The organism is Methylobacterium indicum (genome assembly GCF_017347565.1).
In the GTDB taxonomy this organism is placed as follows: Bacteria; Pseudomonadota; Alphaproteobacteria; order Rhizobiales; family Beijerinckiaceae; genus Methylobacterium; species Methylobacterium indicum.
In genome coordinates this window covers 5,929,506-5,985,591 of the sequence record NZ_AP024145.1, presented here as the reverse complement: position 1 = coordinate 5,985,591, position 56,086 = coordinate 5,929,506, and the positions used below count along the sequence as shown (strand labels likewise).

The window sequence follows — 56,086 nt, the reverse complement described above, 5'->3', positions numbered from 1 at the left end:
CCCGGCCCAGGAGGTGCAGCCGAGTTCCGCCGCGTAGTCCGGCAGCAGCCGGCCCGCGAGGCGCCGCAGAAGACCGCCGCCGCCGAACGGCCGGTTGACCAGGACCGCCACGCCGCGTTCCGCGGCGAGCGGCAGCAGGCGATCCTCCGCCGCCCGGTCGTCGAGGGCGTAGTTGATCTGCAGGAAGTCCAGCCGCTCGGCCCGTAGCACCGCCTCGACGGCGTCGTAGGCGCTCTCGGTGTAGTGCGAGATGCCGAGGTAGCGGATGCGGCCCGCCGCCTTCCAGTTCCGCAGGACCGGCAGATGGGTGCGCCAGTCGAGCAGGTTGTGGATCTGCATCAGGTCGATGCGCTCGGTGCGCAGCAGCTGGAGCGAGCGCTGCATCTGGGCGAGACCCGCCTCGCGGCCGCTGGTCCAGACCTTGGTGGCGAGAAAGACCGTGTCGCGGGCGCCGGCCTCGGCGACGAGGTCGCCGGTCACCCCCTCGGCCCGGCCGTACATCGGCGAGGAATCGATCACCTTCCCGCCGCCGGCGAGCAGGGTCGCCACCACCTCGCGCAACGGCTCCCGCTCGGCGGCCTTCTCCCCGACGTCGAAGCCGCGCCAGGTGCCCAGCCCGATCACCGGCAGGGTCTCCCCGCTCGCCGGGATCGGCCGCCGGTGCAAAGCCGAGGTTCCGCCCTGCGCCGCCGCCCCGCCGCCGACGGCCGCCGCCAGCGCGGCGCCCAGAAACCCCTGCCGGGTCAGCCCGTCCCGTCCGGTCGTCATCGCGTCTCTCCCCTGTCGGCGCCGCGCCGGTCGCGAAACGCCCGGGGACACTCGCCGGTGCCCTTGGCGAAGAAGCGGGAGAAATAGGCCGGGTCGGTGAAGCCGAGGCCGTAGGCGATCTCGGCGATGCCGAGATCGGAATAGAGCAGGCTGCGCTTGGCCTCGAGCAGCCGGCGCTCGCGGATGATCCGGCCCGGGCTCGCGCCCGCCACCGCCCGGCAGGCGGCCCGCAGCCGCGCCTCGCTCACCCCGAGATCGTCCGCATAGGCGGAGAGGGGCTGCTCGCGGCGGTGCTGCGCCTCGACCAGTTCCCGGAAGCGCGCGGTCAAGAGCGCTTGCGGGCCCGGCGGAGCCGTGGGCTCGCGCGCGGCGGCGAGCCGGCGCAGGCCGGCGACCAGGACCAGCATCAGCTGCGCCTCGATCGCGCCGCGCCGCCCCGGCGCCGCCCAGGCGAGCTCCCGGGCGAGTTCGGCCACCGCCTCCTCGACCGCGCCCGGCTCCGGCAGCGCGAGGGCGGCGGGTCCGGCGAACAGGGCCGCCAGTTCCGGCTCGCGGCCGCACAGGTCGCGCAGGTAGCGCGACGACAGGGTCAGCACCGTGCCGACCGTGCCGTCGGTGAACCTGAAGCCGTGGGCGGTGCCGGCCGGCACCGCCAGCAGGCAGGGCGCCTCGACCTCGAAGCGCTCGGCCTCCGCCCGCATCTCGCCGCCGCCCTCGGCGATGAGGAAGACCTGGTGCAGCCCCGAATGGACATGAGGACGGATGGTCCAGCGGTTCGGCCGGCTGCGATCGTCCAAGGCTTCGAGGTGCAGGAAGCGGTCGTCCGCGTCCCGCGGCGCCTCGCCGTAGAGGAAGAAGTGCGGCACCGCAGGGGCTTGGGCGGGATCCGGGCGCATCGCGGGCGAGCCCTGGCGGGAGGGGCGGACGTTCGAAAAATCCAATTTTTTCCTCGCGCCGTCCATCGTCAACCGGGTCTGGCCGGTTCACCTTTCCGGCATGAGAGCCGCCGCGCAGACCGGGGGCGAGGCCGCCGCGGGATCGTGGCGCCCATGAACAAGGAAACGCCCATGCGCACGCAGGTCGCCATCATCGGCGCCGGCCCGGCCGGCCTGTTCCTCGCCCACCTCCTGGCCCGCGCCGGGATCGACGCGGTGGTGCTGGAGCGGCGGACCCGCGACTACGTCGAGGGCCGGGTGCGGGCGGGCGTGCTCGAACAGGGCACCGTCGCGCTGATGCGGAAGCTCGGCCTCGACGGGCGGCTCAAGGCCGAGGGCTTGGTCCATACCGGCACCAACCTCGCCTATGACGGCGAGATCTTTCGCATCGACATGGCGGCGCTGACCGGCGGTGCGGCCGTCACGGTCTACGGCCAGCAGGAGGTGATGCGCGACCTGTTCGACGCGGCCGAGCCCCGCGGCGTCCGCATCGTGTTCGAGGCCGAGGATCTGCGGCTCCACGACCTCACCGGCGAGACCCCGAGCGTCACCTTCACCAGGAACGGCGAGGCGCGCACCCTCGCCTGCGACTACGTCGCGGCCTGCGACGGCTTCCACGGCGTCGGCCGCGCGGCGATCCCCGCCGACGTCCTCAAGGTGTACGAGCGGGTCTATCCGTTCGGCTGGCTCGGCATCCTGGCCGAGGTGCCGCCCGTCAACCACGAGCTGATCTACGCCAACCACGCCCACGGCTTCGCGCTGGCCAGCATGCGCTCGCCGACCCGCAGCCGCTACTACGTCCAGGTCGGCCTCGACGAACGGATCGAGGATTGGTCGGACGAGCGTTTCTGGGACGAGGTCGAGACCCGCCTCGGGCCGCAGGCCTCCGCCGGGCTGGTGCGCGGCCCCTCCTTCGAGAAGAGCATCGCGCCCTTGCGCAGCTTCGTCGCCGAGCCGATGCGCTACGGCCGCCTCTTCCTCGCCGGGGACGCCGCCCACATCGTCCCGCCCACCGGCGCCAAGGGCATGAACCTCGCCGTCTCCGACGTCGCGATGCTCGCCGAGGCGTTGAGTCTGCACTACGCCGACCGCGATGCGTCGGGCCTCGACGGCTACTCGGCCCGGGCGCTCGCCCGGGTGTGGAAGGCCGAGCGCTTCAGCTGGTGGTTCACCGGCCTCACCCACCGCTTCCCCGACATGGACGACTTCGCGCGCCGGATGCAGGTGGCGGAGCTGGCCTATATCCGGGGGTCGCAGGCCGCGCAGACGGCGCTGGCGGAGAATTACGTCGGGCTGCCGATGGGGCCGGACACGGCCGTTCGGTAACCGGACGGGGCGCGGCAGGATTGCGATCCGCCGTGCGGCACGGGCATTGAGCGTCCCACCCGAAGCCGGCGGCACTCACGGCTCGACCGGTCGCCAGACCTCGATGCGGCGTTCCTCCCGCAGCAATTCGGGCAAAGCCGCGTGCCAGGCGCGCCGATAGGGACGGTGGAGCTGGACGTTCACGACGTCGTCGTGGTCGGCCCAGATCTCGTGAAGAAGGAAGCGGGTCGGATCGTCCGGATCCGCGTGCAGCGTGGCGGCACGATACGTGGCTTCGTGGCGCATCGCGTCCATGACCGCGGTCAGGAGGTCCAGGAAACGCTCCCGCTGGCCATCCCGGAGCCTGAACCCGACGAGGTAGGCGATGCTCACGACGCGCACCTCCCGGCGATGTCCGCGGCGAGCCGCGCGGCGTGCGTGACGATCAGGCCGTGCGCGGCACCGGCATAGACCACGAGCTCGGCGCCCGGGATCAGGCGGGCATAGGCCCGGGCCGTGAGGTCGAGCGGGGCCGAGGCGTCCCGATCGCCGTGGATCAGGGTGACCGGCAGCGCAAGACGGGCGGCCTCCGGCCGAAGGTCGACCGACAGGATGGCATCCTGGACGTCGAGGAGGATGCGCCGGGAGACGTCCTGCACCATGCCGGACATCCAGGCGCCCAGCGCGGCCCGATGCCCGGGCGCGAAAGGCTCGATGGTCTCTTCGATCCAGCCCGGCAGGTCGGAGGCCAGCCGCGCCCGCATCGCCGCCGCCATCTCGGGTGTGAACCCTGGATCTCCGTCGTCCGCCATCATGCGCGGCCCGGTCGCGCCGACGAGGACGAGGCGAGCGATCCTCTCGGTTCCGTAGCGCGCGAGGTAGCGGATCGCCTCCCCGGCCGCACCCGAATGGGTGACGAGCGTGACGCGGCGAAGATCGAGGGCGGCGACGACCCGCGCCAGGTCGTCCGCCAGACCCTCGTCGTCCGCCCGTCCCGGGTCGGTGGAGCGGCCGTGCCCGCGGCGATCGTAGGCGATCGTGCGCAGGCCGTGGGCGTTCAACGCGACCATGACGTCGCCCCAGATGCGCGAATCCATGCCCCAGCCGGCGAGGAGCAGGACGGGCGGCCCGCTGCCCCAGTCGCGCAGGAAGAGCCTGTGGCCGTCCGCGATCTCGACGAAGGGCGCGGTCATGACCGTACCTCGTCGAGGAAGCCGATCACCTCGGCGATGCGGCCCGTCGCGTCGAGGCGCACGACGTCGGTGCCGGCCGCGACGGGCGGGCCGTCCGCCGACCCGAGCGTCCACGAGAAGCGAACGAAGGGTCCGTGGCCGTCCGGCGTGCCGTGGAGGCGGAACGCGAGGTCCGGGAACCGCTCCCGCGCGCTCTCGATCATGGCCGCGACAGCCTCGCGCCCGTCGGCCGCCATCAGGGGATCGCGGTAGCGGGCGTCCGGGTGCCAGGTTTCGAGCAGGCGCCGACGGACGGGGGCGGACGCCTCGTTCCAGACGGACAGATAGTCCGTGGCGATGTCGCGCGGGGCTTGCATGTCGGTCTCCTCGTCGGTTGGGAGCCCGAGCATGGAAGGCGGATGCGCGTCCGGCGATTACCTCGCAGGTCATTACCCGGCGGGCCGCGACTTGGTAGGACATCGGCAGGACGTGATCGGCGTGCGAGGCGGACCGCATGAGAGCAGCGCTCGCGACCAACACGGTGGGAGACGTGCTGCGCGACTGGCGGCGGCGTCGCCGTTTCAGCCAGCTCGATCTCGCGCTCGAGGCCGAGATCTCGGCGCGGCATCTCAGCTTCGTCGAGAACGGCCGGTCGGCGGCGAGCCGGGACATGCTCCTGCGGCTCGCCGAACGCCTCGGCCTGCCGCTTCGCGAGCGCAACCGCCTGCTCGTGGCGGGCGGCTACGCTCCCGTCTTCGCCGAACGCCCGCTGGAGCAGCCCGACATGAGGGCGGCGCTCGATGCCGTGCGCGCCGTTCTCGCCGCCTACGAGCCGTTTCCCGCGCTCGCCGTCGACCGGCACTGGACGCTGGTAGCCGCCAACGACGCCCTCACGCCGCTTCTCGCCGGCGTGGCGCCCCATCTGCTTCGGCCGCCGGTCAACGTGCTCGCCCTGTCGCTGTCGCCCGAGGGGCTCGCCCCCGCGATCCTGAACCTCGGCGAATGGCGCCGGCACATCCTGGAGCGCCTGCGCCGCGATGCGGCCACGTCCGGGGATCCGGAGCTCGATCGCCTCCATGATGCCCTGCAGGCCCTGCCCGCGCCGGGAGGACGATCGCAGGCGGTGCATCCCTCCGACGCGGACCGGATCGCCGTGCCGCTGGTCCTCCGGCATCCCGCGACGGGACGGCAGCTCTCGTTCCTGTCGACCACCACCGTCTTCGGAACGGCGACCGACGTCGCGCTCTCCGAGCTGACCCTGGAGGGCTTCCTGCCCGCCGACGAGGCGACCCGACGCGCGCTGACCGGTCCGTCCTTTTGAGGACCTGTTTGATGGTCCGCTCCAGCCGGTCTGGCGCAGGCATCGCCACCCCACCCCGTCATCCCGGGCTCCGCTCCGCGGCCCCGGGATGACGTGGGAGGGTTCGGAATTGGTATGGCCCGCCAAACACCCTAAGAGGGCCGGCGACACGGCCCGCCAGGCGTCCCTGCGGACCAGGGCCTCGCTTGCGACAGAGCCGGTGGCGGGTTTTTTCCGGCCTCCGTGCAGATCCGGCGACCCGTACCTGTTTCCCGCCGAGCGATCCCGCTTCCTGGCCTACCGCGACGTCTCCCGTCCCTCGCCGTCGCCGTTCCCGCGCAGCAACTCCCCCGCCACGTCCCCGAGCCGCGGCATCGGCTCGCGGGTGAAGGGCAGCGGCCGGCACACGGCCAGGGCCGCCAGCCCGAACCGCGCCGTCATCAGGCCGTTGAGCACCCCCTCCCCGAGCTTGGCCGAGATCCGCGCTGCGACGCCGAGGCCCAGCACCGACTGCACCAGGCTGTCGCCGACCGCGACGCTGCCGGTGACGGCGAGGTGGGCGAGCGCCGCGCGGGCGAGGCGCAGGAAGCCGAACAGGCCGGGCCGGCCGCCATAGATGGTGGCGATGCGGCGGAGCAGCCGGACGGCTGCGAAGATCACGAAGCCGACATCGACGATCGCCCGCGGGCTCAACGCCGTCACCGCCGACACCTGCTTGGCCGCGTCGGCCACCGCCGCCTTGGCGGCGCGGTCGAGGGATGTGAGGAGTTCGGCCTCGGCGATGCCGAGCCGGTCCTCGACGTCGAGGATCTGGTCGTCGAGGGCGGCAAGGCGGGCACGGGCCGCCTCGGCCGCCGGGCGGCCGGCATAGAGGGCCGAGAGGCTGCGCACCACCGCCTTGGCGGCGCTGTGGTCGCGCGAGCGCAGGGCATCGAGGGCGTCGCCCCGCAGCGCCTCGATGCGGCGCTCGCGCAGCACCCCCGCCACCTCGCGCCAGACGATGGCCAGGAGCGCCACCACCGCGACCGCGAGCAGCACCAGGGCGACGATGCCGAGCCAGGGCGCGGTGGAGAACAGGTCGGCGATCAGCCGCTCGACCGCGAGGCCGATGCCGAGGGAAGCCAGCCCCCCGAGCGCGGAGAGCAGCAGGGTCGCCCACGGCGCCCGGGAGCGAGGCGCCACCGGCACCGGCACGCCGTCGGCGGCCTCGACGATCTCGAACGGCTCCTCCACCATCCGGATCCCATCGGCGAGCGCCGTCTCGGTGCCGGGCGGCGGGGGGGCCGTGGCGGTCTCCGCGCCGGCGGGGGGAAGGCGGAAGGCCCGGGGCTTCGAAGGGGGCGGCTGGGTCATGCAAAAGCCCTCAGGCGAGGCGGTCGCCGATCAGGAAGTTCAGGGCGCGGTCGAGCCGGATCTGCGGCAGGCGGCCGGGGCGGCCCAGCGCATCGCGAGGGACGGCCGGCGGGCGGAAGCGCGGGAAGCGCAGCGAGCCCGGCGTCACCGCGCCCTCCAGCACGGCTTCCGGCCGCTCCGGCAGCTCCCCGGGGAAGATCGCGGCTTCGGTCTCGCCGTCGAAGGTCTCCCCGTCGATGCTCTCGCCGGCCTCCGGGGTGCCGGCCACGGCCCGGAAGCTCGCCGGCCCATCATGCACCACGGTCTCGCGGGTCGAGCGCACGGAGGCAAGCGCCTGGGTGCTGACATGGGCGCCCGCGGCCTCTGTGCGGCGTAAGGAACGGGCGACGAGGAGGCGAAGCAGCGCGTCGAGCCGGTCGTGGCTCGCGTGGTGGAGGTGGTCGGCCTTGGTGGCGGCGAACAGGATCTTGTCGGCCCGCGGCGCGAAGAGTCGCGACAGCACGGTATTGCGCCCGACCCGCAGGCTCATCAGCACCCGGTCGAGGGCCTCTTCCAGCTCGGCGAGCGCCGCCGCCCCGGCATCGACCGCCGCCAGCACGTCGACCAGCACGATCTGGCGGTCGATGCGCTGGAAATGGTCGCGGAAGAACGGCGTCACCACCCGGCTCTTGTAGGCCTCGAAGCGGCGCTGCATCAGGCCGCCGAGGCTGTCGGGGTTGACCGGCCCGTCGAGGATCAGCGGCGCGAAGGTGAGCGCCGGCGAGCCGGCGAGGTCGCCCGGCATCAGGAAGCGGCCCGGCGGTGTCGTCGCCACCGCCTCGGGGCCGGCGCGCACCGCGGCAAGGTAGGTGGTGAAGGCCTCGCTCGCCCGCTCGGCCACGATCTCGTCGAGGGGCTGGTTGGGGTCGAGGGCCCGCAGGGAGGCGAGCCAGGGCGCCGCCATCGCGGCCCGGCCGGGGCGCTCGGCGGCGATGATCGTCTCGCGCGACCAGCCCTCGTAGGTCTGCTCGATGAGGGCGAGGTCGAGCAGCCACTCGCCCGGATAATCGACGATGTCGACCATCAGGCTTGCCGGGCCGGTGCGCCAGCCGCTCTTGCGCTCGTAGTCGATCTCGAGGCGCAGCTGGCTGATCCGGTCGGTCGAGCGCGGCCAGCGCCGGGCCTCGGTCAGCGCCGCCAGGTGGTCCTCGTAGGAGAAGCGCGGCACCGCGTCGTCGGGCTGGGGTACCAGCCGGGCCCGGCGCAGGCGCCCCTCCTGCGAGGCGCGCAAGGCCGGCAGCGGGTGCAGGCCGGTGAGCTGGTGGACGAGCGCGGTGGTGAACACCGTCTTGCCCGACCGGGCGAGGCCGGTGACGCCGAGGCGCACCGTCGGCTGGACCAGGAGGTCGTTCGAGGCCTCGGCCAGGGAGCGCGTGGCTTCCGTGACGGATTTGACGAGGGAGCCGGCACGCGCGGCGAAATCGGTCAGGGGCGGCACGCGGATACGCTCTCGCTTGGTCTGGTCCGGGAGGTGGCGCGGGCAACAGGCTTCCGCAAGGGCTCAGGGCGCCGGCGGAGGGCCGGCCTCGGCCTGCCGGCGCGCGGCCGTCCGCTCCGTATCGGCTCGCGCGATCGCCGCGGCGACGAGGGCGGGGCTCGCCCGCAGCGCCCCGAGCTCGACCGACGACATCGCCAGCAGGACGGGGGCGAGGCGCGCGGTGGCCTGCCCGTCCGCCGTGAACAGGCCGAGATCGTCGCCGGGCTTGACCCCGACGCTGCCGGCGATGCGGGCGGCATAGGCCTGGATGCGGATCTCGTCGGAGCCGCAGAGGGGCGCGGGCGGCCGCAAGGCCGGCGGCAGGGACGAGGCCGGGACGGCGGCGAGCGTCGGCAGGGCGGCGGCTTCCGCGGCCAGCCGAGCGCCGTCGAGGATGCGGCCCGGCTCGATCGCGGCGGCGCCGCGCGGCGCCTCACCGATGCCGGTGGCGATGGTGGGAAGCGGTGCCGCCTTGACGGCGCGCAGGGGCGGACGCGGCCGGCCCTGCATCCGGGCGAGCGCCGACCAGGGCTGGACCCGCAGGGCGTTGCCGGCCACCGGGCGGGCGGCCGCCGCCGGGCGGACGGGGGCGCGGGCGACCCGCCGGGGCGCGCCGCCCCGTCCGTGGGTGGCGAGGAAGCGTGCCCGCAGGGTGCGGCCGAGGCCCTGCGGCGCGAGGGCGGCGAGCGCCGGCGTGGCGGGGCGCGCGGCCGCGCGCACGGGCCCGCCGCGGATCGCCACCGGCGCGGCGCATTCCGCCGGCGCCCAGCGGCGGACGATGGCGAGGGCCGAGCGGCGCCCGTACTCGCCGTAATAGCGCCGCAGCAGCGACACGGCGGCATCGGCCCCCTGCCCGGCGGTGGCGAAGCCGGTATGGCCCTCCTGGTCGCCGCCGATCTCGCCGTCCCAGCGCGCCCGCTTGATGCACCAGTAATTGTTGAGCTTGACGCAGCGCGCCACGAAGGCCGGGTCGGCCGGCGCCGCCCAGGCGGTCCAGGCCAGCGAGAGCGGCAGGAGCCCGTCCCTGGTCTCGCTGCGCCAGTTCGACACCGCCCGGGCCTCGGGCCGGTACACCGGCATTTCGTGCGCCGACGCCGTGGAAGCCGCAGCCGCGGTAAGGCCGTCATGAAGGCCGAGTTGGAGGCGCGTCGCGCCGTCCCGGACCAGGGCGGCGGCGGCCTCCGCGGCGGGTCCGGCCGCGAGGCTCAGGGCGAGGAAGGTGGTGAGGATCACGGGGCCCGCGGGTCTCCGTTCGAGGCTCGGCTCTCACAAACGGCCTTGGGGGCGATCCGGTTCGCCGCAGCCCGCCCTCACTCGTCCTCGCCGTGGCCCAGGGTCTTGGGCGTCACGAACCGCTCGACATTGCCCTCCCCGGCCTCGACCTCGCCCCACGACGCCACCGGCAGGTCGATCACCGCGATCGCCGCCGTCGGGTACTTCCTGGTCAGGGTGCGGCGCTCGTCCCCGGGCTTCGACAGGAGCCGGGCGAGGTCCTGGAAGCCCGGATTGTGGCCGATCATCAGGGCGGTCGCGACCTCGTCCGGGAGGCTGTGCACCACGTCGAGGAGGCGCGAGACCGGCGCCTCGTAGATCTGCGGCACGGTCTCGTCCGGCACGGTCCCGAGGGCCGGCCGGACGAGATCCCAGGTCTCCTGCGTGCGGCGGGCCGGTGAGACCAGCACCCGGTCGGGGATCAGGCCCTCCGCCGCCAGGTAGGCGGCCATCTTCGGGGCGGCTTCCCGACCGCGGGGGGCGAGCGGCCGCTCGAGGTCGGAGGCGCCGTCCGGCCAGTCGGACTTGGCGTGGCGCAGGAGGATCAGGCGGCGCATCGCTCTAGCGTCCCTCTCGGCGGCTCAGGAAAGCGAGCTTCTCGAACAGCCCGACATCCTGCTCGTTCTTCAGCAATGCCCCGTGCAGCGGCGGGATCAGCTTGCGGGGATCGCGCTCGCGTAAGCTCTCCGGGCCGATATCCTCGGCCATCAGCAGCTTCAGCCAGTCGAGGAGCTCGGAGGTCGAGGGCTTCTTCTTGAGGCCCGGGGCCTCGCGTACCTCGAAGAAGACCCGCAGGGCCTCCTCGACCAGGCGCTGCTTGATGCCCGGATAGTGCACGTCGACGATGGCTTTCAGCGTGTCGGCGTCCGGGAACTTGATGTAGTGGAAGAAGCAGCGGCGCAGGAAGGCGTCCGGCAGCTCCTTCTCGTTGTTCGAGGTGATGATGACGATCGGGCGGCGCGCCGCCCGGACCGTCTCGCCGGTCTCGTAGACGTGGAACTCCATCCGGTCGAGTTCGAGCAGGAGGTCGTTCGGGAACTCGATGTCGGCCTTGTCGATCTCGTCGATCAGGAGCACCGGCCGCTCGGGGGCCGTGAAGGCGTCCCACAGCTTGCCGCGGCGGATATAGTTGGCGATGTCGGAGACCCGCGGGTCGCCGAGCTGCGAATCGCGCAGGCGCGAGACCGCGTCGTACTCGTAGAGGCCCTGCTGCGCCTTGGTGGTCGACTTGATGTGCCAGGTCAGCAGCGGGGCCCCCAGGCCCCGGGCGATCTCCTCGGCCAGCACGGTCTTGCCGGTGCCCGGCTCGCCCTTGACGAGGAGCGGCCGCTCCAGGGTGATGGCGGCATTGACCGCGATGGTCAGGTCGCCGGTGGCGACGTAGTTCTCGGTTCCGGAAAAGCGCATCGGGCTCGTGTCACGTCGTTCGAGGATCCGGCCCGACCCTATGCGGGGACGGCCGTGCTGGCGAGACCCGCCCTGGCGGTTCGCCCGGGTGCCGGGGCATCCGGGCGGCCCGGCTCAGAGGATGAACCGGCTCAGATCCGCGTTCTGCGCCAGGCTCTCGACCCGGTCGCGGACATAGGTCGCGTCGATCGTCACCGTCTCGCCGGAACGGTCGGGTGCGGTGAACGACACGTCGTCGAGCACCCGCTCCAGCACCGTCTGGAGACGGCGCGCGCCGATATTCTCGACCGAGGAATTCACGTCGACGGCGACCTTGGCGAGCGCGTCGATGGCGTCCGCGGTGAAGTCGATCGTGACGCCCTCCGTGCCCATCAGGGCGACCGCCTGCTTGGTCAGGCTCGCCTCGGTCTCGGTCAGGATGCGGCGGAAATCGTCGACGGTCAGCGGGCTCAGCTCGACCCGGATCGGCAGCCGCCCCTGCAGCTCCGGCAGCAGGTCGGAGGGTTTCGAGACGTGGAAGGCGCCGCTGGCGATGAACAGGATGTGGTCGGTCTTCACCGGCCCGTGCTTGGTCGCCACGGTGGTGCCCTCGATGAGCGGCAGCAGGTCGCGCTGCACGCCCTCGCGCGAGACGTCGGCGCCGGACCGGCCCTCCCGGGCGCAGATCTTGTCGATCTCGTCGAGGAAGACGATGCCGTTGTCCTGCACGTCGCGAAGCGCCTCCTGGACCACGCTGTCCTGGTCGAGGAGCTTGTCGGATTCCTCGCTGATCAGCGGCGCATAGGCGTCCCGCACGGTCATCCGCCGCGGCTTGCCCTTCTGGTTGCCGAGCGCCTTGCCGAGCATGTCGCCGAGGTTGATCGCCCCCATGGCGGCACCCGGCATGCCCGGGATCTCGAACATAGGCATCCCCTGCGGGGCGCCGCCGGCCAGTTCGAGCTCGACCTCCTTGTCGTCGAGTTCGCCGGCGCGCAGGCGCTTGCGGAAGGCGTCGCGGGTGGCCTGGCTGGCGGTCGGGCCGACGAGGGCGTCGAGCACCCGGTTCTCGGCCGCGGCCTCCGCCTTGGCCTGGACGCCGCGGCGCTTCTCGTCGCGCTTCAGGCCGATGCCGACCTCGACGAGGTCGCGCACGATCTGCTCGACGTCGCGGCCGACATAGCCCACTTCCGTGAACTTCGTCGCCTCGACCTTCAGGAACGGCGCCCCGGCGAGCCGCGCCAGGCGGCGCGAGATCTCGGTCTTGCCGCAGCCGGTCGGGCCGATCATCAGGATGTTCTTCGGCGCCACCTCCTCGCGGAGCGGGCCCTGGAGCTGCTGGCGACGCCAGCGGTTGCGCAGCGCGATCGCGACCGCGCGTTTCGCGTCGCCCTGGCCGACGATGTAGCGGTCGAGCTCGGAAACGATTTCGCGGGGGGAGAAGGTGGTCATGAGGCTCTTCGGGCGGGCCCACGGCCCTGTGCGAGGGGGGTGAGTGGGGCGACCGCTCAGGCCGCGTCCAGGCTCTCGATCACCAGGCTGCCGTTGGTGTAGACGCAGATCTCGGCGGCGATCCGCATGGCGCGGCGCACGATCGCCTCGGCGTCGAGGTCCTGCTCCTCCAGCGCCCGGGCGGCGGCGAGCGCGTAGTTGCCCCCCGACCCGATCGCCATCACGCCGCCCTCGGGCTCCAGCACGTCGCCGGCGCCCGACAGGAGCAGGCTCACATCCTTGTCGGCCACCAGCATCATCGCCTCGAGGCGGCGCAGGTAGCGGTCGGTGCGCCAATCCTTGGTGAGTTCGACGCAGGCGCGGGTGAGCTGGCCGGGATACTGTTCGAGCTTCGCTTCCAGCCGCTCGAACAGCGTGAAGGCGTCGGCGGTGGCGCCGGCAAAGCCCCCGATCACCGACCCCTTGGCGAGGCGGCGGACCTTGCGGGCATTGCCCTTGACGATGGTCTGGCCGAGGCTGACCTGCCCGTCGCCCCCGATCACCACCCGGCCGCCCTTGCGCACCATCAGGATCGTCGTCGCATGCATGCGGGGGGCGCCCCCCGCGTCGTCATTGGCCAAGGATGTCTCTCCGGGGCAGGCTGTCTTCGTCGTGCTGCGGCGTAGGTGGGGGTTCCCGGGGCGTTCGTCCAGCCGGGGCTAGGGTGCGGAGCGGAGATCCTGGTGTCCGGCGCCTACCTGACGCAGGGTGATGTGATACGATAGCGCGAAACGACACTCGATCGCTCCCGCCGGACATCCGATGCCTCACGGCGACCCGAAGCACCGCGCGAAACGATTCAACGAGGGAGCCAAGCTGCTCGCTTCCCTGTTCAACTCACTGGCCATCGCCGTCTTCGGCGCGACCTTCGTGATTCCGATCGCGCAGGGCCGATACGATGTTTTCGCCCATGGCGGAGGACTTCTCCTCGTCGCGGGCGTATGCTTCCACCTCGCCGATCAGGCTGCGCTTCGATTTCTCAGGGCAGAGGACTGACAAACGATGACCACCGCTTACGCATGGCAGATCCTCGGCGTGAGCGCCGCGCTGATCGCCGGCGGTCTGCTCGCTCTCAAGGTCGCGTCGGATCGTTACGACCGCAAGACGCGGGAGATCGAGCAGCGGCAGGCCGCCGGCGAATAAGGTCGGAGCGAGGACCGATGCCGAGGAGCCTCGCGATGCTGATCGTGTTCGCCGGCCTGCCCGGGACCGGGAAGACCACCATCTCCCGCGCCGTCGCCCAAGCCCTCGCGGCGACCCATCTGCGCATCGACGTCATCGAGCAGGCGATCCGGGATGCGGGCGTCCTGGCCGGCCCAGTCGGCGCGTCGGGCTACGCGGTGGCGCAGGCGCTCGCGGGCGCGAATCTCGGCGAGGGACGGGTGGTCGTGGCCGATTGCGTCAATCCGGTCGCGGCCAGCCGCGAGGGCTGGCGGGCGGTGGCCGCCCGGGCCGCCGTGCGGCTGATCAACGTCGAGGTCGTGTGCTCGGATGCGGAGGAGCATCGCCGCCGGGTCGAGGGGCGGCTCTCCGACATTCCCGGCCTCGTCCCGCCCTCGTGGGAGGCGATCCAGCGCCTCGACTACGCGCCGTGGGACCAGCCGCGCCTCGTCATCGATAGCGCAGCCTTGTCACCTGCGGAGGCCGTCTCCGCCGTGCTGGGGATGATGGCGTCTGGCCCGTTCATCTAAGATCTACCCAGCTTGCATCACTCGGCACGCCACTTGACCGGCACTCGTCGCGTCAGGTGAGCGGCACGGCGGTGACGAGACGCCACATCGCTCCGTCCTGCCATTGCCAGACGCTGCGGACCCGTGGCAGGCGGCCGTCCGGCGTCTCCATCGGTCCCTCGACGATCATCCGGCGGTAGGGTCCGTTCTCCACGGGGCGCAGAATGCACCGAGCGTCGGTGGCCTGCACGATGAGGGCTTCCGCCATGATCTCGGGCTGGCTGGGATCGAAGCCGAAGGCCAGGAAGAACCGTGCTTTCGGGCCGCCTTTGGGATGATCGACATTCAGCAAATAATGAACGAGCTTGCTGCCGGGTACCTCGAGGGCAGGCCGCCACCCGTCCTCGCTCAAGGCACCGAGCGTCCGACGCGCACGAGATCGGCGGCCTTCACCGTCGCCAGTGCCCCCATCGGCTCCGGAAACTCGACGTCATAGGCTTCGCCCGCGTTCCATACGGCGACGACCGTGCCCTCGGTACCGGCGGCGATCGTGTCCCCGTCGTCGGTCGTCACGTCGGTCGTGACCCGGACATCGTCGAGTTCCCGGAGCAGGGCGCCGGGCTCGGCCTTCCGCAAGGTGTAGGACACTTCGATCGACATGCCGGCAGGGTAGCGCACGAAGGCGGATGCGCAAGGCGTTCCGCGCGCTACACCACCACGGTGATCGCCTCCGCCGCCCGGGTCAGCGCCGTGTAGAGCCAGCGCGCCCGGTGCTCGCGGAAGGCGAAGGACTCGTCGAACAGCACCACCTTGTCCCATTGCGAGCCCTGCGCCTTGTGCACGGTGAGCGCGTAGCCGTAGGTGAATTCCTCGGTCTCGCGGCGCAGGATCGCCGGCACCTCCTCCTCGCTGCCGGCGATGACCGAGCGCAGGACCCGGATGTCCTGGGGCTTGCGGCGCAAGGCGGGATCGTCCTCCGGCACCACGTCGAGGCGCACGAGATCGGGGCGGGGGGCGGCGCGCAGGGCCTGCACGGTCCAGGTCGAGCCGTTGAGCAGGCCCTTGGTGCGGTCGTTGCGCAGGCAGACCAGCTTCTCGCCCACCGCCGGCATCGGGTCGGCGTGGCCGATCAGCTCGCGGATGCGGCCATTGTAGAGCCGCCGGGTGCGGTTCATGCCGACCAGGACCTGATCGGCGGCGAGCACGGTCTGAGGGTCGATGTCGCGGCGCGGGATCACCCGGCTCTCGCCATAGGCGCCGAATTCCAGCCGCCCGCCCTCCCGCACCGTCATGGCGAGGCGCACGATCGGGTTGTCGGCGGCCTGGCGGTGGACCTCGGTGAGCATCACGTCGGGCTCGGCCTCGGTGAAGAAGCCGCCGCCCTTCACCGGCGGCAATTGCGCCGGGTCGCCCAGCACCAGGACCGGCGTGCCGAAGGACAGGAGGTCGTTGCCGAGGTCGCCGTCGACCATCGAGCATTCGTCGATGACGACGAGGGCCGCCTTGCTCACCGGCCCGGTGCGGTTGAGGGTGAAGGCGGGCCCGCCCTCGGTATCCTCGCGGGTGCGATAGATCAGGCTGTGGATGGTGGAGGCGTCGGGGCAGCCGCGGGCGCGCATCACCGAGGCGGCCTTGCCGGTATAGGCACAGAACAGCACGCCGCCATCGACATCCTCGGCGAGGCGCTTGGCGAGCGTGGTCTTGCCGGTGCCGGCAAAGCCGAACAGGCGGAAGACCTGCGGGCTGCCGCGCTTCAGCCAGTCCGACACCGCCTTGAGCGCCGCCTCCTGCTGGGCGCCGAGCCCACTCACGAGGTCTTGCCCACGGTGCGGCGGGCCTGGAAGGCGGGAGCCGGCGGCGCCTCCTTGCGGCGCAGGATCGCCCGGAATTCGTCGCGGCGCTCGTGGATCGAGGCGATCACCAGGCCCATCGGCACCCCGACATCGACCAGCACGGCCTCCGAGAGCTGGAGCGAGGCCTCGATCGTCTCCGGCACGGCATCGTCGACGCCCATCTCGTAGAGGGCGGTGGCGTGGCGGGCGTCCCGGGCGCGGGCCACGATGGTCAGGTCCGGCCGCTCGGCGCGGGCGGCCGCCACCACCGCCTCGACGGCGCGGGGCTGATCGAGGGTGACGACCAGCGCCCGGGCGGTGTCGATGCCGCAGCGGCGCAGGAGATCGGGATTGGCCGAATCGCCGAAATAGACCGGATTGCCGAGGCGGCGCTGGTCGGCGACGCGGGCGGCATCCATGTCGAGGGCGATATAGGGCACCTTGTGGCGGGCCAGCATCTCGGCGACGAGCCGGCCGACCCGGCCGTAACCCGCGACGATCACCCGTCCGGGCTGGCGCTCCGCCGGGGGCGGCTCGGCCCGGGCACGGCCGAGCGACGTCCGGTCGATCCGCCGGCCGAGGCGGCGGGCGAGCGCGGCGAGCCCCGGGATCATCACCATCGTGGCGGTGGTGACGACGAGCGCCGCCTGACCGAGATCCTCGGGCACCAGCCCGGCGGCGAGCGCGCTGCCGACGAGCACGAAGGCGAACTCGCCCCCGGGCCCGAGCAGCAGGGCGGATTCGAGCGCCACCGCGCGCGGCAGGCGCAGGGCGGTCGCGATCGCGACGATCACCCCGCCCTTGAGGACGAGGAGGCCGAGGGCGAGCCCCAGGATGGTCAGCGGCGTCTTCATCAGGACCGCCGGATCGATGCCCATCCCGACCGAGACGAAGAACACCCCGAGCAGCAGGCCCTTGAACGGGTCGATCGTCGCCTCGATCGCCCGGCGATACTCGGTCTCGGCCAGCAGCAGCCCGGCCACGAAGGCGCCGAGCGTCATCGACAGCCCGCTCGCCGCGGCGACGAGGGCGGTGGCCGCGATGACGAGGAGGCAGGCCGCCATGAACAGTTCGGGGCTGCGGGTGCGGGCGACGAGCTGGAACAGCGGCCGCAGGCCGAGCCGCCCCACGCCGACGAGGAGCGCCAGCGCCACCGCGGCCTGGCCGAGCGCGATGGCGAGGCCCGTGACCGCGTCGCCGTCCTTGCGGCCGAGCACCGCGATGGCGAACAGGACGGGCGCGACGGCGAGGTCCTGGAACAGCAGCACCGCGAAGCTCGCCCGGCCGGCCGGCGTGTTGAGGCGCTTCTGCTCGGCCAGGACCGGCAGCACGATGGCGGTGGAGGAGAGCGCGAGCGCCAGCCCGACCAGGATCGCGGCGGTGGGCGGCACCTCGAGCGCCATCAGCACCGCCCCGACGAGGAGGCCCGACACCACCACCTGCAGCGAGCCGAGGCCGAAGACCAGGCGGCGCAGGATGCGCAGGCGCTCCCAGGACAGCTCGACCCCGATCATGAACATCAGGAAAACCACGCCGAGCTCGGCGAGATGCGCGATCTCGGTGCGGTTCGAGATCGTCACCGCACCCAGCCACGGCACCGTCTCGGTGAGCCGCCCGAGGCCGGACGGCCCGAGGAGCGCCCCCGCCCCGATGAAGCCGAGGACCGGGCTGACGCGCAGGCGGTGAAACAGCGGCACCACGATCCCGGCGGTGACCAGGAACAGGATGACTTCCTTGTAGGAGCCGGACGCGGCGTGCTCGGTCATCGGGTGCGGCGGGGCCTTCTCGGTTCGCGGGAGGGGGCCCCGCCGACGAGGCGCAGCCGGGGCCGGCGCCATCATGCGGAGGGCCCCCGCCGGGGCAAGCCAAAACGGGCCGCGCCCGGCGCTTTTCAATCCAGGGTAGCGAGCGCCGCCTGCAAGTCGGCCGCCAGATCCTCCGGATGCTCGATGCCGATCGAGACCCGGATGGTCGCGTCGGTGATGCCGAGCCGGTCGCGCACGGCTTTCGGCACGCCCGAATGGGTGGTCGAGGCCGGGTGGCTCGCGAGCGATTCGGTGCCGCCTAAGCTCACCGCGAGCTTGAACAGCTGGAGCGCGTTGAGCACCCGGAACGCCTCCGCTTCGCCGCCCGCGACGTCGAACGAGAAGGTCGAGCCGGGCGCCGCGCATTGCGCCGCGTAGACCCGGGCCGCGCCGGAGCCGGGCTCGAGATGGCCGAGATGGTGGAGCTTCGTCACCTTCGGGTGGGCGCGCAGGCGCTCCGCGATGATCTCGCCGTTGCGATTGGCCTTCTCCATCCGCAGGGTCAGGGTCTCGAGCGAGCGCCCGAGCATCCAGCACGAATGCGGATCGAGCTGGGTGCCGATCGCCGAGCGCAGCAGCCGCACCGGCTTCATCCGGGCCGACGACCCCAGCGCCGCCCCAGCGATGAGGTCCGAATGGCCGCCGACGTATTTCGTCAGCGAGTAGACCGAGATGTCGGCGCCGTGCCGCAGCGGATGCTGGAAGAGCGGGCCGAGCAAGGTGTTGTCGCACACCACCACGGGCGCGTGGCCCTCCTGGCCGGCGCCGATCCGGTCGGCCGCCGCGCGGACGAGCGAGAGGTCGACCAGCGTGTTCATGGGGTTCGACGGGGTCTCCACCATCACGACGCTGACGCGCCCGCCGCCCTTGCGCGCCAGGGCCGTCGCGGCGTCGGCGGCGGCCGCGATGCTCGCCTCGTCGGTGCCGTCCTGGAAGCCGACGGCGCCGATACCGAGACCGGCGAGCGTCTTGGCGATCAGCGTCTCGGTGCCGCCGTAGAGCGGCTGGGAATGCAGCACCACGTCGCCGGGCCGGGCATGCGCCAGGATCACGGTGGCGATGGCCGACATGCCCGACGAGAACAGGAGCGCGGCCTCAGCCTCCTCGAACACCGCCAGGCGGTCCTCGACGATCTCGCTGTTGGGGTGGTTGAAGCGGGAATAGACGAGGCCCGCCGCCTCGCCGGCCGGCGGCTCGCGCCGCCCCGACACGTAGTCGAAGAAGTCCTTGCCGTGCTCGGCGGAGGTGAACACGAAGGTCGAGGTGAGAAAGACCGGCGGCTTCACCGCCCCCTCCGACAGGGCCGGATCGTAGCCGTAGCCGAGCATCAGGGTCTCGGGCGCCAGCCGGCGGTTGCCCAAACGGTCCTTGTGGTAGCGGTCGTCCGACATGCGGGGCCTCGCTCCGGTCTCTGGCGACGCCGGCTCGAGCGGCGTCGGATTCGGCGCATGACGGCGCCACACGCGCTGAATCTAACGCGATCCGTCGCGTTTTGCGGTGCGTAAAGCACAAACGGGACGCTGCGCCGCGGCATCCCGCGCTCGCCCAGGGCGCAATTTCGGCGCAAAACCCGCTTAGCGGGAAGGATTGAGATTCCGTGTACGCACCCGCCCCCGAGGGGGCGAGGCGAGGAGTTGTGATGGGCCGACAGCCTCCCGATCGGGTGATCGTGCGCGAGCGGCGCGCCTGGGCCGACGAGACCGACGCCTGGAAGCAGGACCGGGCGGTCCGCAAGGGATACCGCATCCGCTGGGGCTACGTCGGCATCGCCTACGTGGTCGAGGCGCTGGTGATCTGCACCTCGCTCGCCGGCGCGTGGTTCTTCGCCGAGACCTATGCCGACCGCAACGACCAGAGCTTCTGGTTCATGCTGATGGCGCCGATCGTCTACGCGGCGATCGAGCTGTGCCGGGTGCCGCTCGGCATCCTGATCCGGGTGCAGCGCGACTGGCTGATCAAGTCGCTCGCGATCGTCGGCATCGTGATGGCGGCGGGCGTGACCACCAAGTCGGTGTCGCAGCTCGGCGAGATGATGTTCCACCCCCGCCTCGCCGAGGCCTCGAAGGCCCGGACCCTGTTGAAGGAGGCCGAGGCCGACCGCGGCACGATCGACAACCGCATCGCCCAGGCCGATGCCCGGGTGGCGCAGTACACGGCGGAGGCCGCTTCGCTCGAGAGGCGCACCACCGAGGCCTCGTCCCAGCTCGCCGGCCTGCCGGGCCAGCGCTGCGAGCGGCTCTCGGGCACCAACAGCCGCGGCAAGCGCTACAGCTACATGCGCTGCGTCACCGATCCGCGCACCGCCACCATCGCGGGCAGCCTGAAATCCGCCGGCGACGAGCGCGCCGTGGTGGCCAAGAATCTGGCGGAGGCCCGCGCCGCCCGGGCGCAGCTCGACCGCGCCGCCGCCGACCGGCGGGTGACGGAGGCCGAGGGCGCCTACCGCGACGCGGTGCGCCGCTCGCAGCTCCACTCCTTCACCGCCATGGTGTACGGCGCCGACCCGATCGACGTCACCGACCAGCAGGTCCACGCCTTCCTGCGCATCTTCGTCTTCGCGCCGGCGCTCTGCGCCGCCTTCGCCTCGACGCTGCTCGCGCTCTGCGCCGTGCAGGTGCGCAAGACCTACCGCGACGAGGACGACCTCGACACGGTGATGCAGGCCGAGGGCATGCCGCTTCTCCTCAACCAGATGGCCGAGAGCGCGACCCAGATCCAGGACGCGCAGCGGGCGATGCGCGAGGCCGCGGTGGCCTCCGGCGCCGCCATTCCCCTCGACCAGCGCCGCTCGCCCACCGTGCCGCCGACCGGCACGCCCCCCGCGGCGCCTTCGCGCGACGACGACCGCATCGAGAGACCGAGACCGTGAGCTACCTCGCACCGGGCACGCCGGAGAACGTCGCGCTCGCCCAGCACGTCAACGGCCGCCTGCGGGCGGAGGCGCGGATCTCCAACGCCCGCGCCTTTCTCTTTCGCGCGATCGGGCTCGGGGCCTTCCTGGGACTGGCGGGCGCCGGGCTGGGCGCCGCCTTCTACGGCTACGCGACGATGAACGAGGTCGGGAGCGCGTCGGACACGCTCGCCAAGGCGCTCAGCCAGGCCCTCGAGACCACGACGCTGAAGACGAGCGGCGAGGTCCGGCTCGCCGACAACACCCTCAAGATCGAGGGCGGCCTGCCGGCCTCCAAGGGCCTGCCCGACGTGTCGTCGCTCACCGGCAACCAGGGCAAGTCGGAGGCGCCCGCCAGTGCCGCGGTGCGCACCAGCTTCACGGTGTTCAAGACCGTCCCGTTCCTCGACGGCACGATCGTGACCGGCTGGAACTTCAAGGGCGACGAGCAGAAGCCCGAGCAGCAATACTGCTACCTCACGCGGCCGCAGACCTTCGGCGACGGCACCACCTCCCAGCAGATCACCGTGGCGATGGACGGCAAGGTGCTGCCGCAGCCGGCCAAGTCCGAGATCAACTTCGCGACGATCGCCCGCAGCTGCATCTGGTTCGACCCCTCGAAGCTCTGAGGCGGCCGTCCCGGCCGGAATCCCCTCATCCGCCCCAGACCTGCCCGGGGCGGAGCGCCAGGAACCGCTCCGCCGGGACGTCCGCCGCCGCGAGCGCCCGGCCCAGCGCCTCGGCGGGCTCCCCCGGGCCCTCGTTGGTCAGGCGGAACGTGCCCCAATGGTGGCCGAGCGCCTGCTCGGCCCCGACCTCCCGAAACACCCGCACCGCCTCCTCGGGGTTCATGTGCTGGGGCTGCATGAACCAGCGCGGCTCGTAGGCGCCGATCGGCAGGGTGGCGAGGCGCGGCGCGCCGAAGCGCTCCCGCACCGGCCGGAAGATCGCCCCGTCGCCGTAGCCGGTATCGCCGACATGGTAGAGCACGCCCCGCGGCGTGGTGAGCACGAAGGCGCACCAGAGCGCCATGCGCCGGTCGTTCACGCCCCGGGCCGACCAGTGATAGGCGGGCACCAGGTGCACGACGATCCCGCCGCCGAGATCGACCGATCCGCCCCAGTCCCGGGTCTCGACCGGGATCGTCGCGTCGTAGCTGCGGATGATCGCGTCGTTGCCGAGGGGCGCCACGAAGGTCGGGGCATGCTCGGCCCAGAGCCGGGCCAGGATCGGCCCGTCGAGATGGTCGTAGTGGTTGTGGGTGATCAGCACCGCGTCGATCGGCGGGAGCGCCGAGAAGGCGATGCCCGGCGGATTGGCGCGTTTCGGCCCGGTGAAGCCCACCGGGCTCGCGCGCCGGGCATAGACCGGATCGACCAGGATGTTGCGGCCAGCGACCTGGATCAGCAGGCTGGCATGACCGATATGGACGACCCGCAGGCCCTCGACCCGCTCGGGCGGCGCATCCTGCGGGTACGGGCTCGGGACCTGGGCCGGCCAGGCCTCCCGCCCGCCGCCGAGCTGCCAGCGCGCGACCTCGCCGACGCCCTTGTCCTGCGGCTGCCCCGGCGAGAAGAACCTCACCCCGTCGAAATGGTCGCTCACGGGCCCCTTGTAATAGGGGTTGCGGCTGCGCCGGTGCGCGGCGTAGCCGACGCCGCCGAGCGTCATCACCGTCATGGCGCTGGCGAACTTGAGGAAGCCACGGTTCTTCATGCCTGCGGAGATGACCGATCGCAGGCCAGGGTCAAGATGCGCGCCCGCGGACCCTTCGCCGCGCCCGAACCGCATTGCACAACGCCGCCGAATGGTTACATTCGTCCCATCGGCAACAACAGGAAGGAGGTGATCCAGTGTCTCATTGTCATCAGCCGCGGTCGTCTGCGCGCCGGACCTGGATCGTCGCCTCCGGCTTCACGGCCTGAGCGCACGACGAACTATCCGGGATCGGTGATGATCCTGCGGAATTGCTGATGCAATTCTAATCGATCGGTCGGACCGCGGTTCGGCAATGGAAGGGCTGCCCCGGCAACGGGGCGGCCCTTCGCATGTTCGGGGTATCGATCGGCTCGGCAACGGGAGCCGACCGGCAATCCGCCGGGGATGGGGGCTGCGCAATCACGCGACAGCGTACAGCGGAGTCGCCTCGCAGGACGGTTGTGGCTCCGCTGGACGATGGCGGATCGATGGGATTCTTACGCCGTCCGCTCCAGCAGCATCGCCTCGGCTTCCTTGAGCTGCCGACGCAGAGCGGCGTTCTCGGCTTCGAGTTCGTGAATGCGGGCGAGCAGGGCCGCCACAGATGGCTCCGCGGCGGTCGGCGCCGAGGCGCGGACGAGTTCCTCCGCGAAGGTGACGCCGATGCTGTCGTCCTTGCGCCAGCGCAGGGTCGCCTTGTGAGTCCGTTCCTTGGCGGGGATGAAGAGATCGAAGCCGTCCGGCAGGGTGGCGGTCTGGCTCAGCATCAGCCGCGCGCCGGAACCCGACAGGTCCCGGATCAGGCAATCCATGCTGGAATTGCCGTTGTTGAAGATGATGCGCCCCTTCAGGAACGTCCGCAGGCGAGTCTCCCTGCGCAGCTCGGACATGTCGGACATGGCGGCCAGCCCCGTTCGGCCTCGCGGGTTTCGGTTCGCGGGGATCATGCGCCGCGGACCTTTAAGGAATGCTCGCCGCGATCCCCGAGTCCCCGTCCCTGACGGCGCGCCCGATCTCAGCCGTGCCCGCCGCCCATGCTCTGGAACAGGTAGAAGCCGTTGAAGCGCACCGCGGTCGCGGCAGCCGCACCGTCGAAGCCAACGGGCCGGGGCGTGCTGCCGTCGAGCTTGCCGCCGAACGCCCAGCGGGCCTCGGTTACGAAGGCCGGCACGGCGTAGTCCTCCGGCACCGCGCAGACCAGGCCGTCGAGGCTCTTCAGGCAGAACAGGTTGTAGCTTCGCATCGGATCGCCTCCGCTCGCAGGTGCTGCCCTCGCAGGTGCTACCATGGCGTCCATCCGGTAAGGCCCGATTGGGCCGAGACTATGTCAAGCCTTCCGGTAGGGCGATACCGCGATCTCGGCTGTTTCGCCAAGTGCGTTCCGGCACAGATCGATGCAATCACGAAAACGTGCGGGTTCGGAACCGCGAGACGACGCGGGAAACATCGTGAAAACAACCGGCAGCCGAGCTTGGGCGGGTCATCATCGTTCCGTTAACTCGGACAAATTCCAGTTTTGCAGAATCTGTCCGGTGGTCGCAATCTCGAGTTGTTGTCCGAAGCGCTGCCGGTAGAGGGTCATCATCGCGTCGTGGGTGTCGTCCGACGAGGAGCAGACCGCATCGGTGGCGAGCACGATGCGGTAGCCACGGTCGACCGCCCCGAGCACGGTCGCCAGCACGCAGACGTCGGTCTCACCGCCGGTGATCACCAAGGTCTCGGCCCGGCGCGCCCGCAACGCGCTCTCCAGGTCCGGCTCCATCCAGGGCGAGTCCACGGTCTTGTCGACGACCTCGCCGGGGGCACGAGCGCGGCAAGGTCGGGGACCAGATCCACCATCGCCTCGCCGAGGCGCCCCACCGTCATCTCGGCCCAGCGTTCCCAGTAGCGCTTCCAGCAGCCCCGCCCCTCGCTCGGGTGGCGGGCGGGGACGAAGCGGGTGAACAGCGTCCGCTCCGGGACCGCCGCCGCGACGTGGCGCACCCGCAGCAGCACCCGCGCCATCCAGGGCGTGTGCCGGGCGGTCTTCTCGGCCCCGGGGCCCGACCGACGCAGATACTCCTGTGGGGTTTATGGTCTATTCCTGCGGGACGTTGCGCTCCAGCTCGTCGAGCCAGATCCGGGCGTTGCCGTCGGAGGGCGCGCGCCAGTCGCCCCGGGGCGAGAGGGCGCCGCCGGCCGCCACCTTGGGCCCGTTCGGCAGGGCCGAGCGCTTGAACTGACTGAAGCCGAAGAAGCGGCGCAGGAACACCGCGAGCCAGGCCCGGATCTCCGGCAGGGCGTAGGCCCCCCGCTTCGCCTCCGGGAATCCCGGCGGCCAGGGCCCGCGGCCGGCATCCTCCCAGGCCATCAGCGCCAGGAAGGCGATCTTCGAGGGGCGATAGCCGTAGCGCAGCGTGTAGAACAGGGTGAAGTCCTGCAGCGCGTAGGGGCCGATCTTCGATTCGGTGCTCTGGATCGTCCCGCCTTCCCGGGCCGGCACCAGCTCGGGCGAGATCTCGGTGGCGAGGATGGCGTCCAGGGTGGCGCCGACCTCCGCCTCGAACTGGCCGGAGGCGATCACCCACCGGATCAGGTGCTGGATCAGGGTCTTGGGTACCCCGGCATTCACCGCGTAGTGGGACATCTGGTCCCCGACGCCGTAGGTGCACCAGCCGAGCGCCAGCTCCGACAGGTCGCCGGTGCCGATCACGATGGCGTCGTGCTGGTTGGCGAGCCGGAAGAGGTAGTCGGTGCGCAGGCCCGCCTGCACGTTCTCGAAGGTGACGTCGTAGACCTCCTCGCCGCGACCGAACGGGTGGCCCATGTCGGCGAGCATCTGCCGGGCGGCCGGGCGGATGTCGAGTTCGGCCGCGCGGGTGCCGAGCGCCGCCATCAGCCGGTGGGCGTTGCCCTTGGTCTCGTCCGAGGTGGCGAAGCCCGGCATCGTGTAGGTGAGGATGTCGGTGCGCGGCAGGCCGAGCTCGTCGAAGGCCCGGGCCGCCACGATCAGCGCGTGGGTCGAATCGAGACCGCCCGAGATGCCGATCACGACCCTTCGGGTGCCGATCGCCCGCAGGCGCTGGACGAGGCCGGCGACCTGGATCGTGTAGCCCTCGTAGCAATCCTGGGCGAGGCGGGCGGGATCGGCCGGCACGAAGGGGAAGCGCTCGACCCTGCGGCGCAGGCCCAGATCCGCCTCCGGCGGGGCCACCCGGAACGGCACCCGGCGGAAGGCGGGAGCGGATCCCAGGACCTGGCGGGCGTTGTCGTCGAAGCTGCCCATCTGGGCCCGCTCCTGGACCAGCCGGTCGAGGTCGAGGTCGGCGCTCGTCACCTGCGGCTCGGCCGGGAAGCGGGGGCCCTCGGCGATCGCCTCGCCGTCCTCGTAGATCGCGGTCTGCCCGTCCCAGGACAGGTCGGTGGTCGATTCGCCCGGGCCCGCCGCGGCGTAGATGTAGGCCGACAGGCAGCGCGACGAGGCCGAGCGGCAGAGCAGCGCCCGGTTGTCGGCCCGCCCGATGGTGATCGGGCTGCCCGAGAGATTGGCCAGCACCGTGGCCCCGGCGAGGGCTGCCAGCGCCGAGGGCGGCACCGGAATCCACATGTCCTCGCAGACCTCGACCCCGAGGACGAGGCCCGGCAGATCCTCGGCGGGAAACAGCAGGTCGGTGCCGAACGGCGCCTCCAGGGCGCCGAGGCGGATCGTCTCGCCGGTCACCCCGGCGCCGGAGGCGAAATGGCGCTTCTCGTAGAACTCGCGGTAGTTCGGCAGGTAGCTCTTCGGCACCACCCCGAGCAGCCGGCCGCGATGGATCACCGCGGCGGTGTTGTAGACCCGGTTGCGGTGGCGCAGGGGCGCGCCGAGGACGAGGACCGGCATCAGGTCCCGGCTCGCCTCGACCAGGGCGGCGAGGGCGCCCTCGACCCGCGCGAGCAGCGTCTCCTGCAGCAGCAGGTCCTCGAGCGCATAGCCCGACAGGCCGAGCTCGGGAAACACCGCCACCGCCGTGCCGTCCGCGTCGCAGCGTTGCGCCAGCCGCAGGATCTCGGCCGCGTTGGCGTCCGGGTCGGCGATGTGGGTGCGGCCGACGCAGGCCGCGACCCGGGCGAAACCGTGCCGGTAGAGGGATCGGAACATCGTGCGGGCAGCCCCTTCTCGCCGGAAATGCCCCCGTTCCTTAACGCGCCGGCCCGCGACCCGGTACCCGGGGGCCCGTGCCTAATCCGCCGTTAACGATGCCGTGGCTAACTGGGCCCATGCGATGCGGCCGCGGGCCGCCCACACTCAAATCGGCATCATGAGACAATCGGGACGGCCACCCTTCTCCGACTCCTCGCCGCGTGCGCCCCAGCGGGTGCGCGACCATCTGCGCCCGCCCGAGCACCGGGGACGCCCCCTCGGCGTCCTGGCGCAGACCGTGATGAGCCTGCGGGCGATCCTCGCCCGTCGTTTCGCGCCGCCGGCCCCGCCGGCCCAACGCGACTACGCCCTGAGCCGGCGTGCCACCCCGAGCTGGATGGCCGACGCGCTCGTGCGGCCGACGCCGTCCGAGCCCGGCCCGGTCCCGGCCGCCCCGCCCGAGCCGTGGAGCCAGAGCCCGTACGCTCCACCCGCCCACCCTGCGTCCCGCCCGGCGCGGGTGGCCGCGCCGTCCTTCGAGCCGCAGGCCGACGCTTTCTCCCCGGAAGCGTTTTCCCCTGATACCTGGGCGCCGACGCCCGCCCCCGTCCCGACCGAGCCGCCCCGCACCGTCGCGCCCCGGCCGGCGCAGGCCCGCGAGCAGGTGGCGCATAGCCATGGCCCGGAGGCGTTTCGCGAGGCGCCGGCCCGGTCGCCCCTCACGGTGCGGGCCGCCGACGCTTTCGTGCCGCCGGTCGCGCCCGCGCCCGTGGAGCCCTTCCCGTCCGACGAGCCGGAAGGCCTGGCGCCCCCGGCCGTGATGGTCGCGCCCGAGCCGGCAGCACCGCGCCGCGCCTCGACCTGGGCGCCCGATCCGGCCCTCGTTCCCGATGGCGGCTGGGCCATGCCGATCCCGCCCGCCGGCCCGGCCCGGGCCGTGCTGACCCGTGCCCGCCGCCGGGAGGCGGAGCCGTCCGCTTCGCCCGAGCCCGAAGCACGGGTGCGGCCGGCGCCGGAGCGGTCGCCCGAGGCCGGCGTGCGCTTCACCCGCACGCCCGATCACGTGCTGCAGGCGCGCCAGCGCCGGCGCGAGCAGGCCCTGCGCGAGAAGGAGGAGGCCCAGCGCGCCGCGGAGGCCGAGGCCGCCGCCCGCGCTGCGGCCGAGCTCGCCGCCGCCGAGGCGGCGCAGGCCGAGGCGGAGGCCGCCCGGATCGAGGCGGAAGCCGCCGCGGCCGCCGCGGCGGTGCCGATCTGGCGCCAGCCTTTCGTCCTGCCTCCGGGCGTGCGCTTCACCCGCACGCCGGACCATCTGCTGCGCCATTCCGTCGAGGAGCCCGCCCCGGTCGAGACCGCGCCGCCGCACGACACGGCCGGCGAGATGGCGCCCGACGCCGCCCTTCCGGCGGAGCCGCTGGTCCACGGATCCGTCGCGACGGAAGCCCTGCCGGCCGACCCGATCGTCATTGAGGTCGCGGGGGCGTTCCCGGAGGCATCGCCGCTGGCCGAAGCCCCCGGCGTCGCACCGGAGGCTGTCGTCGAAGCCGTTCAGGTAGATTCCGTCCAAGTCCAGGCCGTCGCCACCGAGCCGGCGCGGTTCGAATGCGTGTCGGTCGATCCCACCGCGGTCGAGGCCGCCGCGATCCGGCCCCTCGTCTTCGGCCCGGCTTGCGTCTTCGGCCCCGCCGCTCCCGAGCCGGCGGCTCCGGCTCCCGTCAGCGTCGAGGCCGCCGCGACGTTCGACGAGCCCGATGCCGCCATCCTGGTGCCGGTCGACGTCTCGCACCTGCGCTCCCTGCCGCCGCGCCCGGTCTACGCCCTCGACCGCCTGTTGCAGCACGACTGGACTCACCCGCTCTCGACCAGCCTGGAGCAGGACAACCGTCCGCTGGAGGAGCCGGCCGCGGACGAGCCCGTCGCGGTGAACGAGGCTCCGGCGGCTGCGGACCTGCCGGTCGAGGCGGTCGCGTCGGTCACCGTCGTGCCCGAAGCCTCCCCTGTGGCCGACACGGCGCCCGAGGTCGTCGCCCCGGCGATGCTCGACGTGGCGGAGCAGTCCATCGCGGCGGAGCCGGTCTTCCTGCCGGTCCAGGATTTTCCGGTTCAGGACGCGGAGGCCGTCGCGACGGTCGAGGACGCCCTGGCGGATCTCCCGCCGGCCACGATCCTGCTGCCGGCGCCCGCGCCGATGCTGGCGCTCACCTATGCGCCGCTCGCGGACGCGATCCTGCTGCCGGCGCCGTCCGCGCCGGAGGCGCCGATCCCCGCGCTGCCTCTCCTGTCCGTCGAGGCTGAGACCGCCCCGGCCGTCGCGGACGAGGCCGCGCGGCTGGACGCCGCACCCGTGCCGGCCGACATCGCCGTGACCGAAGCCGCGCCGGTCGCGGTCGCGGTGCCTGACCCCGCGCCGGTCGCGCCGATACCCTCGACCACGACGGCGTTCGCCTCCACGTCCTTCTCGTCGACGTCCTTCGCCTTCGCGCCGGTGCCGTGGTCGTTCATCGCCGCGGACGCGCAGCCGCTCGGGTCGATGACCCTATCCGAGCCGCTGCCGTCCGCTCCGGCTCCGGCGGAGCCCGCCCCGGCTGCCGCGCCGCAGGCGGGTCAGCCCTTCGTCTACGTGCCGACGGGCCGCCTGAACGCGCAGCCGCCGGCCCCGACGCTGCCCTCCCCCGCGCGCCCGCCGCGGATCATCCTGCCGGTCGCGACGCAGCCGGGGCCGGCTGCCGCGCCATCGGGAGCGGCTGCCGCAGAGGCGGGATCGATCGTCGTGCCGCCGGAGGAGATCGCTCCGCATTCCGTCGCGACGGGGGCGGAAGCCGTGCCGTACCCGATGCCGGCCGCCGAGGAATCCGTCGCCTCCGGGCCTCACGTCATCGCCGGCGCATGGTCGCCCGCGCAGCCGATCGCCGAGCCGCACGGCCTCGTGATCGGCACGACCGGGCTCGCCGTCGATCTCGGTCTCGATGCCGACGACGACGCGGAGGACGAGGACGACATCCTGGCACCGGTCGCCACCATCCCGCTGCGCCAGGCCGCTCGCTTCGAGGTGCCCTACGAGCTGCCCTCGGTCGACCTCCTGGCCGAGCCGCGGGAATCGGACGGCAGCAACCTCGATCCCGAAATGCTGGAGGACAACGCCCTCCAGCTGCAGCAGGTGATCCAGGATTTCGGCGTGCGCGGGGAAATCCTCGCCGTGCGGCCCGGCCCCGTGGTCACGCTCTACGAGATGGAACCGGCGCCGGGCACCAAGTCGAGCCGCGTCATCTCGCTCGCCGACGACATCGCCCGCTCGATGTCGGCGATCTCGGCCCGCGTCGCGGTGGTCCAGGGCCGCAACGCCATCGGCATCGAACTGCCGAACCTCAAGCGCGAGACGGTGTACCTGCGCGAGCTCCTGACCTCGCCGGTCTTCACCGAGACCAAGCAGAAGCTCGCGCTTTGCTTGGGGAAAAACATCGGTGGCGAGGCGATCATCGCCGACCTCGCCCGCATGCCCCACCTGCTGGTGGCCGGCACCACCGGCTCGGGCAAGTCGGTCGCCATCAACACCATGATCCTGTCGCTGCTCTACCGGCTGAAGCCGGAGGAATGCCGCCTGATCATGGTCGATCCCAAGATGCTGGAACTCTCCGTCTACGACGGCATCCCGCACCTGCTCTCCCCCGTCGTCACCGATCCCAAGAAGGCGGTCATCGCCCTCAAATGGGCGGTGCGCGAGATGGAGGAGCGCTACAAGAAGATGGCGCGCCTGGGCGTTCGCAACATCGACGGCTTCAACGCCCGGGTGGCGGAGGCACGGGCGCGGGGCGAGGTGATCACCCGCACGGTCCAGACCGGCTTCGACCGCGAGACCGGCGAGGCGGTCTACGAGGACGAGGTCATGGACCTCTCCGCCCTGCCCTACATCGTGATCGTGGTCGACGAGATGGCCGACCTGATGATGGTGGCGGGCAAGGACATCGAGGGGGCGATCCAGCGCCTGGCCCAGATGGCGCGCGCCGCCGGCCTGCACCTGATCATGGCGACGCAGCGCCCGTCGGTGGACGTGATCACCGGCACGATCAAGGCGAACTTCCCGACCCGGATCTCCTTCCAGGTGACGAGCAAGATCGATTCACGCACGATCCTGGGCGAGATGGGCGCCGAGCAGCTGCTGGGCCAGGGCGACATGCTGTTCATGGCGGGCGGCGGGCGCACGACGCGCGTGCACGGCCCGTTCTGCTCGGACGACGAGGTCGAGCAGGTGGTGGCGCACCTGAAGCGCCAGGGTCGGCCCTCCTACCTCGAGGCGGTCACCGCCGACGAGGAGGCCGAGGAGGCGACCGCCGCCGCGCAGGACGCCCCGGTCATGGACCAGGGCAGCTTCGGCGATCCGACCGCCGACCTCTACGACCAGGCGGTGGCGGTGGTGCTGCGGGACAAGAAGGCGTCCACGAGCTACATCCAGCGCCGTCTCCAGATCGGCTACAACCGGGCCGCCTCGCTGATGGAGCGGATGGAGCGCGAGGGCATCGTCGGCCCCGCCAACCATGCCGGCAAGCGCGAGATCCTGATCGAGCCCGCCCCGCAGCCCGGATCGGACGAGGCGTGAGCGGCCCCGCCGTCGCATATTCGCCACAGGGGGCGGCTCTATGGCGAGACCGTCCCCTCGTGGCACACCCGCTTCCCGGGTGGGCGGGGCACCGGCATTCCCGTGCCGGCCTGTCCCGATCCCTCCCCGTCCGCCCACACGGAGAACCCTGCCGATGACCGGCCGTCCCCGCTCCGGCCCGCTTCGCGCGGCGTCCCTCGGCGCCGCCCTCTCGGTCGCCGCCCTGCTGAGCGTGGCCCCCGCCGAGGCGCAGGTGTCGTCGTTCCTCGACGGCCTGTTCGGCCGCAAGGACCCGGCCGCCGAGGCGCCGCAGCCGGACGCCGGGCCGGGCCAGGTCCCGACGGCCGGCCCAGGAGGCGGTCAAGGAAGCGGTCAGGCTCCCGGCTCCTCCGCCAGGGCACCGCTGCCGCCGCGCCGGCCGGCCTCGCTCGGCGGCGGCAAGGGGACCGCGCCCGAGCCCGTCGAGACCGCTGCGGTGCCGGCCGCCGCACCGGCGCAGGTTGCCGCCGTCACCCCCGCCACCGCCGTCGATCCCGGCAACCCGGCCGCGGTGATCGAGCGCGCCAACGCCTATTTCAATGGCGTCACGACCCTGACCGGCAACTTCATCCAGATCGGCGCCGACGGGCGCAAGATCGGCGGCAAGCTCACCCTCGCCAAGCCCGGCCGCCTGCGCTTCGACTACGACCAGCCCTCGACGCTCGAGGTGATCGCCGACGGCACCTCGGTGGCGGTGCGCGACCGCAAGCTCGCGACCCAGGACCTCTACTTCATCTCGCAGACGCCGCTGAAATTCCTGCTGCGGGACAAGATCGACCTCGCCCGCGACCTCACCGTCACCGACGTGGCGGCCGAGCCGGGCGGCATCCGCATCGTGCTCGACGACCGCTCGACGCTGGGGGGCACCTCCCGCATCGCGCTCTACTTCGACGACGCGATGAAGACCCTGAGCCAGTGGCGGATCACCGACCCGCAGGGCTACCAGACCACCGTGCTGCTCTCCAACCTTCAGCGCGGCCGCGCCGTCGACGGCATGCTGTTCGTCATCAATTACGGACGGGCGGTCGACAAGGAGCTGGAAGCCAAGATGCAGCAGGCCCGCCCCAACTGATTTTTCGCGAGACCCGACCGTTGCGCCTCACCGTCAGCACCTGGAACATCAACTCGGTCCGCCTGCGCATCGACCTCGTGCGCCGCTTCCTCGACGAGGCGAAGCCCGACGTGCTCTGCCTGCAGGAGACCAAGTGCCCGGACGACCGCTTCCCGTTGAAGGACCTGCAGGGCTTCGGCTACCCGCACGTCGTCTTCGCCGGGCAGAAGGGCTATAACGGCGTGGCGATCCTCTCGCGATTGCCGTTGGTGACGCGCGAGGTGATGAGCTTCTGCGAGCGCCAGGACGCGCGCCACATCTCGGCGGTGCTGGGGCCGGAGGCCGGTCCTGCCGCCGGCATCGCGATTCACGATTTCTACGTGCCGGCCGGCGGCGACGTGCCGGACGTCAAGCTCAACGACAAGTTCGCCCACAAGCTCTCCTTCATGGACGAGCTGCGCGCCTGGGGCGGCCGCCGCCCCGCCGGTCCGGCGATCCTCGTCGGCGACCTCAACGTGGCGCCGCTCGAGCACGACGTCTGGTCCCACAAGCAGCTCCTCGACGTGGTGAGCCATACCCCGATCGAGACCGAGCGCCTGGAATCCCTGCGCGGCGAAGCCGGCTGGATCGACACGATGCGCCACCTGCGCCCGCCGCCGGAGAAGATCTATACCTGGTGGAGCTACCGCTCCCCCGACTGGGCCGCCGCCGACAAGGGGCGGCGCCTCGACCATATCTGGGTCACGCCGGATCTCGCCGAGACGGTGAAGTCGGTGACGGTGGCGCGGCATACCCGGGCCTGGGAGAAGCCGTCGGACCATGTGCCGGTAACGGTGGAATTGGAATTGTAGGGCGAAGCCCTGTCGGCAGTTTCCGACGGCCGGTGCTGCCGAACCGGTGACCACTTCGGTGCCAGCCGCTTGTGCGGCCGGCGAGATGACGCTCGGCGTAGCTACCCGGCCTCCTCGAACCTATAGCCGTCGCCTATGCGCTCGACCTGTCCCATGCCCGGACGTCCGAGATGGGCGCCCGCTAGCCATGTTCCCGTGGCCGCAGCGTCTGCGAGGACGCGCAGGCGGGTCATGCGGGCCGTCGCCTGATCGTCGTCGTAGGCCCAGGTCAACGTGGGATGGGCGAACTGCCTGGCGGGGACGTGGACGATGTCGCCGCAGATCAGGATTGTATCCTCGCCCGTGTCCAGACGGTAGCCGGTATGCCCGGGCGCATGGCCCGGGAGGGCAACCGCAGTAACACCCGGTATCACGTCATCGCCGTGGTTGATCGGCGTCAGCAATGTGCGGAAGCGGGAAAGACTTGCATCCGCGTTGAAGGTCGCGGTGGCGGCCTCGGGAATGAGGATGCGGTTGAGGTTCGGGAATGTCTCGTTCCCGTCGCGACTGACGAGACCGTTGATGTGGTCGTTATGTGCGTGGGTAAACAACAGCGTGCGGATCGATGCGGGGCTGAGGCCGGCCTCCTCGAATGCGCGTCCGAGGTAGCCCATGGTATCGTCCCAGCTGCCACCAGCACCGCAATCGATCAGTACGGGATCTTGGCTCGCCTGTTGAATCAAGAAGCAATTGACGGAGAGACGCACTGTCTCATCGGCTAACCGCGAGTCCTGCGGCCTGTCGCCTGGATCCTTGAGCGATAATGCCGGAAGATCGACGTGTCCGTCGGACAATGACCATATCGTCCATGGGCCAGATGTGCAGCCGAAAGCGTTCTGGGTGCGCGCCGCGATCCTCATGTGATCCGCCTCCCTTAAACGTCTGCATCCCCTTAGGGCATGTGGGGAGATAGGGCGGAATCCGGATGGCTCCAAGCGGCGGCGTCTTGCGTGCGCTCGGCAGTTCTTGTTCCGCGAGCAGTCGCGTCGTGCTGGAACGACGAAGGCGGCGGCGGCGCCTCCACGGCCGATCTGCTCCTGCAGGTCGGCCGTGCGTCTCATGCGGTGGCGGCAGGAGTCGTGACTCTCGCCGGCCCTTTTAACGATCCGCCTTCTCGCCCCTCGCCTCCCGGGCGACGAACCCCTTCGTCACCGGCACGATCTGGGCAAACACCGTCTCGGCCATCCGCTCCTCCTCGTTCAAGGACAGGCGCAGGATCTCGATATCCCGCGTGTGTCCCGCCTCCTCGGCCAGCGCGATCAGCGAGGTATAGGCAGCGATCTCGTAGGTCTCGACAGAGTAGTCGGTGTAGAGGTTCTTGAGCACCTCATCGCCGGTCACGCTGTGGACGAGCGCCGCGACGTTGCCGACCGTCTGGGTCACCACGTCCTTCAAGAGCGAGCGGTCCTCGCCGTGGCCGTGCAGCAGGTCGGCGAGGCGGGTGACCTGCTGGTCGGTCTCGCTCTTGTGCAGCCGCAGGGCCTGGGTCAGGTCGGGGTAGGTCTCGTAGCGCTCGATCTGGCGCTGGATCATCTGCGCCGCCTGCTTCTCCAGGGCGTGGGTGTTGCGCAGGGCCGTGACGTAGATCGCCTGCACGGTCTCGTCGCTCTTGGCGTCATTCTTGGCCGCGGTCGCGGTCGGGGTCATCGCACATCCTCTCGTGGGGTGGAGAATGGCGGACAAACTGCTCGGGGGTATTCTGGGTTCGAGCTCGGCCGTGATGCGCCCTCAGATGAGGGCGTGACGAAACCGCACGTGGGCGCGAGCCGCCCGCGGATCCCGGGGGAGTGGCAAGGGCGCTCGGATCGTGTATAGGCTGCGCCACCCTCGCCCGCACACGGCGAGGTTTTTCGCCTTGGCAGACCGCGCTGGACGACATCCCGGCCCGGCCGAGCCCCGTGCGAAAAAGCGGTCCTTCGAGACCGCGCCTCCGCGAAACCGTACCACCTGAAAGGACACGCGATGTCGATCACGGCGGAGCGCAAGACCGCGCTCATCAAGGAACACGCCCGCGGCGGGACCGATACCGGCTCGCCGGAAGTGCAGGTCGCGATCCTCACCGAGCGGATCCAGAACCTCACCGGGCACTTCAAGACCCACACCAAGGACAACCACTCGCGCCGCGGCCTGCTCAAGCTGGTCTCGCAGCGCCGGTCGCTCCTCGACTACCTGAAGCGCAAGGACGAGGCCCGCTACCGCGCCCTCATCGAGCGCCTCGGCATCCGCCGTTAAGGTGGATTTCACGCGGTTCGGGCACCGGTCCGGGCCGCGTTTTTGCGAGGAAGCCGAACTTCTCCATTGAAGGGGCTTCCTCGTCCCGGGTGGGCCGGAATGGGTCCGGCCGCCCCACTCTCCGGGACCCGCGCGCCAAGATGCGGGCCGCGACCGCCAGGGCAGGATCGCCGGTGGCTCATCGGATGAGCCCCTCGCCGTCTTGCGCTGGCGCCGCCCTCCCGGACCGCAGGAAGGCATGACAAGATGTTCGACGTTCAACGCGAAGAGCTGCTGTGGGGCGGGCGCAAGCTCGTGCTCGAGACCGGCAAGGTCGCCCGCCAGGCCGACGGCGCCGTGGTCGCCACCTACGGCGAGACCTCGGTGCTGGCCACCGTGGTGTCGATGAAGGAGCCGAAGCCCGGCATCGATTTCCTGCCGCTCACGGTGAACTACCAGGAGCGCACCTACGCCGCCGGCCGCATCCCGGGCGGCTACTTCAAGCGCGAGGGCCGTCCCTCCGAGAAGGAGACCCTGGTCTCCCGCCTGATCGACCGGCCGATCCGCCCCCTCTTCGTCGAGGGCTGGCGCAACGACACCCAGGTCGTCGTCACGGTGCTCTCGCACGACCTCGAGACCGATCCCGACATCCTCGCCATGGTGGCGGCCTCCGCGGCGCTGACCCTCTCGGGCGTGCCGTTCATGGGCCCGATCGCCGCCGCCCGCGTCGGCTATGTCGGCGGCCAGTACAAGCTCAACCCGCCCATCCAGGAGATGGAGGGCTCGACCCTCGACCTCGTCGTCGCCGGCACTCAGGACGCCGTGCTGATGGTCGAGTCCGAGGCGAAGGAGCTGCCCGAGGACGTGATGCTCGGGGCCGTGATGTTCGGCCACAAGCACTTCCAGCCGGTCATCGAGGCGATCATCCGGCTCGCCGAGAAGGCCGCCAAGGAGCCGCGCAACTTCCAGCCCGCGGACAATTCCGAGGTCGAGAAGGCCGTGCTCGAGGTCGGCGAGGCCGACCTGCGCGAGGCCTACAAGAACACCGTCAAGCAGGAGCGCTACGCCGCCGTCGACGCCGTCAAGGCGAAGGTGATGGCCGCGCTTGCTCCCGCCGAGGGTGAGGCCCGCTTCGAGGCCGAGAAGATCAAGGCCGCCTTCAAGGAGGCCCAGTCGAAGGTGGTCCGCTGGAACATCCTCGACACGGGGTCCCGCATCGACGGCCGCGACGTGAAGACCGTGCGTCCGATCGTGTCCGAGGTCGGCGTGCTGCCCCGCACCCACGGCTCGGCCCTGTTCACCCGCGGCGAGACCCAGGCGCTGGTCGTGGCGACGCTGGGCACCGGCGACGACGAGCAGTTCATCGACGCGCTCTCGGGCACCTACAAGGAGACGTTCCTCCTTCACTACAACTTCCCGCCCTATTCGGTGGGCGAGACCGGCCGCATGGGCTCGCCCGGCCGCCGCGAGATCGGCCACGGCAAGCTCGCCTGGCGCGCCGTGCACCCGGTCCTGCCGGCCGCCCACGAGTTCCCCTACACGATCCGCGTCGTGTCGGAGATCACCGAGTCGAACGGCTCGTCCTCGATGGCCTCGGTCTGCGGCGCCTCGCTGTCGCTGATGGATGCCGGCGTGCCCCTGCGCCGTCCGGTGGCCGGCATCGCCATGGGCCTCATCCTCGAGGGTGAGCGCTACGCGGTCCTGTCCGACATCCTCGGCGACGAGGACCACCTCGGCGACATGGACTTCAAGGTGGCCGGCACGGAGGAGGGCATCACCTCGCTCCAGATGGACATCAAGATCGCCGGCATCACCGAGGAGATCATGCGGGTGGCCCTGGCCCAGGCCAAGGACGGCCGTGCGACCATCCTCGCCGAGATGGCGAAGGCCCTGACGGCGGCCCGTCCCGAGCTCGGCGAGCACGCGCCGCGCATCGAGACGATGCAGATCCCGACCGACAAGATCCGCGAAGTGATCGGCACCGGCGGCAAGGTGATCCGCGAGATCGTGGAAAAAACCGGCGCCAAGATCGACATCCAGGATACCGGCATCATCAAGATCGCCTCGGCCGACGGCAAGGCGATCAAGGCGGCCTATAACTGGATCCGCTCGATCGTGGCGGAAGCCGAGGTCGGCATGATCTACGAGGGCACCGTCGTGAAGACGATGGAGTTCGGCGCCTTCGTCAACTTCTTCGGCGCCAAGGACGGTCTCGTCCACATCTCCGAGCTCGCCGCCCAGCGCGTCGCCAAGGTCACCGACGTGGTGAAGGAGGGCGACAAGGTGAAGGTGAAGTTCCTCGGCCAGGACGATCGCGGCAAGATCCGCCTGTCGATGAAGGTCGTCGACCAGGAGACCGGCGAGGACCTGACCGAGAAGCTGAAGGCCCAGCGCGACGCCGACCGCTCCCGCGAGCGTCAGCCGCGCGGCGAGTGATCGCCTGACGACCGGCGGGGCCCCGACGGGTCCCGCCCCTCTCTCGAGAAAGCGCGGTCCCTCGGGGCCGCGCTTTTTTCGTTGTGCGCCTGTCCGGAGGCGCGCCGCCTCAGCCGCGGGTCATCACCACGTCGAGCTGCGGCTTCTGGTTGATGGTCTGGAACACCACGCAGTAGCGCTCGGTGAGCTTCAGGAGCTGGTCGAGCTTCTCCTGGGGTGCGTCCGCGTCGACCTCGAAGGTCAGGCGGATCGCCCGGAAGCCGACCGGCGCGCCCTTGTCGACGCCCAGCGTGCCGCGGAAGTCGAGGTCGCCCTCGGCCTTGACCAGCCCCTTGCGCAGGGGGATCTCCAAGGCGGTCGCCACCGCCTTCAGGGTCACGCCCGCGCAGGCGACCAGGGCCTCGAGCAGCATGTCGCCGGAGCACAGCTCGGCGCCCGAGCCACCGCTCGCCGGGTGGAGGCCGGCCACCGCCAGCGCCCGGCCGGTCTCGACCTTGCAGGCGATGCCGCCATCGTCGAGGGAGCCTTGCGCCTTCAGGGTGATCACGGCCGCATCCGGATCGCTGCGGTAGCGGTCCTTGATCGGGGCCTGGAGCGAGCGCAGTTCGGTGGCGTCCATGGCGTGTCGTCCTCCCGGAATTATCGGCGAACGGCTTAGCATCCCGTGCCGGCCGCTCGCCAGGGTGCCGGGCCCACGACCAAAGGCTCACACTTCAGCAGACTTGCGTCGGCAGGCCAACGCTTCGCACGCTTAGGGTCTTGTTTCGTCGCGGATTTTCGGCGCCGAACCGGTCATCACTTCGGCGAAATCTGCCCAGGGCTCACGACCCGAAACCTACCACCAGAGCGCGGAGGCGTCGGGCTTGGCCCGGTCGGCGGCGCCTTCCGGGCGTAGCGAGCGGTCGAGGCTCGCCAGGATGGTGCGGGCGGCGGCCTCGCTGCCGGGCGAGGTGGGCTGGCGCGGGCGGCTCAAGGGAAGCGGGATCGTGTCGTCGATCCGGCCGGGCTTGGGGCGCAGCACCACGGCCCGGTCGGCCAGCGCCACCGCCTCGGCGACGTCGTGGGTGACGAGGAGCACGGTCGGCCGGCTCTCCTCCCACAGTGCCAGCAGATGGCGGTGGAGGCCGGCCCGGGTCAGGGCGTCGAGGGCCGAGAACGGCTCATCGAGGAGCAGCACCTTCGGGGCGACGACGAAGGCGCGGGCGATCGCCACCCGTTGCTGCTGGCCGCCCGAGAGGTCGCGGGGCCAGCGCCCGGCATGCTCGGCGAGGCCGACGCGGTCGAGGGCGTGCGCCACCCGGGCCCGGCGCTCAGGCTTCGGCAGGTCGGCGAGGCCGAAGGCCACGTTGTCGGCGACGCTGAGCCAGGGCAGGAGCCGCGGCTCCTGGAAGACGATGCCGACGCCCGGATGCGGGCCGGCGATCCCCTCCCCGTCGAGGTGGATCCCCCCGGCGCTCGCCCGGTCGAGGCCGGCGATCAGGCGCAGCAACGTGGTCTTGCCGCAGCCCGAGCCGCCGATCAGCGCCACGATCTCGCCGGCCCGGACGGTGAGCGAGATGTCGGCGAGCGCCCGGGTGCCGTCGGCATAGGTCTTCGACAAGTGGTCGAGGGTCAGCATCTCACAGCGACTCCCGGGCGGTGTCCTGCCAGCGCGCCAGCGGCGCGGTCAGGCCGACCAGTACCGCGTCGCACAGCTTGCCGAGGGCGGCGAAGGCCAGGATCGCCGCGACGATCTGATCCGGCTTGCCGAGCTGCTGGCCGTCGAGGAGGAGGTAGCCGAGGCCCTCCGAGGCGCCGAGCAGCTCGGCCGCCGCCACGAACATGAAGCCGAGGCCCAACCCTGTGCGGAGCGCCACGAGCGTCGCCGGCAGCACCGCCGGCAGCAGGATGCGGCGCGCCAGCGCGAGGCGCGAGAGCCGGAAGACCCGGCCGACCTCGACGAGCTTGCGGTCGACCCCCGCGATGGCGCCCGCCACCCCGAGATAGACCGGGAAGAACACGCCGACGGCGATGAGCGTGATCTTCGAGGTCTCGAAGATGCCGAACCACAGGATGAACAGCGGCACCCAGGCGATCGAGGGAATCGCCCGCAGGGCCTGGAGGCTGGGATCGATCAGGCGCCGGACGAACGGCAGGGTGCCGGTGAGCGCGCCGATCAGGATGCCGGCGAGAGCGCCGAAGCCGAACCCGGCCGCGACCCGGGTCAGGCTGGCGAGCACGTGGGTCCAGAGCTCGCCGCTCTCCGCCAGACCCCACAGGGTGGCCAGCACCCGGCTCGGCGGCGGCACCAGCCGCCCCTGCGCCCACCCCGCCCGCACCGCCGCCTCCCAGCCGAGGGCGAGGCCGACCGGCAGGACGAGGCCGACGAGCATCCGGCCGCCGGGCAGGCGCACCGGGCGCCGCACGGCGGGCGCGGGCGCGACGAGAGGCAACGGACTCGCCTCCATGGCCCTTACTGCGCGGCCGGCCCGAAGCGCGGGTCGATCAGCGCCTGGACGGCGGCGCCGACATCGGTGCCGGCGGGGATCACCCCGGCATCGAGGAGCGCGGTGCCGGCCTCCAGGATCGTCTCGGCCTGGAGCTTGCCGATGACCGGCTGCGACAGGTCGGTGCGCTCGAGCTGGCGCGCCACCACCGGCTCGGGCAGCTTCGTCGCCGCCCCGAGGATGCGCTTGAGTTCTTGCGGATCCGAGAGGGCGAGCTTGCGCGCCTCCTCGTAGGCGCCCAGCACCGTGCGGGTCAGGTCCGGGTTCTGCTTGGCGAAATCCTCGCGGACGTTGAGCACGCCCCAGGTGTTGGCTGCCGCGTCGCGGTGGAAGAGCACGTCGCCGTTCTCGATCTCGGCCGCCGCCATGATCGGGTCGAGGCCGGCCCAGGCATCGACGTCGCCGCGGTCGAGCGCGGTGCGCCCGTCCGGGTGCTGGAGCAGCACCAGCTTCACGTCGCGCTCGGTCAGGCCGGCGCCGCGCAGGGACCGGATCAGGAAGATGTGCGGGTCGGTGCCGCGGGTGACGGCGACGCGGCGGCCCTTCAGGTCCTTGACCGCCGTGATGCCGGTGTTCGGCCGGGTCACCAGCGCGGTCCATTCCGGCCGCGAGAAGGCGTAGACCGCCTTGATCGGGTTGCCGTTGATCCGGGCCAGCAGGGCGGCGGCGCCGGCGGTGGAGCCGAAATCGATCGAGCCGGCATTGAGGAATTCGAGCGCCTTGTTGGAGCCGAGGGACTGGACCCAGCGCACCGTGATCCCCTGCGGCACCAGGGCCTTCTCCAGCAGGCCCTTGTCCTTCAGGACGAGGCTGACGGGATTGTAGGTCGCCCAGTCGAGGCGCACCTCCTTGGCGGCCTGCGCGTGGGCCGGCCCGCCGGCGGCGAGGCAGAGGCTTCCGAGTGCGGCCCCGATCAACGCGCGGCGGTGGATACGCATCCGTCTCTCCCCTGGCTGGCGGCGCCTTCCTCGGCGGCCGGCCGGGAAGCTAGGGCGCGGCGTTCGGAGTGTCAAACAATCCGGCCGGTGAAGCGAATTAGCCTTTCGGAGCGAACGAGAGGCCGCACCCTGCGGAAGGGTTGGCTTTCGGCGGGCCGGGATGCCAAACAGGCGGGAACGCGACGGGATCCGGCCGCGCTCCTCTTCCCTTGCCCGAACCCGGCTGCCATGCCCGACACCGCCGTCATCGACCCGTCCGACACCGAGGCCGCCCTGCGGGCGATGCTGGCCGGCATCGATCAGTCGCTCAGCGAGCCGACCCGCCTGCGCGAGCGGCTGGTACCGGAACTGCGCCGCATCATCGAGGCCGGCCGGGCCGAGGCCGAGCGGCGGCTGCTCGCCGACCGCGACGGGCATGCCTGCGCCGGGCTGATCTGCGCCCAGATGGATGCGGTGATCCGCGCGATCTACGACGCGGTGGTGAAGCGCCTCTACCGGTCCGACAACCCGACCGCCGCCGAGCAGATCGCCGTGGTGGCGACCGGCGGCTACGGCCGCGGCCTGCTGGCGCCGGGCTCCGACATCGATCTCCTGTTCCTGCTGCCCTACAAGCAGACCGCCTGGAGCGAGAGCGTCGTCGAGGCGATGCTCTACGTGCTGTGGGATCTCAAGCTGAAGGTCGGCCACGCCACCCGCTCCGTCGCCGATTGCCTGCGCGAGGGCCGGGGCGACATGACGATCCGCACCGCCTTGCTCGAATCCCGCTTCCTGTTCGGCGACCGTGCCCTGTTCGAGGAGCTGGAGACCCGCTTCGACCGCGAGGTGGTGCAGGGGACGGCGGCCGAATTCGTCGAGGCGAAGCTCAAGGAGCGCGACGCCCGCGTCCAGAAGAGCGGCGCCTCGCGCTATCTCGTCGAGCCCAACGTCAAGGACGGCAAGGGCGGGCTTCGCGACCTCAACACCCTGTTCTGGATCGCCAAGTACACCTTCCGGGTGAAGCGGGCCGAGGACCTGGTCGAGGCCGGCCTGTTCACGGCCGAGGAGTTCCGGCTGTTCGAGCGCTGCGACGAGTTCCTGTGGCGGGTGCGCTGCCACATGCACTTCGTCACCGGGCGCTCCGAGGAGCGGCTGGGCTTCGGGCTGCAGCCGCGCATCGCCGAGCGGCTGGATTACGGGGCGCGGGGCGGCCTCGCCGCGGTCGAGCGGTTCATGAAGGCGTACTTCCTGATCGCCAAGGATGTCGGCGACCTCACCGCCATCGTCTGCGCCGAGATGGAGGCCCGCCACGCCAAGCGCCCGCCGGTGCTCGACCGCTGGCTGCGCCGCTTCAAGCAGCATTTCCGCGCCCCCGATCTGGAGGCGGACGATTTCCGCATCCATACCGGGCGCCTGGACGTCCGAGACGATGCCGCGTTCGAGCGCGATCCGGTCAACCTGATCCGGTTGTTCTGGCTCTCCGACCGGCACGACCTCGCGATCCACCCCGATGCGAGCCGGCTCGCCACCCGCTCGCTCGCGCTCCTCGGCCCGATGGTGCGGGTCGATCCGGAAGCCAACCGCCTCTTCCTCGAACTGCTGACCTCGCAGAACGCCCCCGAGACGGTCTTGCGGCACATGAACGAGACCGGGGTGCTCGGGCGCTTCGTGCCGGATTTCGGCCGCATCGTCGCGATGATGCAGTTCAACATGTACCACCACTTCACGGTGGACGAGCACCTGATCCGCTCGCTCGGCGTGCTGGCCAAGATCGAGGCCGGGGAGCTGGAGGACGAGCATCCGCTCGCCCACCGCATCGTCGGCACGATCCAGAACCGCCGGGCCCTCTACGTGGCGATGTTCCTGCACGACATCGCCAAGGGCCGGAAGGACGACCACTCGATCGCCGGCGCGGCGGTGGCCCGCAAGCTCGGGCCGCGCCTCGGGCTCGACGCCGCCGAGACCAGCACCGTCGCCTGGCTCGTCGAGCACCACCTCCTGATGTCGATGACGGCCCAGAGCCGGGACCTCTCCGACCCCAAGACCATCGAGACCTTCGCCAGCGTGGTGCAGAGCCTGGAGCGGCTGAAGCTGCTGCTGGTCATCACCATTGCGGACATCAAGGCGGTCGGTCCCGGCACCTGGACCGCCTGGAAGGCGACGCTGCTTCGCACGCTCTACTACGAGACCGAGATGGTGCTCTCGGGCGGGCGCTCGGAGATCCCGCGCACCGACCGGGTGCGGCTGATCCAGATGCGCCTGCGCGAGCAACTGACGGACTGGACGGCGGAGGATTTCGATACCTACGCCGCCCGGCACTACCCGCATTACTGGCTCAAGGTCGATGCCGGGCGCCAGCTCAAGAACGCCCGCTTCATCCGCGCCGCGGCCGAGGCCGGCAACACGGTCGCCACCGCCTTCGAGACCGACCAGTCCCGGGGCGTGACCGAACTCTGCGTCTACTCCCCCGATCATCCGCGGCTGCTCGCCATCCTCACCGGCGCCTGCGCGGCGTCCGGCGGCAACATCGTCGACGCCCAGATCTTCACCACCGCCGACGGCTTCGTCCTCGACACCATCACCCTGTCGCGGGCCTTCGAGCGCGACGAGGACGAGATGCGCCGGGCCGGCCGCATCGCCACGGCGATCGAGCGGGCGCTCAAAGGGGAGATCCGCATCGCCGACCTCGTCGCCGACAAGCACCCGGCGAAGGACCGGCCGCGAACCTTCCAGGTCGCCCCCGATTTGTCGATCGACAACGCGCTCTCGGCCCGGGAGACCGTCCTGGAAATCTCCGGCCTCGACCGGCCGGGCCTCCTGTTCGATCTCACCTCGGCGCTCGGCCGGCTCAACCTCAACATCACCTCGGCCCATGTCGCGACCTTCGGCGAGCGGGCGGTCGACGTCTTCTACGTCACCGACCTCACCGGCACGAAGGTGACCCAGCCCGACCGGCAGGCCACGATCCGCCGGGCCGTGATGGCGGTGTTCGAGGCCGACCTGCCCCGCGGCGACCGGGGCCGCCGCGGCGGCGCCAAGGGAACACATCAGGCCGCCCTCACGGACGAGCCGGGTCAGGCGGCGCCCGGCACCGGCGAAGCTTGATTTCGCCCGCCGTCCACCTGATATCGGGCGCACCCCAGATCCCTTTTCCGGAATGACAATGACGCCGAACGACACGGAGAACGCCGCGCGGGCTTACGAGCCCGCGGCTGCCGAGGGCGCTCCCGCCTCCGCGCCGGAGGCCGCGACCGCCGACTCGATCGCCGCCCTCGAGGCCGAGAAGCTCGACCTCAAGGACAAGCTCCTGCGCACGCTGGCCGACATGGAGAACCTGCGCCGGCGCACCGAGCGCGAGGTGGCCGACGCCCGCACCTACGCGGTGACGAACTTCGCCCGCGACATGCTCAACGCCGCCGACAACATCCGCCGCGCCCTCGAGAGCGTGCCGGCCGAGGCCCGCGAGACCGCCGAGGGGGCCCTCAAGGCCCTGGTCGACGGCATCGAGCTGACTGAGCGCGACCTGCTCAAGACCCTGGAGCGCCACGGCGTGAAGCGGGTCGATCCGCAGGGCCAGCGCTTCGATCCCAACCTGCACCAGGCGATGTTCGAGGTGCCGAACCCTGACGTCACCTCCGGCACCGTCGTGCAGGTGGTGCAGTCGGGCTACGTCATCGGCGAGCGCGTGCTGCGCCCGGCCCTCGTCGGCGTCGCCAAGGGCGGCCCGAAGGCCGAGGCGAAATCGGCCGAGGCGTAGGCCGCGGGTCGATCGCTGCGGGGCGCCGAACCGGCGCTCCGCGTCACACGTCCAGCACCGCCCGCTTCCTCGCCTCCGTCCCGCCCGTTCCATCCGGCGGCCTGCCGAAGGGCAGGCGCAGCCGGGCGATGCGGGGGTAGATCGTGGGCAGCACCACCAGGGTGAGGAGCGTCGCGGTGACGAGGCCGCCGATCACCACCGTGGCGAGCGGGCGCTGCACCTCGGCGCCGGCGCTGGTCGAGAGCGCCATCGGCAGGAAGCCGAGGGCCGCCACCAGGGCGGTGGTCATCACCGGGCGCAGGCGCATCTCGGCGGCCCGGGTCGCGGCCTCCTCCGGGTCGAGGCCGCTACGCTCGAGATCGCGGATGTAGCTCGTTAGCACGACGCCGTTCAGCACCGCGATGCCGAAGGTGGCGATGAAGCCGATCGCCGCCGAGACCGAGAACGGCAGCCCGCGCAGATACAAGGCCAGGATTCCTCCGGTCGCCGCCACCGGCACGTTGAGGAAGATCAGCCCGGCAAGGCGGATATCGCCGAACATCACCACGAGCAGCACCAGGATCGCCGCCATCGCGGCCGGCACCACCACGACGAGCCGCGCGGTCGTCTCCTGCAGGTTCTGGTACTGGCCGCTCCATTGCAGGGCGTAGCGCGGCGGCAGCGGCACCTGGGCGGCGACCGCCGCTTGCGCCTCCGCGACGAAGCTCTGGACGTCGCGCCCGCGGACGTTGGCCTGGACCGAGATGCGCCGCTGCAACCGCTCGCGGCTGATCTGGGCCGGGCCGGTCTTCACGCTCACCGAGGCCACGAGGGAGAGCGGCACCTGGGCCCGGCCGTCGCGCCCCACCGGCAGGGCGCGGATGCGCTCGAGGTCGGCCCGGTCGTCGGGGCTGAGGCGCACCACGATGTCGGTGATGGCGTTGTCGTCCCGGTAGACGCTGCCGGCCGTGCGCCCGCCGATCGCCTCGACGACGTCGAGCACGTCGCTCACCGCGACCCCGTAGCGGGCCGCCGCCGCCCGGTCGACCTGGATCGAGAGGGCCGGCATCCCGGCCTGGGCCTCGGCCTTGACGTCGGCCGCCCCCGGCACCGCCGAGACCGCGCGCACGATCGCGTCGGCCTTGTCCTTCAGGACCGCGAGGTCGTCGCCGTAGAGGCTGATCGCCACGTCGCCGCGCACGCCCTCGATCAGGTCGTCCATCCGCATCTGGATCGGCTGCGAGAAGGCGTAGGCCACGCCCGGCACCTCCTCGCGCAGGCGTTTGTCGAAGGCGGCGACGAGGCCGTCCTGGCTCGTCGCGGTGGTCCAGGTCGCGGGATCGGTCAGCGTGACGAAGCTGTCGGTCGATTCGACGCCCATCGGGTCGGTCGGGATCTCGGCGCTGCCGGTGAGCGAGACCACCCGCTTCACCTCCGGGAAGGACTTCAGCACCGTCTCGATCCGCTGGACCGCCTTCAGCGAGGCGTCGAGGTTGATGCCCGGCAGCTTCTCGGAGGTGAGCACGATCGAGCCCTCCGAGAGCTTGGGCAGGAACTCGCCGCCGAGCCGCGTCGCCAGCCAGCAACTGCCGCCGAACAACGCCAGGGTGAGGAGCACCGTCGCCCCGGCCCGGCGCTCGGCGAGCCGCAGCACCGGCGTGTAGAGCGCCCGCATGCCGTGGACGAGGCGGGTCTCGCGCTCGCCGATGCCCGGGCCCGCCAGCATCAGCGCGGCGAGCGCCGGCATCAGCGTGAGCGTGAGGACGAGCGAGCCGGCGAGCGCCAGGATCACCGTCAGCGCCATCGGCCGGAACATCTTGCCCGCCACCCCTTCGAGGGCGAGCACCGGCAGGTAGACCAGGATGATGATCGCCACCGCGAACAGGATGGGTTTGGCCACCTCCGCGGCGGCGTCGCGGATCACCGCGAAGGCCGGACGGTCGGGATGCTCGCCGCGGGCGCGCAGCACGTTCTCGACCATCACCACGGCGCCGTCGACGATGAGGCCGAAATCGATCGCGCCGAGGCTCATCAGGTTGCCCGACAGGCCGAGCACCCGCATGCCCGCGAACGCCATCAGCATTGAGAGCGGGATCGCGGCGGCGACGACCAGGCCGGCCCGCAGGTTGCCGAGCAGCAGGAGCAGCACGACGACGACCAGCACCGCGCCCTCGACGAGGTTGTGCGCCACGGTGTGGATCGTGCGCTCGACCAGCGTCGAGCGGTCGTAATACGGCACGATGGCGACGCCGGGCGGCAATTGCCCGCGCAGCTCCTCGATCGTCGCCTTCACCCGCGCCACCACGGCGCTGGCATTCTCGCCCTGCTGCATCATCGCGATGCCGACCACCGTCTCGCCGGCGGCGTCGTGGCTCACCGCGCCGAGGCGAACCTTGGGCGCCTCCACCACCTGGCCCAGGGTCGCCACCGTGACCGGCACGCCGCCGGGCCGCGTCGCCACCACGATGCCGGCGATGTCCTCCGGCCCCTTGGCGAGGCCGAGGCCCCGGATCACCTCCTGCTGGTCGTTGTGCTCCAGATAGGCGCCGCCCCGGGCCATGTTGTTCTCGGCGAGCGCGGCGTAGACCTGGGACAGGGTGACGCCGTAGCGGCGCAGGTTCTCGGCCGAGACCCGGACCTCGTAGGTCGGCAGCTGGCCGCCATAGATGTTCACGTCGGCGATGCCGGGGGTCAGCTTCAGGCGCGGCGCGATCGTCCATTGCAGCAGGCGCTTGAGCTCCATCGGCGAGTAGGCCGGCCCGCGCAATTCGAACTGGTAGATCTCGCCGAGCCCCGTCGCCATCGGGCCCATCTGCGGCTCGCCGACGCCCGCCGGCATCATCGCACGCGCCTGGGGCAGGCGCTGGAAGACCTGGGCGCGGGCCTCCGTGAGCGGCACCCCGTCCTCGAAGGTGACGTAGACCGCCGAGACGCCGTAGCGCGAGGTCGAGCGCAGGCCGGTGAGCCCGGGCGCGCCCGCCATGGCGCTCTCGACCGGAAAGCTCACCAGCCGCTCGACCTCGAGCGGCCCGAGGCCGGGCGAGAGGGTGAGCACCATCACCTGCTTGGGCGAGATGTCGGGCACCGCGTCGATCGACAGCCCGCGCAGGTTGGCAAGGCCCCCGGCGGCGCCGGCGAGCGCGATCATCAGCACCAGCCAGCGGCGGCGCACGAGGAGGGCGAACCAGGTCTTCATCGGATTCAGTCCGTGGAACCGAGGAGGGCGCGCAGCAGGATCGCCTTGAGGCCGAAGCTGCCGGCCGTCGCCACGGTCTCGCCGGGCGAGAGCCCCGCCGTGACCTCGACCCAGTCGGCACGCTGCACGCCCAGGGTGAGCGCGCGCTTCTCGAACCGGTCCTCGCCGGTGCGCACGAAGGCGACCGGGCCGTCCTCGGTCTGCTGCAGGGCGGCGGCCGGCATGGTCGTGCCGCTGCGGTCGAGATCGGCCGCGATCTCGACCGAGACGAACATGTTGGCGCGTAGCCGCCCGTCCGGGTTGGCGATCTCGATCCGGGCCGGCGCGGTGTTGCTCGCCGGGTCGATCGCGGCGTTGACCGAGCGCACCCGCCCCTCGAAGACCGGCCGGTCGGGTACGGGTGCCGTGACGGTGGCGGGGTCCCCCGCCTTCACGGCGTCGATGTCGCGCCCGTAGAGGTTGGCGAGCACCAAGATCCGGCGCGAATCGGCCACCGTGAAGGCGTCGCTGCCGGTATCCACCACCTGGCCGAGGCTGAGGGCGGCGCTGGTGACGACCCCGTCGATCGGCGAGACGATGGCGCTCGTCTCCGGGCTCGCGCCGGGCTCCGGCGCCAGGCGGGCGACCTGGGCGGTGTAGAGCCCGACCCGGGCCCGGGCCGAGGCGGTGGCGGCCTGCGCCTTGGCGAGATCGACCCGGCGCCGGTCGACCTCGGCCTGCGCCACGCCGCTCACCTTCATCAGGTCCTGGCCGCGGGTGAGGTTGAGGGCGGCGACCGCCTCGGTGGCCTGGGCCTCGGCGAGGCTCGCCTGCGCCTCGGCGAGCCCGTTGCGGGCTTCCAGCAACCCGGCGGCGTCGAGGGTGGCGAGCGTCTGGCCCGCCCGCACCGCGTCGCCCGGCTGCACGGCGAGCGACAGCACGCGGCCCGCCGCCCGCGGCTTCAGGTGGGTGACGCGGCGCTCGTCGAAGGCGACGGTGCCGGGGGTGCGGACCGGCAGGACGATGCGCCGCGTCTCGACCGGCCCGAAGGCGAGGCCGAGGCGCTTCTGCCCGGCGGCGTCGAGGGTGACGAGGTTCGGGTCGGCGGGGGCGTCCTTCTGGGGGTCCTTCGCAGCGTCCTCCCCGGCCGAGGATGCCGGGGCGCCGGGCTTGTCGAGGAGCGGCGCGAGCAGCGGGGCGAGGCGCGCCGGTACCACCGGCGCAAGGACGTCGCGCGCCGCGTCGCGCTGCCACCAGCCGAGGCCGAGCAGGCCAGCGACGGCGAGGAGCGCGACGACCCCTCGCGACGGCCCGCCGCCCGGCCCCCGCCCCGACGGGCGCTGCCGCGCCGGCTCACCCGATGCCGCGCCCCGCCCGCGCGGGGCCTGGTCCTCGTCGCGGGCGAGGTGCACCGCCCTCTCCATCGTCACGCCCACGACCGCCCTCGCCTCTCCAGATTGGAACCGTTCCAGCACCTAGCGACAGCGGTCCGGCCCGCCATTAAATTCGCGTTCATCGTGCGATTCCGCCGAGGATCGCGGCGCGGTTCGTGAGACAAGGCGTCGGGTTCACGCAGCGTGGCGAAGGACGGTGGCGAAGCTTCTGCTGATCGAGGACGATGCCGAGACGGCGACCGAGCTGCTCGGCGACCTGCGCGGGCGCGGCTATTCCGTGGACTGGGCGGCGACCGGACCGGAGGGGGCGACGCGCGCTCGGGCCGAGCCCTGGGACGCGATCATCCTCGACCGGATGCTGCCGGGCCTCGACGGGCTGAGCCTGCTGCGCGACCTGCGCGGGGCGGGCGACCGCACCCCCGCCCTGGTGCTCAGCGCGCTCGGCGACGTCGACGAGCGCATCCGCGGCCTGCGGGCGGGGGGCGACGACTACCTCGCCAAGCCCTTCGTCCTCGCCGAACTCGCCGCCCGGATCGAGGCGCTGCTGCGCCGCCCGGCCGACACCCGCGAGACCCTGCTGCGGGTCGGCGACCTCGAGATCGACCTCATCGCCGGCACCGGCCGGCGCGGCGCCCGCGACCTCGACCTGCTGCCGCGGGAACTGAAGCTCCTCGAATACCTGATGCGCCGGCCCGGCCAGGTGATCACCCGGGCGCTGCTGTTCGAGGAGGTGTGGAACTACCGCTTCACCCCGAAATCCAACCTGATCGACGTCCATCTCGGCCGCCTGCGCCGCAAGCTCGAGGCGGAGGGCGAGGCGCCGCTGATCCACAGCGTGCGCGGGATCGGCTTTGCCCTGATGCCCGATGCCTGATCTCTTCCGCTCCACCGGCTTCCGCTGGGCACTCGGCATCGCCGCCTGGACCACCGTGATGGCGCTGACGATGTTCGCCTTCGTCTACTGGCAGACGGCGGACTTCATGCGCGAGGAACTGGCCGAGACCCTGCGGCTCGAGGTGCGCGCCGCGGCCGCCCAGCCGGCGGCGGCGCTGGAGCGGGTCGAGACCTGGATCGCCATGGACCGGCACGCCACCCACTATGCCGGGCTGTTCGGGCCGGACGGGACGCGGCGGGCCGGCAACCTCGTCGCCCTGCCCGCCGGCCTGCCCCGGGACGGCGACGCCGCCCGGGTCGACGCGGTGCTCGATCTGAGCCAGGGCCGCGTCGACGACGCGATCTGGGCCGCCGCCCTGGCGCTGCCCGATGGCGGCACGGTGGTGATCGCCCATGACACCGACGAGATCGACCGGGTGCGCACCACGACCCTGCGCGCGCTCGGCCTCGGCCTCGTGCCGACCCTGGTCCTGTCGGGGCTCGGCGGCCTGGTGCTCGCCGGCCGGGCGCGGCGGCGGCTCGCCACCACCGAGGTCGCGGTGGCGGAGGTGATGCGCGGCGATCTCGGCCGGCGCCTGCCGGTCGGCCGGGCCAACGACGAGTTCGACCGCCTCGCCGGTACGGTGAACCGGATGCTCGACGAGATCGAGCACCTCGTCCACGAGGTCCAGAGCGTCGGCGACGCGGTGGCGCACGACCTGCGCACGCCGCTCACCCGCCTGCGGGCCCGGCTGGAGCGCAGCCGCGAGCGGGCGACGAGCGTCGTCGAGCTGCAGGCGGCGATCGACCAGGGCCTCGCCTGGATCGACCAGACCCTCGCCATGGTCACCGCCGTCTTGCGCATCGGCGAGATCGAGCACGGGCGCCGCCGCGCCGGCTTCGCCCCCGTCGATCTCGGCGAGGTGGTGCGCGAGGCCGCCGAGTTCTTCGGGCCGGTGGCGGAGGACAAGGACGTCGCATTGTCCCTCGCCGTGGCGCCCGGGCTGCCGCCGGTCGAGGGCGACCGCGACCTCCTGTTCGAGGCGGTCTCGAACCTGATCGACAACGCGGTGAAGTTCACTCCGGCCGGCGGCACGGTGCGGGTGGAATACGCCGCGAGGGAGGCCGGCCGCGCGGTCGTGGTCTCGGATAGCGGACCGGGCATCCCGGAGGCCGAGCGGGCCCAGGTGTTTCGCCGCTTCTACCGGGCCGAGCCCGCCCGCCACACCCCGGGCCACGGCCTCGGTCTCGGCCTCGTCGCGGCGATCGCCCGGATGCACGGTTTCTCGGTCGCGGCGGACGCGGCTCCCGGCGGGGGCGCACGCTTCACCCTCTCGTGTCCGGCGCCGCCGGGGCGGTCTCGACGGGGGGCGTGAGCGCGGCCGGGCGGCCCCTCACCCATGCCCCCTCACCCATGCCCCCTCGCCCATGCCCCCTCACCCACGCCCTGGACCGCCATCCTGGCTCTCCTCGACGACGTGGGCCAGGATCTCCGACAGGCGCGCCGCGGCGTCGGGGCGGCCGGTCCGGCGGAAGGCGGCGATCAGGCCGGCGGCGTCCTCGCGCAGCATCCGGGTCGGCAGGTGGCTCGCCAGCGACGGCGCCACGGTGGCGACGAGGCGGGCGACGCCGTGCTGCTGGGCCGCCGGCAGGACCGGAAGGCTGCGCGCCAGCGCGCGTAGGATCAGGGCGAGGCTCTGGTGCTGGCGCGACTCCGCCGCCGCGACGACCAGGCTCTCGATCGCGTCGAGGACCTGGTCCGGCAGGCGGTCGCGATAGGCGATCCGGGACGCGGGCGCACGCGGCACCGGCGCCGCCCAGTCGTGCAGCAGGCGCTGGAGCGCGTGGACCGCGATGGCCCCGACGGCGGGGTCCGAGCGGGCGGTCGAGATCGCGGTCCAGCCGATCGTGCCGATATGGTCGAGGCTGAAGGCCGGGTCGTGGGCGACGTCGCGCTGGTCCTCGATGGACATCGCGGCGCCCACCGCCTCGACCAGGGCCGGATCGGCGGGACCGCCGGTCAGCACCGCCACCGCCCCGCCCGGCGGCACGAAGCCGCCGACGGGCAGCGTCAGGACGAGACGCCGTCCCGGATGCGCCTCCAGCGCCCGGGCGAGCCCGTCGGCGTCGATCCGGGTCAGGTAGCCGCCGGTCGCGGCCTGGACCGGGACGCCGTCGCCGGGCGGGCCGGAGGGCTCGGCGGTCGCAGCGAGCAGCGGTAGCTGGCGGGCCCGCGCCGCGACCGCGGCCTCGCGGATCGTCGCGATGGCGGTGACGGGCCGGGTCTGGTCGATCGTGGTGTAGATCAGCACCACCAGGGCGACGAGGGAGACCGCGCCGAGCAGCGTCGAAATCATCACCCCCAGCACCGGCGCCGTGGTGTGGGTGGTCTGCACCAGGGTGATGAGGACGAACAGCGACACGCCGACGAAGAAGCCGAACCAGGCGCTGTTGGCGCGCCGGCGCAGGTAATGATCGACGATCTGCGAGTTGAGGGTGGCGGCGCCCTGCTGCACCGCCAGCAGCAGGATCGAGAAGGTGATCGAGGTAACGCTGATCAGGCTGCCGGCGATGGTCGACAGCATGCTGATCGCCGACTGGGTGTCGCCGACATACTGGCTGAGGAAGGTGCGCAGGGGCCCCCATCCCTCCCGCGGCCCGGCGGTGTTGTCGATCCGGTCGATCGTGTGGGCGAGCACCACGAAGCCCAGCACGATCACGACCGGCAGGCCGAGGAATTCCGAGAACGAGCGCCGCAGGCCGGCCAGGGCGCGCGGCGTCGCGAGGTGCGGAATCATGGCGGCCCCTCGGCCGTGCGTCGTCCCATCGTGCAAGGTCCCCGTCGCGTTCGGCGGGGATCTGGGGCGTTTCCCTACGGCATCAATCCGGGCTCATCCGCCGAGCGGCGAGGGCACCGGCGACACCCCCTGCGCCTCGGCGGCCCGCCGCTCGGCCGCGAGCGCCCTCGCGTAGGACGGCTCGGCCTGCAATCCGGCCCAGTACGCCTTGGCGAAGTCCGGCAGCTGCTCCCCGAGGCCCGCGAACTCGGCCAGCATCAAGGCGTAGCCGACCGAGATGTCGGCGGCGGTGAAGCGCCCGGCGGCAACGAAGCGGCGCTCGCCCAGCACGGCGCCGAAGCCCCTCAGCCGCGACAGGAACCATCGCGAATAATCCTCGACGAGACCGGGATTGCGCCGCTCCGGCGGCTCGAACCGGCCGTAGCGCAGCACCAGGGTCTGGGGGAAGGTGAGCGTCGCCTCGCCGAAATGCAGCGCGTTGAGGTAGCGGCCGTATTCCGGCTCGTCGGGCCGCACCCCGAGCCCGCCGGCGCCGTGGCGCGCCGCCAGGTACTCGCAGATCGCCGCCGATTCGGTCATCCGCACCTCGCCGTCCTCGAGGAGCGGGATCGTGCCGAGGGGGTTGAGGAAAAAATACTCCTTGGCGTGGACCCGCGGCGGAAACGGCAGCATCGCCAGTTCGTAGGACAGGCCCAGCGCCTCCAGGGCCCAGAGCGGCCGGAACGAGCGGGCGCCGACGCAGTGATGCAACTTCATGGTGTCACCAGGGGGCAGTTGCCGGCCTTCAGCGGCCGGAAGGCCTGGTCGGCGGGAATCGTCGAGACCAGGCGGTAATAATCCCAGGGGCCCTTCGACTCGGCCGGCTTCTTGACCTCGAACAGGTACATCGGGTGGGTCACCCGTCCGTCGGCCCGCACCTCGGAGCGGCCGAAGAGCGGGTCCTCTGCCGGCACCCGCCGCATCTCGGCCGTCACCGTCGCGGGGTCCTTGCTGCCGGTCGCCTTCACGGCCTTGAGGTAGTGCATCATGCCGGAATAGACGCCGGCCTGGACCATGGTCGGCATCCGGCCCTTGTGCCGCTCGGCGAAGCGGCGCGACCAGGCGCGGGTGCCGTCGTTGAGGTCCCAGTAGAAGGCCTCCGTCAGCACCAGCCCCTGCGCCACCTTGAGCCCCAGGGAATGCACGTCGCTCAGGAAGACCAGGAGGCCGGCGAGGCGCTGCCCGCCCTCCGCCACGCCGAACTCGGCGCCCTGCTTGATGGTGTTGATGGTGTCGCTGCCGGCATTGGCGAGCCCGATCACCTTGGCCTTCGAGCCCTGCGCCTGGATCAGGAACGACGAGAAGTCGTTGGCGGCGACCGGGTGGCGGACCGAGCCCAGCACCTTGCCGCCGTTGCGCTCGACCACCGCCGACACGTCGCGCTCCAGCGCCTTGCCGAAGGCGTAGTCGGCGGTGATGAAGAACCAGGTGTCGCCGCCCGAGCGCACCATCGCCCCGCCGGTGCCGTTGGCGAGCGCCCAGGTGTCGTAGGTCCAGTGGATGGTGTTGGGCGAGCAGAGCGCCCCGGTGATCTCCGAGGCGCCCGCCCCCGAATTGATCATCAGCCGGTTCTTCTCGCGTACGATCTGGTGCACGGCGAGCGCCACCGAGGAGAACGGCACGTCGAGCACGACGTCGAGGTCGTCGCGGTCGATCCACTGGCGCACGATGCCGGCGCCGACATCCGGCTTGTTCTGGTGATCGGCCGACAGGACCCGGATGTCGAAGTCCGGGTTCTGCGCCGTGAAGTCGGACGCCGCCATCTCGGCCGCCACCACCGAGCCTTCGCCGGCGAGGTCCGAATAGGGCCCGGCGCGGTCGTTGAGCACGCCGAGGGTGACGCGGGTGGGGCCGGCGGCGTGGGCCTGGGCGAGGGTGAGGAGGGATGCGGCCGCGAGCGCCAGGATGTGGAATGGTCGACGGAGCTTGGATGTCGGCATGGTGTCCTCCCGGTTTCGTGCTGGCACCCGGTCGTTGGTCGCCGGATGTTCCTTGGATCGTCATCCTGGGGCCGCGCAGCGAAATCCAGGATGGCGGCGTGTGTCTGAGAACCTGATTGCTCGATTCAGGCCATCAATCCCACCCGCGACCTCATCCTGAGGTGTCATTCCACTGCAGATGGACTGACCTCGAAGGAGGACTCCAGGGGTCTCAGCGATTCCTGGAGCCCTCCTTCGAGGTCAGCCGATTTTCAATCGGCTAACACCTCGGGATGAGGTCGCGGATGGGAGGCAGAATTCTCTTGTTGGCCTCTGATACGGAGCGATCATGAGGCCGGGACGATCGTCACGCCCCTCCCCGCTCCCTGAGCGCTCGCCGGACGATCTTCCCCGTCGCGGTCATCGGCAGTTCCTCCACGAAGGCGACGTGACGCGGGTATTCGTGGGCGGCGAGCCGGGTGCGCACGAAATCCTGGATCGCGCGGGCCAGCTCGGGCGTGCCCGCGACGCCGTCCTTGAGCACGATGAAGGCCTTCACCGCCTCGGTCCGCACCGGGTCCGGCACGCCGACGACGCCGCAGAGCGCGACGGCGGGGTGGCGAAGCAAGCAATCCTCGATCTCGCCGGGGCCGATCCGGTAGCCCGACGAGGTGATCACGTCGTCGTCGCGCCCGACGAACCACAGGAAGCCGTCCGGGTCGCGCCGGCCGAGATCGCCGGTGATCAGCCACGCGCCGATGAATTTTTTCTCCGTCGCCTCCGGGTTGCGCCAGTAGCCGAGGAACATCACCGGGTCGGGCCGGCGCACCGCGATGTGGCCGGTGGTGCCGTCCGGCACCTCCAGGCCCTCCCCGTCGACGATGCGCACGTCGTGACCCGGCACCGGCTTGCCCATGGCACCGGGCCGGGCCGGAAACAGATCGGCGCAGGAGGAGACGACGAGGTTGCACTCGGTCTGGCCGTAGAACTCGTTGACCGGTACGCCGAGCACCGCCTCGCCCCAGGCCAGCATCTCCGCCCC

The 56,086-nt window shown here is 71.7% G+C and carries 49 protein-coding genes and 1 pseudogene (2 of these 50 only partly in view); 16 read left to right on the top strand and 34 right to left on the bottom strand.

Annotated features, from left to right (window positions below; all coding sequences use genetic code 11):
* Both miv_RS27800 and miv_RS27795 read right to left on the bottom strand, forming a co-directional pair.
* Positions 1-768 carry the 5' portion of an aldo/keto reductase gene (locus miv_RS27800; RefSeq protein WP_207180150.1) on the bottom strand. Its footprint begins 156 nt before the window's first position, so the window shows 768 of its 924 coding nt (coding positions 1-768); its start codon is at positions 766-768; its stop codon lies off the left edge, out of view.
* Positions 765-1,709 carry a helix-turn-helix domain-containing protein gene (locus miv_RS27795; RefSeq protein WP_244748743.1) on the bottom strand — a complete coding sequence of 315 codons (945 nt, stop codon included), beginning with the start codon at positions 1,707-1,709 and terminating at the stop codon, positions 765-767. The genes miv_RS27800 and miv_RS27795 overlap by 4 nt, the downstream gene beginning before the upstream one ends.
* 126 nt (positions 1,710-1,835) lie before the next feature.
* Between miv_RS27795 and pobA the strand changes: the two genes are divergently transcribed.
* The gene (pobA, locus tag miv_RS27790) at positions 1,836-3,029 is read left to right on the top strand and encodes a 4-hydroxybenzoate 3-monooxygenase (RefSeq protein ID WP_207180149.1); all 1,194 of its coding nucleotides are present in this window, start codon (positions 1,836-1,838) and stop codon (positions 3,027-3,029) included.
* Positions 3,030-3,104: 75 nt separating this feature from the next.
* On the opposite strand, the gene miv_RS27785 is transcribed toward pobA, so the two are convergent.
* From miv_RS27785 to miv_RS27775, 3 genes are read right to left on the bottom strand one after another with little or no spacing between them, the layout of a single operon-like run.
* Positions 3,105-3,401: a putative quinol monooxygenase gene (locus miv_RS27785; protein ID WP_207180148.1), complete on the bottom strand. Its 297-nt coding sequence runs from the start codon at positions 3,399-3,401 to the stop codon at positions 3,105-3,107.
* Complete coding sequence (locus miv_RS27780; RefSeq protein ID WP_207180147.1) at positions 3,398-4,201, bottom strand: alpha/beta fold hydrolase; 804 nt, start codon at positions 4,199-4,201, stop codon at positions 3,398-3,400. Before miv_RS27780 ends, miv_RS27785 begins: the two co-directional genes overlap by 4 nt.
* Positions 4,198-4,557: a nuclear transport factor 2 family protein gene (locus tag miv_RS27775; RefSeq protein ID WP_207180146.1), complete on the bottom strand. Its 360-nt coding sequence runs from the start codon at positions 4,555-4,557 to the stop codon at positions 4,198-4,200. Before miv_RS27775 ends, miv_RS27780 begins: the two co-directional genes overlap by 4 nt.
* 137 nt (positions 4,558-4,694) lie before the next feature.
* Here miv_RS27775 and miv_RS27770 point away from each other — a divergent pair, with 137 nt between their 5' ends.
* Positions 4,695-5,501: a helix-turn-helix domain-containing protein gene (locus tag miv_RS27770; protein WP_207180144.1), complete on the top strand. Its 807-nt coding sequence runs from the start codon at positions 4,695-4,697 to the stop codon at positions 5,499-5,501.
* A gap of 276 nt (positions 5,502-5,777) precedes the next feature.
* Here the strand turns inward: miv_RS27770 and miv_RS27765 are convergent, their stop codons facing one another.
* The 7 genes from miv_RS27765 to hslV all read right to left on the bottom strand — a co-directional run bounded on the left by miv_RS27765 (position 5,778) and on the right by hslV (position 13,043).
* Positions 5,778-6,833 (bottom strand): YcjF family protein, encoded by a 1,056-nt coding sequence (locus miv_RS27765; RefSeq protein WP_207180142.1) that lies wholly within the window; start codon positions 6,831-6,833, stop codon positions 5,778-5,780.
* Positions 6,834-6,843: 10 nt separating this feature from the next.
* On the bottom strand, positions 6,844-8,310 hold the full coding sequence (locus tag miv_RS27760; protein WP_207180140.1) for a YcjX family GTP-binding protein: 1,467 nt from the start codon (positions 8,308-8,310) through the stop codon (positions 6,844-6,846).
* A 63-nt stretch (positions 8,311-8,373) separates the two neighbouring features.
* Positions 8,374-9,582: a hypothetical protein gene (locus miv_RS27755; protein WP_058620786.1), complete on the bottom strand. Its 1,209-nt coding sequence runs from the start codon at positions 9,580-9,582 to the stop codon at positions 8,374-8,376.
* Between the two features lie 77 nt (positions 9,583-9,659).
* Complete coding sequence (locus miv_RS27750; RefSeq protein WP_058618945.1) at positions 9,660-10,178, bottom strand: SixA phosphatase family protein; 519 nt, start codon at positions 10,176-10,178, stop codon at positions 9,660-9,662.
* 4 nt (positions 10,179-10,182) lie between these two features.
* Positions 10,183-11,028, bottom strand: coding sequence for an AAA family ATPase (locus miv_RS27745; RefSeq protein WP_207180138.1), 846 nt, complete (start codon positions 11,026-11,028; stop codon positions 10,183-10,185).
* A 114-nt stretch (positions 11,029-11,142) separates the two neighbouring features.
* Positions 11,143-12,456 carry an ATP-dependent protease ATPase subunit HslU gene (gene hslU, locus miv_RS27740; protein WP_207180136.1) on the bottom strand — a complete coding sequence of 438 codons (1,314 nt, stop codon included), beginning with the start codon at positions 12,454-12,456 and terminating at the stop codon, positions 11,143-11,145.
* A gap of 56 nt (positions 12,457-12,512) precedes the next feature.
* On the bottom strand, positions 12,513-13,043 hold the full coding sequence (gene hslV, locus miv_RS27735; protein ID WP_048431164.1) for an ATP-dependent protease subunit HslV: 531 nt from the start codon (positions 13,041-13,043) through the stop codon (positions 12,513-12,515).
* Between the two features lie 214 nt (positions 13,044-13,257).
* On the opposite strand from hslV, the gene miv_RS27730 reads away from it, so the two are divergent.
* Genes miv_RS27730 through miv_RS27720 form a run of 3 tightly spaced genes read left to right on the top strand, consistent with a single transcriptional unit; the run spans position 13,258 to position 14,186 of the window.
* Entirely contained in the window at positions 13,258-13,491 is a 234-nt protein-coding gene (locus miv_RS27730; RefSeq protein ID WP_207180135.1) for a hypothetical protein, read from the top strand.
* Positions 13,492-13,497: 6 nt separating this feature from the next.
* Positions 13,498-13,638: a hypothetical protein gene (locus miv_RS27725; RefSeq protein WP_158004093.1), complete on the top strand. Its 141-nt coding sequence runs from the start codon at positions 13,498-13,500 to the stop codon at positions 13,636-13,638.
* A 35-nt stretch (positions 13,639-13,673) separates the two neighbouring features.
* Positions 13,674-14,186 carry a P-loop nucleotide/nucleoside kinase family protein gene (locus tag miv_RS27720; protein ID WP_207183657.1) on the top strand — a complete coding sequence of 171 codons (513 nt, stop codon included), beginning with the start codon at positions 13,674-13,676 and terminating at the stop codon, positions 14,184-14,186.
* Positions 14,187-14,238: 52 nt separating this feature from the next.
* On the opposite strand, the gene miv_RS27715 is transcribed toward miv_RS27720, so the two are convergent.
* From miv_RS27715 to miv_RS27695, 5 genes are all read right to left on the bottom strand, one after another.
* Complete coding sequence (locus miv_RS27715) at positions 14,239-14,577, bottom strand: DUF6883 domain-containing protein (RefSeq protein WP_207180134.1); 339 nt, start codon at positions 14,575-14,577, stop codon at positions 14,239-14,241.
* A complete protein-coding gene (locus miv_RS27710) occupies positions 14,574-14,843 on the bottom strand; it encodes a DUF4926 domain-containing protein (RefSeq protein WP_244748742.1) in 270 nt (89 codons plus the stop codon). The genes miv_RS27715 and miv_RS27710 overlap by 4 nt, the downstream gene beginning before the upstream one ends.
* A 29-nt stretch (positions 14,844-14,872) precedes the next feature.
* Positions 14,873-15,976 carry an ATP-dependent DNA helicase gene (locus tag miv_RS27705; protein WP_207180133.1) on the bottom strand — a complete coding sequence of 368 codons (1,104 nt, stop codon included), beginning with the start codon at positions 15,974-15,976 and terminating at the stop codon, positions 14,873-14,875.
* Positions 15,973-17,763: a cation:proton antiporter domain-containing protein gene (locus miv_RS27700; protein ID WP_207180132.1), complete on the bottom strand. Its 1,791-nt coding sequence runs from the start codon at positions 17,761-17,763 to the stop codon at positions 15,973-15,975. The genes miv_RS27705 and miv_RS27700 overlap by 4 nt, the downstream gene beginning before the upstream one ends.
* A 125-nt stretch (positions 17,764-17,888) precedes the next feature.
* Positions 17,889-19,193: a cystathionine gamma-synthase family protein gene (locus miv_RS27695; RefSeq protein WP_207180131.1), complete on the bottom strand. Its 1,305-nt coding sequence runs from the start codon at positions 19,191-19,193 to the stop codon at positions 17,889-17,891.
* Between the two features lie 248 nt (positions 19,194-19,441).
* Between miv_RS27695 and miv_RS27690 the strand changes: the two genes are divergently transcribed.
* Together miv_RS27690 and miv_RS27685 are read left to right on the top strand one after the other, a co-directional pair.
* Positions 19,442-20,671 carry an ATPase gene (locus miv_RS27690; RefSeq protein ID WP_425284154.1) on the top strand — a complete coding sequence of 410 codons (1,230 nt, stop codon included), beginning with the start codon at positions 19,442-19,444 and terminating at the stop codon, positions 20,669-20,671.
* Positions 20,668-21,321: a hypothetical protein gene (locus miv_RS27685; protein ID WP_048431151.1), complete on the top strand. Its 654-nt coding sequence runs from the start codon at positions 20,668-20,670 to the stop codon at positions 21,319-21,321. The genes miv_RS27690 and miv_RS27685 overlap by 4 nt, the downstream gene beginning before the upstream one ends.
* Positions 21,322-21,346: 25 nt before the next feature.
* Here the strand turns inward: miv_RS27685 and miv_RS27680 are convergent, their stop codons facing one another.
* The 5 genes and pseudogenes from miv_RS27680 to miv_RS27660 form a co-directional block, all read right to left on the bottom strand.
* Positions 21,347-22,408 (bottom strand): MBL fold metallo-hydrolase, encoded by a 1,062-nt coding sequence (locus miv_RS27680; protein WP_207180130.1) that lies wholly within the window; start codon positions 22,406-22,408, stop codon positions 21,347-21,349.
* A 479-nt stretch (positions 22,409-22,887) separates the two neighbouring features.
* Positions 22,888-23,280: a PilZ domain-containing protein gene (locus tag miv_RS27675; RefSeq protein WP_048431163.1), complete on the bottom strand. Its 393-nt coding sequence runs from the start codon at positions 23,278-23,280 to the stop codon at positions 22,888-22,890.
* Positions 23,281-23,405: 125 nt separating this feature from the next.
* Positions 23,406-23,633: a hypothetical protein gene (locus miv_RS27670; protein WP_048431149.1), complete on the bottom strand. Its 228-nt coding sequence runs from the start codon at positions 23,631-23,633 to the stop codon at positions 23,406-23,408.
* A 240-nt stretch (positions 23,634-23,873) separates the two neighbouring features.
* A pseudogene (locus miv_RS27665) lies at positions 23,874-24,394 on the bottom strand (cysteine hydrolase family protein).
* A gap of 73 nt (positions 24,395-24,467) precedes the next feature.
* Positions 24,468-26,510 carry an NAD(+) synthase gene (locus miv_RS27660; RefSeq protein WP_207180129.1) on the bottom strand — a complete coding sequence of 681 codons (2,043 nt, stop codon included), beginning with the start codon at positions 26,508-26,510 and terminating at the stop codon, positions 24,468-24,470.
* Positions 26,511-27,870: 1,360 nt separating this feature from the next.
* On the opposite strand from miv_RS27660, the gene miv_RS33955 reads away from it, so the two are divergent.
* The 3 genes from miv_RS33955 (at position 27,871) to xth (ending at position 33,024) form a co-directional block, all read left to right on the top strand.
* Positions 27,871-31,083, top strand: coding sequence for a DNA translocase FtsK (locus tag miv_RS33955; RefSeq protein ID WP_483310131.1), 3,213 nt, complete (start codon positions 27,871-27,873; stop codon positions 31,081-31,083).
* A gap of 154 nt (positions 31,084-31,237) precedes the next feature.
* Positions 31,238-32,194: an outer-membrane lipoprotein carrier protein LolA gene (locus miv_RS27650; protein WP_048427458.1), complete on the top strand. Its 957-nt coding sequence runs from the start codon at positions 31,238-31,240 to the stop codon at positions 32,192-32,194.
* 20 nt (positions 32,195-32,214) lie between these two features.
* Positions 32,215-33,024, top strand: coding sequence for an exodeoxyribonuclease III (xth, locus tag miv_RS27645; RefSeq protein WP_207180127.1), 810 nt, complete (start codon positions 32,215-32,217; stop codon positions 33,022-33,024).
* Positions 33,025-33,125: 101 nt separating this feature from the next.
* Here xth and miv_RS27640 read toward each other — a convergent pair whose 3' ends face one another.
* Both miv_RS27640 and miv_RS27635 read right to left on the bottom strand, forming a co-directional pair.
* Complete coding sequence (locus tag miv_RS27640) at positions 33,126-33,923, bottom strand: MBL fold metallo-hydrolase (RefSeq protein ID WP_207180125.1); 798 nt, start codon at positions 33,921-33,923, stop codon at positions 33,126-33,128.
* A 238-nt stretch (positions 33,924-34,161) separates the two neighbouring features.
* Positions 34,162-34,710, bottom strand: a complete 549-nt coding sequence (locus miv_RS27635) for a DUF892 family protein (protein WP_207180124.1) — start codon at positions 34,708-34,710, stop codon at positions 34,162-34,164.
* 315 nt (positions 34,711-35,025) lie between these two features.
* Here miv_RS27635 and rpsO point away from each other — a divergent pair, with 315 nt between their 5' ends.
* Both rpsO and pnp read left to right on the top strand, forming a co-directional pair.
* Positions 35,026-35,295, top strand: a complete 270-nt coding sequence (gene rpsO / locus miv_RS27630) for a 30S ribosomal protein S15 (RefSeq protein ID WP_048427462.1) — start codon at positions 35,026-35,028, stop codon at positions 35,293-35,295.
* A 246-nt stretch (positions 35,296-35,541) separates the two neighbouring features.
* The gene (pnp, locus tag miv_RS27625) at positions 35,542-37,710 is read left to right on the top strand and encodes a polyribonucleotide nucleotidyltransferase (protein WP_048427463.1); all 2,169 of its coding nucleotides are present in this window, start codon (positions 35,542-35,544) and stop codon (positions 37,708-37,710) included.
* A gap of 109 nt (positions 37,711-37,819) precedes the next feature.
* On the opposite strand, the gene miv_RS27620 is transcribed toward pnp, so the two are convergent.
* From miv_RS27620 to miv_RS27605, 4 genes are all read right to left on the bottom strand, one after another.
* Positions 37,820-38,329 (bottom strand): OsmC family protein, encoded by a 510-nt coding sequence (locus miv_RS27620; RefSeq protein ID WP_207180122.1) that lies wholly within the window; start codon positions 38,327-38,329, stop codon positions 37,820-37,822.
* A gap of 216 nt (positions 38,330-38,545) precedes the next feature.
* Positions 38,546-39,328: an ABC transporter ATP-binding protein gene (locus miv_RS27615; protein WP_207180120.1), complete on the bottom strand. Its 783-nt coding sequence runs from the start codon at positions 39,326-39,328 to the stop codon at positions 38,546-38,548.
* A gap of 1 nt (position 39,329) precedes the next feature.
* On the bottom strand, positions 39,330-40,157 hold the full coding sequence (locus miv_RS27610) for an ABC transporter permease (protein ID WP_207180118.1): 828 nt from the start codon (positions 40,155-40,157) through the stop codon (positions 39,330-39,332).
* A gap of 5 nt (positions 40,158-40,162) precedes the next feature.
* Entirely contained in the window at positions 40,163-41,134 is a 972-nt protein-coding gene (locus tag miv_RS27605) for an aliphatic sulfonate ABC transporter substrate-binding protein (RefSeq protein WP_207180116.1), read from the bottom strand.
* A 282-nt stretch (positions 41,135-41,416) separates the two neighbouring features.
* Here miv_RS27605 and miv_RS27600 point away from each other — a divergent pair, with 282 nt between their 5' ends.
* The gene (locus tag miv_RS27600; protein WP_425312994.1) at positions 41,417-44,215 is read left to right on the top strand and encodes a [protein-PII] uridylyltransferase; all 2,799 of its coding nucleotides are present in this window, start codon (positions 41,417-41,419) and stop codon (positions 44,213-44,215) included.
* Between the two features lie 58 nt (positions 44,216-44,273).
* On the top strand, positions 44,274-44,867 hold the full coding sequence (grpE, locus tag miv_RS27595) for a nucleotide exchange factor GrpE (protein ID WP_207180113.1): 594 nt from the start codon (positions 44,274-44,276) through the stop codon (positions 44,865-44,867).
* Between the two features lie 43 nt (positions 44,868-44,910).
* Here the strand turns inward: grpE and miv_RS27590 are convergent, their stop codons facing one another.
* Together miv_RS27590 and miv_RS27585 are read right to left on the bottom strand one after the other, a co-directional pair.
* Positions 44,911-48,042, bottom strand: a complete 3,132-nt coding sequence (locus miv_RS27590; protein WP_207180112.1) for an efflux RND transporter permease subunit — start codon at positions 48,040-48,042, stop codon at positions 44,911-44,913.
* 5 nt (positions 48,043-48,047) lie between these two features.
* The gene (locus miv_RS27585; RefSeq protein WP_244748741.1) at positions 48,048-49,457 is read right to left on the bottom strand and encodes an efflux RND transporter periplasmic adaptor subunit; all 1,410 of its coding nucleotides are present in this window, start codon (positions 49,455-49,457) and stop codon (positions 48,048-48,050) included.
* A 154-nt stretch (positions 49,458-49,611) separates the two neighbouring features.
* Between miv_RS27585 and miv_RS27580 the strand changes: the two genes are divergently transcribed.
* A complete protein-coding gene (locus miv_RS27580) occupies positions 49,612-50,289 on the top strand; it encodes a response regulator transcription factor (protein ID WP_207180111.1) in 678 nt (225 codons plus the stop codon).
* Positions 50,282-51,664 (top strand): sensor histidine kinase, encoded by a 1,383-nt coding sequence (locus miv_RS27575; protein ID WP_207180110.1) that lies wholly within the window; start codon positions 50,282-50,284, stop codon positions 51,662-51,664. The genes miv_RS27580 and miv_RS27575 overlap by 8 nt, the downstream gene beginning before the upstream one ends.
* A gap of 60 nt (positions 51,665-51,724) precedes the next feature.
* Here the strand turns inward: miv_RS27575 and miv_RS27570 are convergent, their stop codons facing one another.
* The 4 genes from miv_RS27570 to miv_RS27555 form a co-directional block, all read right to left on the bottom strand.
* On the bottom strand, positions 51,725-53,086 hold the full coding sequence (locus miv_RS27570; RefSeq protein ID WP_207180109.1) for a DUF2254 family protein: 1,362 nt from the start codon (positions 53,084-53,086) through the stop codon (positions 51,725-51,727).
* Between the two features lie 93 nt (positions 53,087-53,179).
* On the bottom strand, positions 53,180-53,842 hold the full coding sequence (locus miv_RS27565) for a glutathione S-transferase family protein (protein WP_207180108.1): 663 nt from the start codon (positions 53,840-53,842) through the stop codon (positions 53,180-53,182).
* Positions 53,839-55,065: an ABC transporter substrate-binding protein gene (locus miv_RS27560; RefSeq protein ID WP_207180107.1), complete on the bottom strand. Its 1,227-nt coding sequence runs from the start codon at positions 55,063-55,065 to the stop codon at positions 53,839-53,841. The genes miv_RS27565 and miv_RS27560 overlap by 4 nt, the downstream gene beginning before the upstream one ends.
* Before the next feature lie 346 nt (positions 55,066-55,411).
* Positions 55,412-56,086, bottom strand: partial view of an acyl-CoA synthetase gene (locus miv_RS27555; protein ID WP_207180105.1) — the final stretch only. 939 nt of this gene lie beyond the right edge of the window; 675 of the gene's 1,614 nt are visible here — the last part of the coding sequence; the start codon falls outside the window, past its right edge; its stop codon occupies positions 55,412-55,414.

What these genes read in the sequence shown, in the direction of transcription:
- pobA (WP_207180149.1), top strand. Translation starts at nt 1,836, where the DNA reads ATGCGCACGCAGGTCGCCATCATCGGCGCCGGCCCGGCCGGCCTGTTC.
- miv_RS27780 (WP_207180147.1), bottom strand. Translation starts at nt 4,201, where the DNA reads ATGACCGCGCCCTTCGTCGAGATCGCGGACGGCCACAGGCTCTTCCTG.
- miv_RS27775 (WP_207180146.1), bottom strand. Translation starts at nt 4,557, where the DNA reads ATGCAAGCCCCGCGCGACATCGCCACGGACTATCTGTCCGTCTGGAAC.
- miv_RS27770 (WP_207180144.1), top strand. Translation starts at nt 4,695, where the DNA reads ATGAGAGCAGCGCTCGCGACCAACACGGTGGGAGACGTGCTGCGCGAC.
- miv_RS27765 (WP_207180142.1), bottom strand. Translation starts at nt 6,833, where the DNA reads ATGACCCAGCCGCCCCCTTCGAAGCCCCGGGCCTTCCGCCTTCCCCCC.
- miv_RS27750 (WP_058618945.1), bottom strand. Translation starts at nt 10,178, where the DNA reads ATGCGCCGCCTGATCCTCCTGCGCCACGCCAAGTCCGACTGGCCGGAC.
- miv_RS27745 (WP_207180138.1), bottom strand. Translation starts at nt 11,028, where the DNA reads ATGCGCTTTTCCGGAACCGAGAACTACGTCGCCACCGGCGACCTGACC.
- hslU (WP_207180136.1), bottom strand. Translation starts at nt 12,456, where the DNA reads ATGACCACCTTCTCCCCCCGCGAAATCGTTTCCGAGCTCGACCGCTAC.
- hslV (WP_048431164.1), bottom strand. Translation starts at nt 13,043, where the DNA reads ATGCATGCGACGACGATCCTGATGGTGCGCAAGGGCGGCCGGGTGGTG.
- miv_RS27730 (WP_207180135.1), top strand. Translation starts at nt 13,258, where the DNA reads ATGCCTCACGGCGACCCGAAGCACCGCGCGAAACGATTCAACGAGGGA.
- miv_RS27725 (WP_158004093.1), top strand. Translation starts at nt 13,498, where the DNA reads ATGACCACCGCTTACGCATGGCAGATCCTCGGCGTGAGCGCCGCGCTG.
- miv_RS27720 (WP_207183657.1), top strand. Translation starts at nt 13,674, where the DNA reads ATGCTGATCGTGTTCGCCGGCCTGCCCGGGACCGGGAAGACCACCATC.
- miv_RS27700 (WP_207180132.1), bottom strand. Translation starts at nt 17,763, where the DNA reads ATGACCGAGCACGCCGCGTCCGGCTCCTACAAGGAAGTCATCCTGTTC.
- miv_RS27695 (WP_207180131.1), bottom strand. Translation starts at nt 19,193, where the DNA reads ATGTCGGACGACCGCTACCACAAGGACCGTTTGGGCAACCGCCGGCTG.
- miv_RS27690 (WP_425284154.1), top strand. Translation starts at nt 19,442, where the DNA reads ATGGGCCGACAGCCTCCCGATCGGGTGATCGTGCGCGAGCGGCGCGCC.
- miv_RS27680 (WP_207180130.1), bottom strand. Translation starts at nt 22,408, where the DNA reads ATGAAGAACCGTGGCTTCCTCAAGTTCGCCAGCGCCATGACGGTGATG.
- miv_RS27675 (WP_048431163.1), bottom strand. Translation starts at nt 23,280, where the DNA reads ATGTCCGAGCTGCGCAGGGAGACTCGCCTGCGGACGTTCCTGAAGGGG.
- miv_RS27670 (WP_048431149.1), bottom strand. Translation starts at nt 23,633, where the DNA reads ATGCGAAGCTACAACCTGTTCTGCCTGAAGAGCCTCGACGGCCTGGTC.
- miv_RS27660 (WP_207180129.1), bottom strand. Translation starts at nt 26,510, where the DNA reads ATGTTCCGATCCCTCTACCGGCACGGTTTCGCCCGGGTCGCGGCCTGC.
- miv_RS33955 (WP_483310131.1), top strand. Translation starts at nt 27,871, where the DNA reads ATGGCGCCCGACGCCGCCCTTCCGGCGGAGCCGCTGGTCCACGGATCC.
- miv_RS27650 (WP_048427458.1), top strand. Translation starts at nt 31,238, where the DNA reads ATGACCGGCCGTCCCCGCTCCGGCCCGCTTCGCGCGGCGTCCCTCGGC.
- miv_RS27640 (WP_207180125.1), bottom strand. Translation starts at nt 33,923, where the DNA reads ATGAGGATCGCGGCGCGCACCCAGAACGCTTTCGGCTGCACATCTGGC.
- miv_RS27635 (WP_207180124.1), bottom strand. Translation starts at nt 34,710, where the DNA reads ATGACCCCGACCGCGACCGCGGCCAAGAATGACGCCAAGAGCGACGAG.
- rpsO (WP_048427462.1), top strand. Translation starts at nt 35,026, where the DNA reads ATGTCGATCACGGCGGAGCGCAAGACCGCGCTCATCAAGGAACACGCC.
- pnp (WP_048427463.1), top strand. Translation starts at nt 35,542, where the DNA reads ATGTTCGACGTTCAACGCGAAGAGCTGCTGTGGGGCGGGCGCAAGCTC.
- miv_RS27620 (WP_207180122.1), bottom strand. Translation starts at nt 38,329, where the DNA reads ATGGACGCCACCGAACTGCGCTCGCTCCAGGCCCCGATCAAGGACCGC.
- miv_RS27615 (WP_207180120.1), bottom strand. Translation starts at nt 39,328, where the DNA reads ATGCTGACCCTCGACCACTTGTCGAAGACCTATGCCGACGGCACCCGG.
- miv_RS27610 (WP_207180118.1), bottom strand. Translation starts at nt 40,157, where the DNA reads ATGGAGGCGAGTCCGTTGCCTCTCGTCGCGCCCGCGCCCGCCGTGCGG.
- miv_RS27605 (WP_207180116.1), bottom strand. Translation starts at nt 41,134, where the DNA reads ATGCGTATCCACCGCCGCGCGTTGATCGGGGCCGCACTCGGAAGCCTC.
- miv_RS27600 (WP_425312994.1), top strand. Translation starts at nt 41,417, where the DNA reads ATGCTGGCCGGCATCGATCAGTCGCTCAGCGAGCCGACCCGCCTGCGC.
- grpE (WP_207180113.1), top strand. Translation starts at nt 44,274, where the DNA reads ATGACGCCGAACGACACGGAGAACGCCGCGCGGGCTTACGAGCCCGCG.
- miv_RS27590 (WP_207180112.1), bottom strand. Translation starts at nt 48,042, where the DNA reads ATGAAGACCTGGTTCGCCCTCCTCGTGCGCCGCCGCTGGCTGGTGCTG.
- miv_RS27575 (WP_207180110.1), top strand. Translation starts at nt 50,282, where the DNA reads ATGCCTGATCTCTTCCGCTCCACCGGCTTCCGCTGGGCACTCGGCATC.
- miv_RS27570 (WP_207180109.1), bottom strand. Translation starts at nt 53,086, where the DNA reads ATGATTCCGCACCTCGCGACGCCGCGCGCCCTGGCCGGCCTGCGGCGC.
- miv_RS27565 (WP_207180108.1), bottom strand. Translation starts at nt 53,842, where the DNA reads ATGAAGTTGCATCACTGCGTCGGCGCCCGCTCGTTCCGGCCGCTCTGG.
- miv_RS27560 (WP_207180107.1), bottom strand. Translation starts at nt 55,065, where the DNA reads ATGCCGACATCCAAGCTCCGTCGACCATTCCACATCCTGGCGCTCGCG.